General features: G+C 68.0%; 56 protein-coding genes, 1 tRNA gene and 1 pseudogene (1 of these 58 running past the window's edge). 19 read left to right on the top strand and 39 right to left on the bottom strand.

Translation table 11 applies throughout. From position 1 onward, the window contains the following. A protein-coding gene (locus MK181_01335; protein ID MCH2418435.1) for an RsiV family protein crosses the window boundary here: on the bottom strand, window positions 1-625 show its 5' portion. Its footprint begins 314 nt before the window's first position; the window shows 625 of its 939 coding nt (coding positions 1-625); the start codon lies at window positions 623-625; its stop codon lies beyond the left edge, outside the window. A 97-nt stretch (window positions 626-722) separates the two neighbouring features. On the opposite strand from MK181_01335, the gene MK181_01330 reads away from it, so the two are divergent. Beyond that, window positions 723-1157, top strand: coding sequence for a hypothetical protein (locus tag MK181_01330; protein ID MCH2418434.1), 435 nt, complete (start codon window positions 723-725; stop codon window positions 1155-1157). 37 nt (window positions 1158-1194) lie between these two features. Here the strand turns inward: MK181_01330 and MK181_01325 are convergent, their stop codons facing one another. Together MK181_01325 and MK181_01320 are read right to left on the bottom strand one after the other, a co-directional pair. Beyond that, window positions 1195-4209 carry a UPF0182 family protein gene (locus tag MK181_01325; protein MCH2418433.1) on the bottom strand — a complete coding sequence of 1005 codons (3015 nt, stop codon included), beginning with the start codon at window positions 4207-4209 and terminating at the stop codon, window positions 1195-1197. Window positions 4210-4324: 115 nt separating this feature from the next. Next, the gene (locus MK181_01320) at window positions 4325-5377 is read right to left on the bottom strand and encodes a hypothetical protein (GenBank protein ID MCH2418432.1); all 1053 of its coding nucleotides are present in this window, start codon (window positions 5375-5377) and stop codon (window positions 4325-4327) included. A gap of 16 nt (window positions 5378-5393) precedes the next feature. Between MK181_01320 and MK181_01315 the strand changes: the two genes are divergently transcribed. Continuing rightward, complete coding sequence (locus tag MK181_01315) at window positions 5394-5873, top strand: hypothetical protein (GenBank protein ID MCH2418431.1); 480 nt, start codon at window positions 5394-5396, stop codon at window positions 5871-5873. 2 nt (window positions 5874-5875) lie between these two features. Beyond that, window positions 5876-6616 (top strand): HEAT repeat domain-containing protein, encoded by a 741-nt coding sequence (locus MK181_01310; protein MCH2418430.1) that lies wholly within the window; start codon window positions 5876-5878, stop codon window positions 6614-6616. Here MK181_01310 and MK181_01305 read toward each other — a convergent pair. The 4 genes and pseudogenes from MK181_01305 to MK181_01290 all read right to left on the bottom strand — a co-directional run bounded on the left by MK181_01305 (window position 6613) and on the right by MK181_01290 (window position 9553). Then, window positions 6613-7617: a rod shape-determining protein gene (locus MK181_01305; protein MCH2418429.1), complete on the bottom strand. Its 1005-nt coding sequence runs from the start codon at window positions 7615-7617 to the stop codon at window positions 6613-6615. The genes MK181_01310 and MK181_01305 overlap by 4 nt on opposite strands. A gap of 9 nt (window positions 7618-7626) precedes the next feature. Further along, complete coding sequence (locus tag MK181_01300) at window positions 7627-7878, bottom strand: hypothetical protein (protein MCH2418428.1); 252 nt, start codon at window positions 7876-7878, stop codon at window positions 7627-7629. Beyond that, complete coding sequence (locus MK181_01295) at window positions 7875-8387, bottom strand: molybdenum cofactor biosynthesis protein MoaE (GenBank protein MCH2418427.1); 513 nt, start codon at window positions 8385-8387, stop codon at window positions 7875-7877. The genes MK181_01300 and MK181_01295 overlap by 4 nt, the downstream gene beginning before the upstream one ends. A gap of 539 nt (window positions 8388-8926) precedes the next feature. Next, window positions 8927-9553 (bottom strand): annotated as a pseudogene (locus tag MK181_01290) (NAD-dependent epimerase/dehydratase family protein). Window positions 9554-9653: 100 nt separating this feature from the next. Between MK181_01290 and MK181_01285 the strand changes: the two are divergent. Beyond that, window positions 9654-10925: a zinc-dependent metalloprotease gene (locus tag MK181_01285; protein ID MCH2418426.1), complete on the top strand. Its 1272-nt coding sequence runs from the start codon at window positions 9654-9656 to the stop codon at window positions 10923-10925. Between the two features lie 56 nt (window positions 10926-10981). Here the strand turns inward: MK181_01285 and MK181_01280 are convergent, their stop codons facing one another. The 4 genes from MK181_01280 to MK181_01265 form a co-directional block, all read right to left on the bottom strand. Next, on the bottom strand, window positions 10982-12334 hold the full coding sequence (locus tag MK181_01280) for a hypothetical protein (protein MCH2418425.1): 1353 nt from the start codon (window positions 12332-12334) through the stop codon (window positions 10982-10984). 124 nt (window positions 12335-12458) lie between these two features. Then, a complete protein-coding gene (locus MK181_01275) occupies window positions 12459-13286 on the bottom strand; it encodes a hypothetical protein (protein MCH2418424.1) in 828 nt (275 codons plus the stop codon). Between the two features lie 55 nt (window positions 13287-13341). Continuing rightward, a complete protein-coding gene (locus MK181_01270) occupies window positions 13342-14010 on the bottom strand; it encodes a hypothetical protein (protein ID MCH2418423.1) in 669 nt (222 codons plus the stop codon). Between the two features lie 37 nt (window positions 14011-14047). Next, window positions 14048-15202, bottom strand: coding sequence for a Na/Pi symporter (locus tag MK181_01265; GenBank protein ID MCH2418422.1), 1155 nt, complete (start codon window positions 15200-15202; stop codon window positions 14048-14050). 278 nt (window positions 15203-15480) lie between these two features. Here MK181_01265 and MK181_01260 point away from each other — a divergent pair, with 278 nt between their 5' ends. Then, entirely contained in the window at window positions 15481-15753 is a 273-nt protein-coding gene (locus MK181_01260) for a WhiB family transcriptional regulator (protein MCH2418421.1), read from the top strand. Window positions 15754-15844: 91 nt separating this feature from the next. Here the strand turns inward: MK181_01260 and MK181_01255 are convergent, their stop codons facing one another. The 3 genes from MK181_01255 to MK181_01245 form a co-directional block, all read right to left on the bottom strand. After that, a complete protein-coding gene (locus MK181_01255; GenBank protein MCH2418420.1) occupies window positions 15845-16135 on the bottom strand; it encodes a hypothetical protein in 291 nt (96 codons plus the stop codon). 87 nt (window positions 16136-16222) lie between these two features. Beyond that, on the bottom strand, window positions 16223-16411 hold the full coding sequence (locus tag MK181_01250) for a twin-arginine translocase TatA/TatE family subunit (protein MCH2418419.1): 189 nt from the start codon (window positions 16409-16411) through the stop codon (window positions 16223-16225). Window positions 16412-16491: 80 nt separating this feature from the next. Beyond that, a complete protein-coding gene (locus MK181_01245; GenBank protein MCH2418418.1) occupies window positions 16492-16776 on the bottom strand; it encodes a WhiB family transcriptional regulator in 285 nt (94 codons plus the stop codon). A gap of 320 nt (window positions 16777-17096) precedes the next feature. Here MK181_01245 and MK181_01240 point away from each other — a divergent pair, with 320 nt between their 5' ends. The 5 genes from MK181_01240 (at window position 17097) to MK181_01220 (ending at window position 24114) form a co-directional block, all read left to right on the top strand. Continuing rightward, window positions 17097-17951 (top strand): enoyl-CoA hydratase, encoded by an 855-nt coding sequence (locus tag MK181_01240; protein ID MCH2418417.1) that lies wholly within the window; start codon window positions 17097-17099, stop codon window positions 17949-17951. 260 nt (window positions 17952-18211) lie between these two features. After that, window positions 18212-20341 (top strand): hypothetical protein, encoded by a 2130-nt coding sequence (locus tag MK181_01235; GenBank protein MCH2418416.1) that lies wholly within the window; start codon window positions 18212-18214, stop codon window positions 20339-20341. 166 nt (window positions 20342-20507) lie between these two features. Beyond that, on the top strand, window positions 20508-21347 hold the full coding sequence (locus tag MK181_01230; GenBank protein MCH2418415.1) for a succinate dehydrogenase cytochrome b subunit: 840 nt from the start codon (window positions 20508-20510) through the stop codon (window positions 21345-21347). 12 nt (window positions 21348-21359) lie between these two features. Continuing rightward, on the top strand, window positions 21360-23303 hold the full coding sequence (locus tag MK181_01225) for a fumarate reductase/succinate dehydrogenase flavoprotein subunit (protein MCH2418414.1): 1944 nt from the start codon (window positions 21360-21362) through the stop codon (window positions 23301-23303). A 28-nt stretch (window positions 23304-23331) separates the two neighbouring features. Beyond that, on the top strand, window positions 23332-24114 hold the full coding sequence (locus MK181_01220; GenBank protein ID MCH2418413.1) for a succinate dehydrogenase/fumarate reductase iron-sulfur subunit: 783 nt from the start codon (window positions 23332-23334) through the stop codon (window positions 24112-24114). 66 nt (window positions 24115-24180) lie between these two features. On the opposite strand, the gene MK181_01215 is transcribed toward MK181_01220, so the two are convergent. Next, complete coding sequence (locus MK181_01215) at window positions 24181-25035, bottom strand: alpha/beta fold hydrolase (GenBank protein MCH2418412.1); 855 nt, start codon at window positions 25033-25035, stop codon at window positions 24181-24183. Between the two features lie 94 nt (window positions 25036-25129). On the opposite strand from MK181_01215, the gene MK181_01210 reads away from it, so the two are divergent. Further along, window positions 25130-25561, top strand: a complete 432-nt coding sequence (locus tag MK181_01210) for an acyl-CoA thioesterase (protein ID MCH2418411.1) — start codon at window positions 25130-25132, stop codon at window positions 25559-25561. Then, window positions 25561-26502 carry a DUF368 domain-containing protein gene (locus tag MK181_01205; GenBank protein MCH2418410.1) on the top strand — a complete coding sequence of 314 codons (942 nt, stop codon included), beginning with the start codon at window positions 25561-25563 and terminating at the stop codon, window positions 26500-26502. The genes MK181_01210 and MK181_01205 overlap by 1 nt, the downstream gene beginning before the upstream one ends. Here MK181_01205 and MK181_01200 read toward each other — a convergent pair. Genes MK181_01200 through MK181_01190 form a run of 3 tightly spaced genes read right to left on the bottom strand, consistent with a single transcriptional unit; the run spans window position 26487 to window position 28745 of the window. Further along, a complete protein-coding gene (locus tag MK181_01200; protein MCH2418409.1) occupies window positions 26487-27209 on the bottom strand; it encodes a hypothetical protein in 723 nt (240 codons plus the stop codon). The genes MK181_01205 and MK181_01200 overlap by 16 nt on opposite strands. A 22-nt stretch (window positions 27210-27231) precedes the next feature. Further along, on the bottom strand, window positions 27232-28398 hold the full coding sequence (locus MK181_01195; GenBank protein MCH2418408.1) for a hypothetical protein: 1167 nt from the start codon (window positions 28396-28398) through the stop codon (window positions 27232-27234). Next, a complete protein-coding gene (locus MK181_01190; GenBank protein MCH2418407.1) occupies window positions 28395-28745 on the bottom strand; it encodes a PEP-utilizing enzyme in 351 nt (116 codons plus the stop codon). Before MK181_01190 ends, MK181_01195 begins: the two co-directional genes overlap by 4 nt. A 149-nt stretch (window positions 28746-28894) precedes the next feature. On the opposite strand from MK181_01190, the gene MK181_01185 reads away from it, so the two are divergent. Continuing rightward, on the top strand, window positions 28895-29263 hold the full coding sequence (locus tag MK181_01185) for an SCP2 sterol-binding domain-containing protein (GenBank protein ID MCH2418406.1): 369 nt from the start codon (window positions 28895-28897) through the stop codon (window positions 29261-29263). 37 nt (window positions 29264-29300) lie between these two features. After that, on the top strand, window positions 29301-29738 hold the full coding sequence (locus tag MK181_01180; GenBank protein MCH2418405.1) for an MOSC domain-containing protein: 438 nt from the start codon (window positions 29301-29303) through the stop codon (window positions 29736-29738). A 34-nt stretch (window positions 29739-29772) separates the two neighbouring features. On the opposite strand, the gene MK181_01175 is transcribed toward MK181_01180, so the two are convergent. From MK181_01175 to sucC, 10 genes are all read right to left on the bottom strand, one after another. Next, window positions 29773-30762 carry a malate dehydrogenase gene (locus tag MK181_01175; protein ID MCH2418404.1) on the bottom strand — a complete coding sequence of 330 codons (990 nt, stop codon included), beginning with the start codon at window positions 30760-30762 and terminating at the stop codon, window positions 29773-29775. An 88-nt stretch (window positions 30763-30850) separates the two neighbouring features. Further along, window positions 30851-31618, bottom strand: coding sequence for a PIG-L family deacetylase (locus tag MK181_01170; GenBank protein MCH2418403.1), 768 nt, complete (start codon window positions 31616-31618; stop codon window positions 30851-30853). Then, complete coding sequence (locus MK181_01165; GenBank protein ID MCH2418402.1) at window positions 31615-33423, bottom strand: ABC transporter ATP-binding protein/permease; 1809 nt, start codon at window positions 33421-33423, stop codon at window positions 31615-31617. The genes MK181_01170 and MK181_01165 overlap by 4 nt, the downstream gene beginning before the upstream one ends. Then, entirely contained in the window at window positions 33420-35303 is a 1884-nt protein-coding gene (locus tag MK181_01160) for an ABC transporter ATP-binding protein/permease (GenBank protein MCH2418401.1), read from the bottom strand. The genes MK181_01165 and MK181_01160 overlap by 4 nt, the downstream gene beginning before the upstream one ends. Then, on the bottom strand, window positions 35290-36486 hold the full coding sequence (gene icd, locus MK181_01155) for an NADP-dependent isocitrate dehydrogenase (GenBank protein ID MCH2418400.1): 1197 nt from the start codon (window positions 36484-36486) through the stop codon (window positions 35290-35292). The genes MK181_01160 and icd overlap by 14 nt, the downstream gene beginning before the upstream one ends. A gap of 102 nt (window positions 36487-36588) precedes the next feature. Next, entirely contained in the window at window positions 36589-37455 is an 867-nt protein-coding gene (locus MK181_01150) for a bifunctional 5,10-methylenetetrahydrofolate dehydrogenase/5,10-methenyltetrahydrofolate cyclohydrolase (protein MCH2418399.1), read from the bottom strand. A gap of 44 nt (window positions 37456-37499) precedes the next feature. After that, window positions 37500-39026 (bottom strand): bifunctional phosphoribosylaminoimidazolecarboxamide formyltransferase/IMP cyclohydrolase, encoded by a 1527-nt coding sequence (gene purH / locus MK181_01145; protein ID MCH2418398.1) that lies wholly within the window; start codon window positions 39024-39026, stop codon window positions 37500-37502. After that, entirely contained in the window at window positions 39023-39616 is a 594-nt protein-coding gene (gene purN, locus MK181_01140; GenBank protein ID MCH2418397.1) for a phosphoribosylglycinamide formyltransferase, read from the bottom strand. The genes purH and purN overlap by 4 nt, the downstream gene beginning before the upstream one ends. Before the next feature lie 124 nt (window positions 39617-39740). After that, complete coding sequence (sucD, locus tag MK181_01135) at window positions 39741-40625, bottom strand: succinate--CoA ligase subunit alpha (protein MCH2418396.1); 885 nt, start codon at window positions 40623-40625, stop codon at window positions 39741-39743. 3 nt (window positions 40626-40628) lie between these two features. Next, on the bottom strand, window positions 40629-41780 hold the full coding sequence (gene sucC / locus MK181_01130) for an ADP-forming succinate--CoA ligase subunit beta (GenBank protein ID MCH2418395.1): 1152 nt from the start codon (window positions 41778-41780) through the stop codon (window positions 40629-40631). A 157-nt stretch (window positions 41781-41937) separates the two neighbouring features. Here sucC and MK181_01125 point away from each other — a divergent pair, with 157 nt between their 5' ends. Next, the gene (locus MK181_01125) at window positions 41938-42441 is read left to right on the top strand and encodes a hypothetical protein (protein ID MCH2418394.1); all 504 of its coding nucleotides are present in this window, start codon (window positions 41938-41940) and stop codon (window positions 42439-42441) included. Next, window positions 42438-43151, top strand: a complete 714-nt coding sequence (locus tag MK181_01120) for an alanyl-tRNA editing protein (protein MCH2418393.1) — start codon at window positions 42438-42440, stop codon at window positions 43149-43151. The genes MK181_01125 and MK181_01120 overlap by 4 nt, the downstream gene beginning before the upstream one ends. A 38-nt stretch (window positions 43152-43189) precedes the next feature. Here MK181_01120 and MK181_01115 read toward each other — a convergent pair whose 3' ends face one another. Beyond that, window positions 43190-44053, bottom strand: coding sequence for an MBL fold metallo-hydrolase (locus MK181_01115; GenBank protein ID MCH2418392.1), 864 nt, complete (start codon window positions 44051-44053; stop codon window positions 43190-43192). Continuing rightward, window positions 44050-44244, bottom strand: a complete 195-nt coding sequence (locus MK181_01110) for a hypothetical protein (protein ID MCH2418391.1) — start codon at window positions 44242-44244, stop codon at window positions 44050-44052. The genes MK181_01115 and MK181_01110 overlap by 4 nt, the downstream gene beginning before the upstream one ends. Before the next feature lie 46 nt (window positions 44245-44290). On the opposite strand from MK181_01110, the gene MK181_01105 reads away from it, so the two are divergent. Then, window positions 44291-45079 carry a glucose 1-dehydrogenase gene (locus MK181_01105; GenBank protein ID MCH2418390.1) on the top strand — a complete coding sequence of 263 codons (789 nt, stop codon included), beginning with the start codon at window positions 44291-44293 and terminating at the stop codon, window positions 45077-45079. A 19-nt stretch (window positions 45080-45098) separates the two neighbouring features. Here MK181_01105 and MK181_01100 read toward each other — a convergent pair whose 3' ends face one another. The 6 genes from MK181_01100 to MK181_01075 all read right to left on the bottom strand — a co-directional run bounded on the left by MK181_01100 (window position 45099) and on the right by MK181_01075 (window position 52532). Beyond that, on the bottom strand, window positions 45099-46208 hold the full coding sequence (locus MK181_01100) for a hypothetical protein (GenBank protein ID MCH2418389.1): 1110 nt from the start codon (window positions 46206-46208) through the stop codon (window positions 45099-45101). Next, the gene (gene tmk, locus MK181_01095; protein MCH2418388.1) at window positions 46205-46804 is read right to left on the bottom strand and encodes a dTMP kinase; all 600 of its coding nucleotides are present in this window, start codon (window positions 46802-46804) and stop codon (window positions 46205-46207) included. The genes MK181_01100 and tmk overlap by 4 nt, the downstream gene beginning before the upstream one ends. Beyond that, window positions 46801-48261, bottom strand: coding sequence for an MFS transporter (locus tag MK181_01090; GenBank protein MCH2418387.1), 1461 nt, complete (start codon window positions 48259-48261; stop codon window positions 46801-46803). Before MK181_01090 ends, tmk begins: the two co-directional genes overlap by 4 nt. Window positions 48262-48345: 84 nt before the next feature. Beyond that, the gene (gene topA / locus MK181_01085; GenBank protein ID MCH2418386.1) at window positions 48346-51411 is read right to left on the bottom strand and encodes a type I DNA topoisomerase; all 3066 of its coding nucleotides are present in this window, start codon (window positions 51409-51411) and stop codon (window positions 48346-48348) included. Between the two features lie 330 nt (window positions 51412-51741). Then, the gene (locus tag MK181_01080) at window positions 51742-52188 is read right to left on the bottom strand and encodes an ATP-binding protein (protein ID MCH2418385.1); all 447 of its coding nucleotides are present in this window, start codon (window positions 52186-52188) and stop codon (window positions 51742-51744) included. Next, window positions 52185-52532, bottom strand: coding sequence for an STAS domain-containing protein (locus MK181_01075; GenBank protein ID MCH2418384.1), 348 nt, complete (start codon window positions 52530-52532; stop codon window positions 52185-52187). Before MK181_01075 ends, MK181_01080 begins: the two co-directional genes overlap by 4 nt. A 198-nt stretch (window positions 52533-52730) precedes the next feature. Between MK181_01075 and MK181_01070 the strand changes: the two genes are divergently transcribed. Together MK181_01070 and MK181_01065 are read left to right on the top strand one after the other, a co-directional pair. Beyond that, a complete protein-coding gene (locus MK181_01070; GenBank protein ID MCH2418383.1) occupies window positions 52731-53546 on the top strand; it encodes an HAD-IB family hydrolase in 816 nt (271 codons plus the stop codon). 161 nt (window positions 53547-53707) lie between these two features. Next, window positions 53708-53803: transfer RNA gene (locus MK181_01065), tRNA-Sec, on the top strand. Window positions 53804-53856: 53 nt separating this feature from the next. Here the strand turns inward: MK181_01065 and MK181_01060 are convergent. The 3 genes from MK181_01060 to MK181_01050 all read right to left on the bottom strand — a co-directional run. After that, the gene (locus MK181_01060; GenBank protein MCH2418382.1) at window positions 53857-54795 is read right to left on the bottom strand and encodes a sigma-70 family RNA polymerase sigma factor; all 939 of its coding nucleotides are present in this window, start codon (window positions 54793-54795) and stop codon (window positions 53857-53859) included. 249 nt (window positions 54796-55044) lie between these two features. Further along, window positions 55045-56736 (bottom strand): NAD+ synthase, encoded by a 1692-nt coding sequence (locus MK181_01055; protein ID MCH2418381.1) that lies wholly within the window; start codon window positions 56734-56736, stop codon window positions 55045-55047. A gap of 142 nt (window positions 56737-56878) precedes the next feature. Continuing rightward, window positions 56879-57671 (bottom strand): glutamine synthetase (locus MK181_01050; GenBank protein ID MCH2418380.1); only part of this gene is annotated, 793 nt, incomplete at its 5' end.

Genomic DNA, 57671 nt, shown 5'->3' with positions numbered 1-57671 from the left:
CCCCAATCGAAAGGGTCCTGCCAGTCGCCAGGTCCACCAGCGCTGAGCCCACTACCTCAGCCGGCCGGGCCGCTCCGTCCACTACCGAATTCAGGTCGTACACCGCGCTAACCAACCGGTTGTCGAGGTGGTGGACCACCGCCCCTCCGGTGAGGGTGCTCGACCCACCCGTCCTCCCAGCGTCGGGTAGTTCTTCTTCCAGCCTGCCGACCTCGTCACCGAACTGAGCGATCTCGGCCAGGACCGGCTGGCGGAGTGCCACGTTTACCGGGTCGCCGGGCCACAGGCCGTCCAGTTGCGGATAGGTCACGTCGTACCGGGCCCGAACCCCAACCACCCCTGAGGCGACCTCCAGGACCACCGACCCGACCGTCGGGTCAGTAGCCGCCCGAGCCCGCTCCTCGGACACCGTCAGGCCTGACACCAGGTCTCCCTCCAGGCCCGAGGCCCCACCCGGTGGCTTGGTGGGAGCAGGGCTGTGCCCGATTCCGTTGGCCACCATGTCCCGGCCGTCGTGTCCGGCACATCCGACGGCAACGACACCGAGCAGCCAGATGACGACGACTATCGACCACCGTCTCTGGCCGGTGCTGCGACCGGGCCCTGGATTCCGAATCGGTTCCACGGCGGGGAGGGTAGTCACGGCCGGGATCTAGACCCGGGCTGCGACAAACGCCCCGGGATGCCGGATCGCCGCATCGACCCGTGGATACAGTCGACCCATGGCCCTCCGTCGCTCCCGCACCCGTGCCGAACCTCCGGCCACCGACCAGACCCTGCTCGACATGGTGAACGCGATACGCGACCTGACCGAGAGAGTCGACGTCGTCGAGCACGACTCGCGCTCCCTGGGTACGGCAACCGTCGACGACCAGGCCAGCGACGTTATGGACCTCCGGCTTCAGGTGGCCCGCCTGTCTGCCGAACTGTCGCGGGTCACCGTTGAGCTCAATGCCCGCATTGCAGAGGTGGCCCACAGCGCCGGCGTAGCCCTGAGCGACGAAGCTGTCGCGCCGATCCCCACTCCCGACCTAGCCGGCGACGAGTCGTTCATCGACCTCACCGCCGACTCTCCGGCTCGGGCTCGCACCGGCTCCGATCCCACCCCGGGTGCCGATTCGCCACGGCGGGCCAGCGGCTGGCAACCCGTCGACTGATCGTCCGTCCGAGCGGCCTTCGCCTCATCGGCCGGGTCTATTCGTCGGAGACTGATCCCTCCAAGATCTCCAGTAGGTCCTGGATCCGGGCCTGGATCCGTCCGAACTCCAACCAGTCGGCAGGATCCCGGGCCAACGCCCGGGCCGAGGCCCGCTGGAGGTCGGCCAACTCGGTCAGGAGGGCGTCCACGTCCTCTGGAAGGTCGCCTTCCACCGACGAGCCTCCATCGGAGCCCGTAACGACGTCGTCCGACCCGCCATCCGTCGCGAGTTCCGGATCGTCCTCAACTTCCGAAGTGCTCGCCCCGGTGCTGATCCCGGCGAACAGGGCGTCCAGGCGCGCCCCGGTGAGATCCTCCAGTGCCTCCTGCAGCGAGTTGGCCATCACGACCTTCTCACCCACGGCGACAATGACGCGCTCCAGTTCCGGCACCGTGGAATCCCCCTCGGCCTGCACGTACAACGGTCGCACGTAAAGGATCGAGTCCTCGATCGGCACGAGCAGTAACTCGCCGAACAACACCGAAGACCCCCGTTGGCTGAGCAGCGTCTGGAGGCTGGCCACCTCCTCATCGTTGCGTATCCGCTCCTCGGCAAGGGCCGGTCCATCGAAGTTTGAAGATGGGGGCCTGTACACGACCAACTCGCCATATCGGTCACCGTCGCTGCGTCCCACCATGTAGGCCGCCAGTTCCTTGCGGGCGTCGTCCTCGTCAAGGGGTACGTAGGCCCGCATGATCACGAACTCGGTCTGGTCACCCCCCGGAAGGTCGACCATGGCCCGGTAAGGCGCCATCCGCTTGTGCCGGGTCCCGACCTTGAAGCCCTGCTCGTCCACCACGGTTAGGTTGGCCGCTCCCTCACCGGTCCGTCCCGGGTCCTGAGACACCGACCACTCTGACGCCCGCTGGTAGAAGTTCTCGGTGTCGTCAACGTGGTAGCTGCCCCACAGTTCGGTCTGGACCCGGAAGAGGTCCTCGGCGTACCGCAGGTGGCCAACAAGGGAACTAGGCATCTCTGACGCTGGGGTGAACAGGCCCTCGAATGCCGAGCCGTAGGCGGACACCAGAGGATCCTCGGGGTCCACGACGTAGAAGATGACCTCGCCGGTGAAGGCGTCGACTGTGGCCTTCACCGAGTTCCTGACGTAGTTGAGATCGTGTCGGAGGCCGCTGGACCTTGGCAGGTTCACCGTGGAGGCAGTCTGGGCGTACGGGAACCGGTCGGTGGTCGTGTAGCCGTCCACCACGTAGATGATCCGGCCGTCCACCAGTACCGGGTAGGGGTCGGCGTCGAAGTGGAGGAAGGGGGCCAGCTTCTCGACCCGGTCGCGCACGTCGCGCACGTAAAACACCCGGGATTCCCCAGTGATGAAGTTGGAGATCAGCGGCTCCAGCTGGCCGAACCGCAGGGCGAACGCCGCTCGACGGATCGTCGAACCCATGGCCACGCCGCCGTCACCGCCAATGTCGGCGTACCGGACGGTTCGCGTCTCCTGGTTTTCGTCGGTGTAATCCACCTCGTCGCGGCTGGCCCCGACCACTGCATACCCGCTGAGGCCCTCACCTACGTACAACTGGGGCCGGTCCAGAACCACCTCCACCGACGGGTCGATGGACACCGGTAGGTCCCCGACCAGAAAGTCCGGGTCGCCCGAGCCCTTCACCCGGCTGACCGGAGCCATGGCCACCCCGTAGCCGTGAGTGAACGCCACGTGCTGGTTCTCCCACGACCGGGTCTCGTTCAGCTCCAGCTCACGGGTCCCAAGCAGGACCTGGGTGGTCTCCCCGCCGATGGTGTACCGGTCGGTGTCCATCTCATCAGTGAAGGTGTAGTACTCGCGCTCCCCCTGGAGGCGGTCAAAGGTCCCCTGGACAACCAACGGATCCAGGGTGCGGATGTTGCGAACTGTGCCACCGTGGGCCCGCAGGTCGGCTGCCGTCACCTCGTTGTCGAAGTCGGTGAGCTGCACTTGGGTGATGCTGTCCAAGCCGAAGGCCAACCGTGTCGCCTCAATGTTGCGACCGATGTATAGCGCCTCCTTCTCCGACTCGGCTGGCTCCACCCGGAGGCTCTGGATGACCGCCGGGTAGATGTTTCCGATCACCAGGGCAACGAACGCCCAAAGCCCTACGGCCAGGGTGGGCAGCACCCAGCCTCGGCGACGGATGTTCACGATCAGCAGGACCACGGAGAAGAGGGAGATGAGGATCAGTAGTTGGATGGCCGGTAGCTGGGCCTTCACGTCGGTGTAGGTGGCCCCCATCACGGCCCCCCGGTCTGAGGTGGTTAGCTCGAACCGGGCCAGCCAGTAGTCGGCGGCTCGCACCAGGGCGATCAGAGCCAGGAGTACCGACAGGTGGGCCTTGACCTGGGGTTGGACCCGCTCGCCGGCAGTCTGCAAGCGGATCCCGCCGTTGATGTAGTGCAGGATCGTGGTCACCACCAACGTCACCATCAGCGTGGCGAACAGCCAGCCCACCACGAAGCTCAGGAACGGCAGGCGGAACACGTAGAAGCCGATGTCTCGGCCGAACTGGGCATCGGTGACGCCGAAGTCCACGCCGTTGGTGAACAGCAGCCACTCCTCCCACCGGCCCGATACGCCCAGTCCGGCGACGAGGGCAAACAGACCCGACAGGACGAGGCGCACCAGCCCTCGCCGGCGACCCACCAACAGGTGGTAGCCGCGCAGCAGGTCCTCCTCCGGCCCGGGTGGCCTGACGCGGGGAGCCAGGCGGTCGGCCACCGTCAGGTTCCCGTACAGCATCCCGAAGAACAGCAGAGTGAACAGGGCTACCAGCACCACCTGGGCACTCAGGACCGAAACGAACACGTCCTCGTGGCCCAGGGCGTCGAACCACAGGTAGTCGGTCCAGAAGCCGGCGATTCCTCGCAGGGAGAGCAGAAGAACGAAGAACGCCGATACGACTCCGCCAACTATCAGGCGGATCTTGCGCGACCCCCGGGGCGGTCGCCGGCGACGAAGGAGGAAGGGACGCGGCCCGGGCGGTGGGGCGTCTTCAGGCGGTGGGGCGTCTTCAGGGCGCATGTGGGGAGCCTACGGCCGACACGCCGGACCGAGGACAGCGAGCCGAACTCTCACGACGGGGACGGATCTGCCATGCCCCCCGGTATGTGTTGTGGAAGCCCGATGACGCCTTGCCTCACGGAAGCGCCAGGTCGGTGGTGTGACCCCCGTGGCGGGCTAAGGCGGCCAAGGCGTCGGCCAGGTTGTCCACTCCCTCGACGGCCAGGTCCCCGGCGTGGTGTCGGGCGTCGGTCAACTCGCCCGTCGGCACCAGCAAAAGGTCGATCCCCGCCTCCCGGGCCGCCACCACCTTCTGGATGATCCCGCCGATCGGGCCCACGTTGCCGTCGATGTCAATGGTCCCCGTCGACGCCACCCGTAGGCCCCCGGTCAACTCGCCGGGCGTCACCAGGTCCAGGATGGACAGGGCAAGGGCCAGGCCGGCCGAATTGCCGCCCACCCGGCCGGTGTTCACGCGCACGTCGATGGGGAGGCCCTCCACGTCCTCCCACCGGGTCTGGGGGACTACCCCCAGGAAGCCAATCGACGGATCGTCCTCACGGGCCCCCAGGACAACCTTGACAGTCCGGGACGGTCCACCCCGGACCGGTTCCACTTCCAGAGCCACCACGTCCCCGGGGTGGTGCGTCCCGATGCCCGCCACAAGGTCCTTGACGACCCGGATCGGCTCGCCGTCCACGGCCACGATCACGTCGTCGGTGGTCAGCAGCCCGATGGAGGGTCCTGTTACCTGGGCCAGGCCCACTCCGGTGGCCTCGTATGGGTCGACCCCCAGGTGGCGAAGGGCGGCGGCCACTGCCGTCGACTTGGATACCCGCATCAGGTCCAGGTTGAAGGCCCGATTCTCGTTTCGGGTCCGATCGCCGAGGACCAGATCCTCCTCGAGCAAGGTCAACGAACCCCTGATCCGGGCCTCCAGGTACTCCCAGCCGTTGACCGTGGAGTCCTGTCGGACCGTGGTGAAGTACACCTCGCCGACCGGCTCGAAACGCTGGCCCACGGTGACGACCACCCGGTCGCTCAGCGACTGAACGGACCCGGGGCTGAACACGAAATAGGGCAGCCGCACGAACGTCAGGAGCAGGGCGGCGGCCACCCCGAGGAGTACCAGGAACCCGACCAGCATCCGTGGGCGCCGTGCACCGCCCCCGTCCGCGGGGCTCTTCACGGGTAGGTTGCTCGTCGTGGAGTTGCCGTTCCCGCCGCTGGACGGGTCGATCCCGACCCCGGTGTTCGTGTCCTGGTCGTTGATGGTGCTGGTCCTGGGCGCCGTCGGCTACGGGGCGATCCGCCGGTTCTCGCCGGTGGCGGCCCAGCCTGCCACGGACACGACCCGATCGAGCATCGGACTTCGGTACGGCTCCGGTCTCCCCGACCGGCCAACGGTTCGCCTCCTGCTGGCCCGCCGGTCGCAGATTCCCCCCTCGGGGGACCTGGAGTTCGCTGTGGACCGACCGTGGAGTCCCGGGGCCCGCCTGGGCGTCTGGTTCCAGCCGCCCCGACGGGTGGTCACCGGCCGTCGGGCCCATATCCGCTGGTGGCACCGGCTTCGTTCGTTGGTCTTGCTGACCGTCTTCGTGGTGGTTGCTGGGGTGGCCACCGCCACGATCATCGGCCTCGTGGTGTTCCTTTCCGGGTTCCTCCTCGAGCAGGCCATCGGCTGACCGTGGCCTCAGCCGGTCCGGACGACCGGATCCCGAGTGGCCGTCACGTTCACCACGGTGCCGCCCCCGACGCGGAGGTGGCGATCCGGCGGCGCCGGGCCGTCCTGGCCGGGCACCACGGAGACCCTGCTGGAGCTCGTGCCCTGCTGTCCGATCCGGAGCCCGTGGTGCGGGCGGCCGCCCTGGGTGCTCTCCACCGCATGGCGGGGGACCGGACGACCGACGGCCTCCGCGATCCCGAGTTGGCCAACGGCCTCACGGACCCCGATCCCGCGGTTCGGCGACGGGCTCTCGAGGTCCTTGCCGGGCGGGCTCCCGGCAGCGACGTTCACCGGGAGGCCCTCGTGGCTCTGCTAGCTGACGGCGACCGGTCGGTGGTCGAGGTGGCCTGCTGGGCGGCCGGCGAACACCCGGAGTGGTCTGACCACACGGTCGGTCCTCTCTCCGTCGTTGCCGGGACGTCCAAACCGGCCGACGGCCACGACGATTCTCTGTGCCGCGAGGCCGCAGTGGCCGCCCTCGGCGCCGTCGGGCATGCGGGCGGACGGGCGTCCGTCCTAGCCGGGCTCTCGGACCGTCCGACCGTCCGGCGACGCGCCGTCCTGGCCCTGGCTTCCTTCGAAGGGGATGACGTGGAGGCCGCCCTTCGGTCTGCCCTCAACGATCGGGATTGGCAGGTCCGGCAGGCCGCCGAGGACCTCCTGGGCGTCGAGCCGGAAGGGCCACCGACCGGGGATTCCTAGCGACGGCCCTCCATGAACATGGCCCGCATCGCCTCGAATGACTCGATGCACTGGCCGGCTCCCATCACTACGCACTCCATCGGCGTGGCCACCGGAACCACCGGGACGCCGGTCTCTTCCGACAGACGGGTGTCGAGCCCCTGCAGGAGGCTCCCGCCTCCTACTAGGCAGATGCCCTGGGCCAGTAGGTCCTGAGCCAGTTCGGCCGGCGCCTGGGCCAGGCAGGCCACCACGGACTCCACTATGGCCGACACCGGCTCGTCGATGGCTATGCGGATTTCCGCTGGCGTCAAGATCACCGTCTTGGGAAGGCCGCTCATGAGCTCGCGACCCTTCACTTCGGCCCGCCCCTCGTCCGGAGTAGGAGCCGCTGAGCCAATGTGCCACTTGATCTCCTCGGCGGTGCGCTCACCTATGGCCAGCCCGTACTCGCGGCGCACGTAGGCCTGGATGGCGGCGTCGATGTCGAAGGAGCCGACCCGGACCGCCTCGAGAGCCACTACGCCCCCTAGCGAGAGCAAGGCCGACTCCGAGGTTCCCCCACCGATGTCGACCACCATGTTCCCCACCGGCTCACTGATCGGGAGGTTGGCGCCGATGGCCGCCGCCATCGGCTGTTCGATTAGCTGCGCATCGGCGGCCCCGGCCTTTCGGGCCGCCTCGGTCACCGCCCGACGCTCCACGGCGGTGATGGCCGACGGCACGCAGACCAACACCTTGGGACGGTTAAAACGGCTCACACCGACCCGTTCCAGCAGTAGACGGACCATCCGCTGGGTGACCTCGAACTCGGTGATGGCCCCCTTGCGTAGTGGCCGCTTGGCCACAACGTGCTCCGGGGTCCTCCCGATCATGTGCCAGGCCTCGTCACCCATGGCCAGGACGTCACCCGTCCGCTCGTTGATGGCGATCACCGACGGCTCGGCCAGCACCACCCCCTCTCCGCGGGCGTAGACCAGCGTGTTGGCCGTCCCCAGGTCGATCGCCAAGTCCCGTGCCACGAAGGGTTCCTAGCCGTCCCGCTGGTCTTCAGGCCGACCCGGTTGGGCATCCCAGTCCTCCCGGCCCAGGACGCGGAGGCCACCGTCGCCGTGTACCGGCGTCGCGGAGCCCGGCGACGACGACCGCAGGGACCGCAGCGTGCGCCGCAACTCGTTGGGGTCTTCGACCGTGGTCCGTGGCCGGCTGAACAGCCACACCACGATCGAGAGCACGACCGCCAGGCCAGCCCCCCCGATCAGGAATAGGACGGCCGGGTTCACTGTGCCACCCCGCCGACCGGGCCGTTTGACCCCTCGACGTCGACAATGTGCTGGGCGTCCGTCCCCCAGCTCTCGCCACCGTCCCACGTTTCGCTCTTCCAGATCGGAACGGTGGCCTTGAGCGTGTCGATGCACCAGCGCCCAGCCTCAAACGCCGTGTCCCGGTGGGGTGATGACACGGCCACCACTACGGCGGCCTCACCAACCTCCAACGGACCGGTCCGGTGAACTAGGGCTACACGGCCCAGGTCCGGCCACCGCCGGCGAGCCTCGTCGGCGATCCGTCCCAGGCGAGGGACTACCTGGGCGTCGTAGGCCTCGTATTCCAGGGCCGTCACCCCGGGGCGACCCTCGGCGTGGTCGCGTGCGTTTCCGCAGAACACGAGCACCGCACCGCAGTCGGGTCGGGCGACCCAGCGGATCAACCCTTCAACCGGTAGTGGGTCCGCTGTGAGTTCCAACCGGGTCTCGGGATCCGTCTCGTCGGACCTGCCCGGGTTTGCTGTCATGGGGCGCAATCGTACGGTGCCCAACGGACCGGCAGGTCGCAGCGTCCAGTCCTGTCCGGAAGCCTCCGGTACCGTCGGCCCACCCGGTGACGACGTCACCTTCGCCGATCGACCGACCGGCCGCGTGCCAACCGCAACAGCAGCCAGACCAGTCCCACGGCCAGGATCCCCGCCCCAACCAGCGACGCCTGCTGGCGGGCCCGGGCGTCCATCCGGTCCAGGATCCCCGGCTCATGCCCGGCCACGTAGGCCTCCTCGTTGGAGTGCGACGGCTCCCACCCCAGGTCGCGTAGGCGGTCGTTGGACACCACCCACGGGTGCACCGAGTATGGGAAGACCCCAGGGGGTGCCGGCGAGAGGCCGACAGCAAACAGCACCCGGCCCACCAGCACAGCCAGGCGGCCCGGAAGGCGCAGGCGCGGACCCGGCCCTCCCAACTCGGCCATCACGTCGACACCGATCCAGCCGTCTGGTGCCACGTTCAGCGGGCCGTTGTGACGGGCCTCTACTGCGCACACCGCAGCATCGGCCAAGTCGTCGCTGTGCAAAAACTGGCCGAGGGGTTCTCCCTCGTCGCTGCGGATCGACGCTGCGGCTCCCACCACGCTGGCTAGGCCCCCGGGGCGTTCCTCGGCGACCGTCACCGCCGGTCGTAGCACGGTCAGGATTCGCGAGCCCGACGAACCGGCACCGGAACCTTGTCCGCCCCCGTCGGCCCACGCTGTGGCCATCTCCTCTAGACGGGCCCGGTGCACAGCAAACAGGAAGTCGGGGCACGGCCGCACCGGCGCGTCCTCGGTCAGCGGCACCGGGTTGTCCGGCCAGGCGCCGTAGACCATGGCCGAGGACCTCACCACCAGGTGCTCAACCCCCACGTCGGCCGCCGCAGCCAAGAGGCGCTCCATAACGGCCAACCGGTCGTGGCCGGTGTTGACTCCCAGATCAGCCGCCGTCACCCCGGACGCCAGGTGGACGACGGTGTCAGCCTCGACCAGGAGATTACGTAAGTCGGCCACCGCCAGGTCCACCAGCCGGATCTCCACTCCGGGAGCGGGCGGAACGCTGGAGCGACGGTCCAACCCCAAGACGTCGTGCCCGGTAGCGGCCAGGCGGGCACAGACCCGGCGCCCGACGGCGCCGGTGGAGCCCGTGACGACGACCCTCATCGGAGGCCTCCGAGGGCCCGACTACCGGGCCCCTCCAGACCCGCCGGCTGGGCTCCTACCCGCAGGAAATGCGCTGACTCCATCGCCATAGAGTGCCCGTGTGAGCCCCGAGGATCCACCACAACCTCCCGACGACCGGGACCGCCCCGGCGGCGACGCCGATCCTTTCGCCGCGCTCTTCCAGGCCTTCGGTGTAACACCCGGCAGCGGTATACCAGGCCTCCCCAGTATGGGCGGCTCCGGTGGACAGGATCCGGCCCGCCAAATAGCCATGGCCGTCGCCTCCGAAGGGACCAGCGAGCCGAACGTGGAACCTGTGGTCCGTATGGAGTACGAGTCGCTGGTCCGGGTGGCCGAACTCAACGTCGCCGACCGAACCGGCCTAACGGTGTCCCGTTCGGGAACCTTGGGCGTCCGACCAGTTACCCGGGCCGGTTGGGCCTCGGCCTCCGTCGACGCCTACCGCCCCTACCTGGCCCGCATGACAGAGGTGCCTGACGATCCGGCGGCCGGCCTGTCAGCATTCGGCCCAGGAGGTATCGAGGTGGTGTCCGACGACCCCACGACCCACCCGTCGGCAGACTGGCTGTCCGGCCTGGTGGCCGCTATGGCCCCTCTGATGGCCTCCGTCACCACCGGGACCATGGTCGGACGGCTAGCCACCCGGAACCTCGGCTCCTACGACCTCCCCATCCCCCGGGAAGGGGACGAGATCCTGGTTGTGGCCCCTAACGTGGCCGCGTTTGCTGACGACTGGAGCCTCCCCGCCGAGGACCTCCGGCTCTGGATCTGCCTCCACGAGGTCGCCCACCACGCGGTACTCGGTGTCCCCCACTTACGGGCCGTCCTCGTTGACCTGCTGTCCCGGCACGCCGGGGCGTTCCGCAACGACCCGTCGGAGCTCCAGGAGCGGTTAGGCGACGTGGACCTCTCCGGTGGTCCCGAAGCCCTGGCCCGCCTCCACGAGGTGCTGGACCCAGAGATGGTGCTGGGTGCAGTCCGCTCCCCCGAACAGGAGGAGTTATTGCCCAGGCTGGAGGCCTTGGTTGCCCTGGTCATCGGCTATGTGGACCACGTGATGGACGACGTCGGAGGCAGCCTCATCGGGTCGTACCGCCAGGTCACTGAGGCTGTCCGGCGACGGCGGGTCGGCACCGGGGAGGCCGACCGGTTCGTGGAACGGATCCTGGGCCTCGACCTCACCCAGGAACAGGTCGACCGGGGGACAGCCTTTGTGGATGGTGTGGTGGACCGCAACGGGGCCGACGGCCTGGCCCGGTTGTGGTCAGACAAGAGGCACCTGCCCACTCCGGCTGAGGTCGACGCTCCTGGCCTCTGGCTGGCCCGCATCGACCTACCCGACAACGGCTAGCCCGCTTACCGGACTCTGGTCGGTTGCGGTGCGGCGCGCCGACGAAAGCCAGACGGTCAGGAGGTGTCGCGCCGCCAGAAGCCCAACTGCCCGTCTGGCCGGTCGGGGTCCTCCGGGGTGACGACCGGCGGTGCCGGACGGGTCCCCTGACGGAACCACCAGAGGGCGACCAGAATGGCCACGGCCACCATGCTGTATCCGTGCTCCACCTGGAGGGGGAGGAAGACGGCCAGAAAGGCCCCCACGGCCCACACCAGCTGGAATCGGCCCTCAAAGCGGGCGAACGACCGGCCGTGGTTGGCACCCGGGGCGTCGCGTTGAACCAACGAGTCGAACGCCAACTTGGCTGTTCCGCTGCAGAAAGCCACCAACCCGCCGATGACCACCGCCCCACGCAGGCCGCCCAACCAGGCCGAGAGTACCGAGCCGGCACACCCAAGGAACAGGACACTCAGGATGATCCGCTCCTCGGACAGCCGCCGTCGCACCACCGGTGCCAACCGGGCGCTCAGGAACGCCCCGACACCCACCGAAAGGAGCACCAGGCCGAAGTGCCAGGCTGGCGCGGCAGGGCTGCCTAGGACATCCTGACCCCGCACCAGACCGGTGGACGCCCCGGCCGCCCGTCCCGCGCCGTCAATCGGCACCCCTTCCGCGCCGCCCCGGAACTCGAAGGCCAAGAGAAATGTGGTGAAGCCGACTACGGCCCTGAATGTCCCGATGGCTACCGAAGCGGCCCGGATGCCCCGCTTCCTAAGCTCGGCCCGCTCGCCGGCCGTGGCCGGAGCGGGCGCCACCACCACCTTGGGGAGCCGGAGGGCGAACAGCAGAGTCAGGGCGTAGGCCCCTACGGCCACCATGGCGGGAGCCGTCGGCCCGACCAGCAGGGCGAGACCACCGATCCCAGCGCCCACCATGCTGCCCACGGCGCTCAGGAGGGCCAGCTTGGCGTTGGCCTCCACCAGCTGTAGGTCGTTACGGACCAGCGACGGTACTACCGCGCTCTTGGCCACCGAGTAGCCCTTCTGGAGAACCAGTAACCCGAAGGCCAGCGGGAACAGCAGCAGGCCGTCCAGGTGAAGAACCATCTGCCAGGCAACGACGCCGCGTCCCAGGACGGTGAGGAGGATCATCCCCCGCCGCCCTCCACGCACGCTGTCGACCAGCGGGCCAATCAGGGGGGTGACCACGGCGAAGGGGGCAATGGTTAGTACGAGGTAGAGGGACACCCGCCACCGGGCAGCATCCGGGTCGATTGAGAAGAAGATCGAGCCCGCTAGGGCGACAGCGACCATGGCATCGGACACCGCCCCGAACACGTGCGTCCGGGCAAAGCGGGTGAAAGGACTAACGGTGATTCGGGGCCTGTCAGCCGGAGAGGATCCTGCCCCCAATGCGTCACCGTCCACGGCTCGGAGGCTACGGGGCCCCGACCCTAGGTGTGGGGGCTGGACTACCTCTCGTAGCGGTAGCCGATGCAGCACCCATCGGCGACTCGAATCCGGTACCGCGGCTGATCCTCCACCCGGGCCCTCAGTCGGAGACTCCGCCCGAATCCGGCCGGCCCCGCCACCCTGTCGCCCACTCGTCGAGCGGAAGGTCCGCTGATGCGGCATGGGTTGGCGCCAGTGAAGTAACCGTGGCCCAACCTTTTCGCAGCAGGTCGCTGTCCGAACCCTCGGGCACCGGCAGGTCGTTGGCCACCAGGTCGAGGCGAAGGCCGACCTCATCCTGTCCGGTGATAACGGTCCGCACACCTCCCACTGGTGCTAAGTCGGCCCACCGCAGGCCCCTGGTTTCCGACGTCGGCCTGTCCGGCACGTTGAGGTTGAGCACGGTCCGGGGTGGCGCCTCGACTATCCAGGACACCATGGTCTGGGCCAGATCGGCGGCCGACTGCCAGTGGGGTTCGCGATACGGCCCGAGGTCGCCGTTTCCGGACGGGGCTACGTCCAGGCTGACCGCCAAACCTGACCAGCCGAAGCGCTCACCAGCCAGGACGGCCCCAATGGTTCCCGAGAACAGGGTTGAGCGTCCGGTATTGGGTCCCCGGTTGATGCCGGCTACTACCGCTTTGGGTGGATCGCCGAATCCGCCCAAACTGGCCAGCATGGTGATCAGCGCTGGGGGCGCAGCCACCGAGAACCCGATCAACGACTCACCGTCTGGCAAACCGACTCTCACCTCGTCGACCGCGACCCGGCCAGGGTCATCGATGGGACCGAGACAGGCCGACGCGCCACTCCAGTCGGTGGACGGCGCGACCACTACCGGCTGATGCCCGGCGGCGGCCACCGCGCCGGCTAGGGCACCAAGGCCCGGAGAGGAAATCCCGTCGTCGTTGGTAACGAGGATGCGCATGGTCACCGACCCTAGGGCTGGTCGCCCGACACCGGACCAGTTGATCTCGGAACAGTCAGTCCCGGTCCTCGACGTCCTCGTCGAAGTAGTCCAGCCGGTCCACTGGCATGACCACGGCACTGACCACGTTCAGGGAGTGAGCGGTCACGCGCTTCAGGAACCGGTAGAGCAGCGCCCGGGGCACCGCGTACAGGGCCGGGCCGGTGGAGTGGACTAGCTCACTCACCAGGGCGTCAAACTCACGGCGTAGCTCGTCCCCCCGGGCTATGTAGGCCCGGGCCCGCTCCTCGTCACGCTCGGTCAGAATCTCGCCCATCAGGGCGATGCGGGACGAGACCTCGTCGCGGAAGCCCAGGATGCGCTCCAAATCATCGGCTTCAGCAAACGACACCCCTTCCTCGGCCAGGTCGAAGATGTTCTTGTTGTAGTCGCCGATCCGTTCGAGGTCCTTGATCATGTTCATGAACACGAGCATCTCGGTGGCATCGCCGCCGGCATGGACCGAGAAGTGCACGACCAACTCGCGGCGGATCTCCATCTCGGTGACGTTGATCTGGCGATCGGTCCGACGAACCTCGTCGGCCACCGAGGCAACCGAGCCACCGGCGATGGCGTTCATGGCCAAGTCAAACGTGTGTCGGGCGTCGGTCACCATGCGCTGGACCTGCGCCTCAATGCGGCCGAGGCCGCTGTCGTCGCTGCGGCGGAAGAAACTCATCACCATGGGCGTCGCCCCCTTGTCAGAAGTTCGGTTTTAGGTCTCATCGGAGGATCACCACGCCGAGAAGCGGCACCACCACGAACATACCCACCGTGTAGGCAACGGCCATAATGCGCCGTTCCATGGCGATGTCCGCCAGGCCCCTTGCCAGACGTATCGGCACGCGTCGAAGGGCCTGAATCGGGTAAAAGACCATGATCCCGCTCAGGTTGAACAGCGTGTGCACGATCGCCACCGTGACGGCAGCCGGACTCCCAGTGGCCAGCGAGGCCAACAGTGCGGTGACCGTGGTACCAACGTTGGCCCCAAGGGTCACCGGGTAGATGTTCTCGAGGGTCAGAACCCCTGAAGCGGCGAGTGGTACGAGCACGGACGTCGTGATCGACGACGACTGCACCGAGATCGTGATGATCGCTCCGATAAGGATGGCCACCATGCCGGAACCGGCACCGAGGGCCCGGTTGATGGCGGCCTCGACCCGGTCGGCTACCAGCAGTCGCATGTTCTTCGTAATGAAAGCCAACGCCACAAAGATGAACGCCACCCCGATGACGATGAGGAAACCACCAAGGACGTCGCCGTGTGCGCCGAGGTCGGCCAACAGGTCCTTGACCCAACCGGCAGGCATCTTGACTGCCTGCTTGAGGGGGCTCCTGAAGCTCGCACCCGAACTGCCAATGACCTGGTCGGTGATCCATCCGGCGGTTCGGGACAGGTAGTTGGTGGCTATCTCGAACGGCAAAAACACGAGCACGGCCAGGACGTTGAAGAAGTCGTGGACCGTGGCGGCTGCGAAGGCCCGTCGGAACTCTTGGGCACGCCTCATGTGGGCGAGGGACACCAACACGGCCGTGACAGTCGTACCCACATTGGCGCCCATGACCATCGGTACCGCTTCGTCGACCCCGACCACACCACTGGCCACCAAGCTCACGATCACCGAGGTCGAGACCGACGAGGACTGGACGAGGATGGTCGCCAGGAGACCAACGAAGAAGCCACCGAGCGGATTAGACACACCCTCAAACAGGCCATCGACCAGGTCCTTGCCGAGGTACTTGAAGCCACCTCCTAACAACTCGACCCCGGTCAGGAATAGGTAGAGAAGGGCCAGGACGAGCAGGGCACGGACCGATGTGGACATCCCCGAGCGGTTGTCTGCGTGTCCGGAGAGGGCGGTGGGAGAGTCGGTCATCAGCGAACGGACGGTGCGGCGACAAGCCAACCGGTCCTTCGAAGCCTACGAGGTCCACCCGCCCGGTATTCGGCTATCGGGTGACATTTCTAGGTAACCCCCATCCGGGGGGTAACGGGGCGTTGGACGCCCGCTGACCCCCGATCTCCCGGTCCGACGGACGGCTTCTGGCCTTTACGGAGGCTTTCGGCCCCGTGTGAGAGAAATAGGGCATCAGGGGCGGAGCGGCCCACCGGACCGACCGTACGACGGTCCAAAAAGCAGGAGAGATACCGACCATGGAAACCACCTGGATGACCCGGGGTAGTTGTGCCAATAGCAACCCCGAAGTTTTCTTCCCCCACGACGGCATCGGCGTCGAGATTGCTAAGCAGGTCTGTGCCGGGTGCACCGTCACAGCGCCGTGCCTCGAGTACGCCCTCACCAACCGCGTCGAACACGGCGTGTGGGGAGGCTGCTCAGAACGCCAGCGGCGCCGAATCCTGAAGGAACGCCGAGCGGCGATCCACGCGGGCCGCCAGAAGGACGATCTGGTGGCCGTAGCCGCCTGATCCCCCAGGGGCGACCCCTCCACGCCCCGTTCCGGCAGCGGCCCCGACGATTCAGGCGTCGGGGTCGTTGTCGCGTTTCGGCGAGCCGGAGTTAGGCCCCGGCAGCCACCGCGTCCTCCTCGTCATAGCCGAGGTCCCAGGAGATGAGGACGTTCTCGCGCTCGGCGTCGCGGTTGATGCGCTCCCGGTTGCGCCGAAACTGAGGGTCATGGGGCGGGAGGAGCATCAGGCGCGCGTGCACCCGGTCCCGGAAGGACTCGATCAGGTGCGGATCGCCGAAACTCGACCGGACCTCCCAGTGCGGAGCAGCCGGTCCGAGGTAGACAACCTTGACATCACCGATCGGCGGCTGCGGCGCGAGTTCCTCGGAGAAGTTGCTCATAGGCCCGGAGTGTACCGTCGGGTCTGTTGTGCCCGGCCGGCCTGATCGTCCGCCTGGGCCGGGTCCCCGACGCGAACGGTTCCCGGGTCAGGAGGCCTCGTCGTCGTCCCCGGAACTGGCGTCCGCCTGGCCCTCAGCAAGCCCCTTCTGGAGTTCCTTCTGAGCCCGTCCCAGGTTGCGAGCCAACTTCGGGAGCTGGCTACCACCGAACAGGACCAGGCCGATGATGGCCACGATGAGGAGTTCCTGGGTTCCGATGACAGCGAGGGTGTTCATGGCAACACCCTATCCAACGGCGAGATCGGGAAACAGGCTGGCAAGGAGTCCTACGGGCGAGGGCCCCATTCCCGGATCCGTCAGCCAGCCTCGACAGCGCGGACTGCCGCCTGGCGATCCAGGGCCCGCTGGCGACGGATGCGTCGCCGCTCGCGCTCGCTCATTCCGCCCCAGATTCCGAACTTCTCGCCGTTTTGGAGGGCGTACTCAAGGCAGTCGATGCGCACCTCGCAACCCCGGCAGACCTCCTTGGCCTCGCGGGTACTCGCCCCGCGCTCGGGGAAGAAGAGGTCCGGGTCCACACCCAGGCAGTTGGAGAGGTCCTTCCAGCCGGTGTCCAGATCAGGCTTCGCGATGATCCCCATCGAACCGTCCACCTTTCCGCCGGTCCGCCCCTCCTCCGGTCGGGGAAAGGCCACGTTTTAATACCAGCAGTGGAATTACATCACTGTGATTCCCTGAATTGCAAGGGAAATCGGAGGTTTTCCGGCGGTCCCTCGATCAATGGGTCTGGCTCACCGTTCGCCGGTGTTCCACGAAGTCGACCACCTAGTCACCAAGGTCCTCGTTGGTAATGGAGAACGCCCGGCCACTGGTACGACGCGGTTGGGCCGATCGGTGGACCCTCCCGTAGCGTCGAGCGAGCCGTCACCCCGACGACCCGACACCAGAACGGGAGCGCCCGATGCCCATCAACCCCGACGCCGCCGGTTCGGTTGGCGAGCCCACTGAGATCTCGTGGACCTCCAAACAGAGCCTGCTGTATGCCCTGGGCGTCGGAGCGGGGACCACCAATCCCACCGGCTTCGAGCTGGAGTTCACGACCGAGAACTCGGATGGCATTGTCCAGCGGGCCTTCCCCACCCAGTGTGTGGTCATCGGTGGAGGACGGACCCCGGACTTTGGCGACTTCAACCCGATGTTCCTGCTCCATGCCGAGCAGGCGATCACCTGCTACCGGGAAATGCCCGCCTCGGGTTCGGGAATCGCCACCGGTCGGGTCGGTGACATCTGGGACAAGGGCAAAGCGGCCCTCGTGTACCTGGAGACCGACGTTACCGATCCCGAGGGAAACCCACTGTGGTCCACCCGGGCCGGCCTCTTCCTGGGCGGCGAGGGCGGCTGGGGTGGGGATCGGGGTCCGGCCAGCACCTGGGAGGCTCCGGACCGTGAGCCTGACCACGTCGTCACGTACGCCACCCGAACCGATCAGGCCCTGCTCTACCGGCTCAGCGGAGACCGCAACCCACTGCACTCCGACCCCACATTCGCTGCCGGCGCAGGCTTCGACCGGCCGATCCTCCACGGCCTGTGCACCTACGGGTTCACCGGACGGGCCCTACTCCACGCCGTATGCGACTCCGATCCGGACCGCTTCGCTGGTCTAGGCGGCCGGTTCAAGTCGCCGGTCGTACCCGGGGAGATACTGGACATCCACGCCTGGGAAGTCGACGGGCCCGACGGCGACACAGTGCTGTTCCAGACCCGGGTCGGTGACCGGGTGGTCTTTGACACCGGCGTCCTGACTCGCCGACCGTAACCGGGCTCTGACCCGATCGGGATTACCAGTCAGTTCCGTTAGCGGTACCGGGCCCCGAGGTCTGCCTGTTCAGAACCTGGCGAGGTGGAGACCCTCGAGGACCATCTCTGCCTCGTTGGCCATCACTCCGGCCGTGGATCACCTACCCCGGTCTCTTCGCCCGGTAGTTCGGTGATGGCCGGAACCCTAGCCACAACCCAGTCGCGGCCTCCCTGCTGGCCTAGCTCGGCGGCCGGACCACCGACGGTAGCGTCGGCGCTATGGACCTCTCCGGGCCGTGGAGGGCACAGGTTGCCGATGACCTCCTGCGCCGTACCTTCCCCGACGACAACCTGGACGACAGCGACTGGCCTGAGGTGGAGGTCCCTGGACATTGGGCTGACCACCCGAACTTTTCCGGCTCGGACGGCCCGCTCCTGTTCCGGACCAGGTTTACGGCCGACTCCCCCCACCCTGATCGCCGCCTCTTTCTGGAACTGGACGGCGTGGCCTACCAGGGCGACGTCTGGTTGGACGGCTCCTACCTGGGTCCGACCGAGGGCTACTTCGTCCCCCACGCCCTAGAGGTCACCGAGGAGGCCCGCCGACGCTCCGACCACCTGCTAGCCGTCGAGGTGACCTGCCCACCGGTTGGCAACCCCGAAGAGAAACGGACCCTGACCGGAGCCACCCAGGGCGAGCCCGGCGGGTGGAATCCGGGAGGCATCTGGCGGTCCGTCCGCCTCCGGGAGACTGGACCCGTCCCCCTACGCCACCTCCGGGTGGTCTGCACCCGGGCCACCGAGAACGTGGCCACCCTGGCGATCCGGGCCGTGGTCCACACCGACCGGCCCCGCCCGGTCGTGTTCCGGACCCGTGTCCTGGGCATCGACCATCGCCACGGGCAGCCCCTGGCCGGGGGCGAGAACCGCGTGGAGTGGTCGGTCCGGGTGCCCCGTCCCCCGCTTTGGTGGCCCGCCGAGCTAGGTGACCAGCCCCTGTGCGAGCTAACCCTCGACGTGGCCACCGTCGACGGACTCGTGAGTGACACTGCGATCCGCACGGTGGGCTTCCGCTCTGTCCGGATGCGTGACCACGTCTGGCGGGTAAACGACGAACGGCTGTTCCTCCGGGGTGCCATCGTGCCCCCGCTGGCTCGCGGTCTGGTCGCGGTAACCACCAAGGGGGCTGAAGCCGACCTCCAGCGGGCCGCCGCCGCCGGCCTGAACCTGGTGCGAGTGGCCGGCCACGTCTCGGCACCCGCCCTCTATGAGGCGGCCGATCGGGCCGGGATGCTGCTCTGGCAGGACATGCCCCTCCGGGGCGGCTACCACCGTGACGTCCGCGGCCAGGCGGCCCGCCAGGCCCGGGAGATGGTCGACCTCCTGGGACACCATCCCTCGGTCGTCGTGTGGTGCGGGCACGACGGTCCCGACCCGGTCGACAGGACCCGGGCCGCCCCCCGGCTGCTGGACCAGCAGAAGCCGACCTGGAACCGCACGGTGCTCGACCGGACGGTCCGCCGGGCCCTCGACCAGGCTGACCCGTCACGGCCGGTAGTCAGCCACTCCGGGGTGCTTCCCAACCTCCCCCGGCTGGACGACGCCAACAGCCATCTGTGGTTCGGCTGGTACAGCGGACGACGTGCTGACCTGGCCGCCTACCTGGACCGGATTCCCCGTGCGGGCCGGTTCGTGTCGGCGTTCGGATCCCAGTCGGTTCCCGAGGAATCGCCGGCCCTGTCTGACGGAACACTGGACCCGGCCACCTGGCCTGACGTTGACCAGGAGCGCCTATCCGCCGTGTACGGGGCCGAAGTCGACGTGCTGGTGCGTCGCTTCCCACCAGCTGACTACGAGGATCCTGGGTCGTGGGCGGCAGCCACCAGGCGCCACCAGGCCGAGCTGCTGCGGATCCAGGTGGAGGCCTTGCGCATCCGCAAGTACCGGCCTACCGGCGGTTTCGCCCTAGACCGCCTGCTGGACGTCGCTCCGGCCGTCTCCGGCTCGCTTCTCGACCACCAGCGGTCGCCCAAGCCCGCTTACGACCAAGTAGCCGCCGCCTGCGCGACCACCATTGTGGTGGCCGACCCGCCGCTGTCAGACATTGCCCCACGGTCCACGCTTCGCTTCCGGGTCGTGGTAGTCCATGACGGCCGGGTCCCGCTGAACCACGTCCGGGTCGACGCTGTCTTGACCGTGGCCGGGAAGGAGGAGTCCTGGTCGTGGGGTGGCCCGGTCGAGGCCGACTCGGTCACCCTGGTCGGCACCGTCGAATACCCGCTCGGTGACGCCACCGGCCCTGTCGACCTGGCCCTGCATCTTGTCCACCCGGTAGACGGTGTCGGCGCGGAATCCGCCGGCCCCGGAGCGATGGCCAACCACTACTCCGGACGCATCGGCGCCGGCTGACCGACAGCCGCGGGATAAGGACGGGCCACGGCCCTCGATACCCGGAATCGGCCATCTAGACGGGAGATAACCCCGGAAACGTCCCATCTGCCTTGCGCTACCCTGCAGCCTGCGCCCGTCCCGACTACCGCCCACCGGTCGGGGCGAGACGGCCGAGGAGGGCCCCATGGCACAGACCACCGGACAGCGTTACCGCGTGGCTCCGGTGCGTTCCCGTGGGCGCGAGTGGCCGTTCCCACTGAACCTTTACCAGTCGGCCGTGGGCCGCAAGTGGGTCATGGCAGTCACCGGCCTAGGGCTTATCGCCTTCGTCCTCGCCCACATGGTCGGCAACCTCCACGTGTACGAGGGCCCGGCCCGCATGCACGAATACGCTGAGTCGCTACGCACCCTGGGCGGAGGCCTGGTTCCGCAGGGCGCCATTCTCTGGCTCCTCCGGTTAGGGCTCCTGGGCATGTTCGTGCTCCACCTCCACTCGGCCATCACCCTCAGCCGGATAAGCGGCAAGGCCAGCGAAAAGGCCGGCCGGATCAGCGGCGCCAAAATGTACGAGGGTGGTCGGGACCACGTGGCCGCCACGTACGCCAGCCGGACCATGCGCTGGACCGGACCGATCATCGCCCTGTTCGTTCTCTACCACCTAGCTGACCTGACCTGGGGCTGGTGGCTAGGGGACGACTTCGTCCCCGGCGACCCGTACCACAACGTCTCCGAGTCTCTGGGCAACCTTCCGGTGGCCGTGATCTACGTAGTGGCCAACATCGCCCTGGCGTGGCATATCTTCCACGGCGCCTGGTCAATGTTCCAGAGCCTGGGGGTCAACAACCCGCGCTACAACCACCTGCGACGTGCTCTGGCCTCTGGGGTGGCCGGCCTGATCCTGGTCGGGAACCTGAGCTTCCCTCTCCTGGCCCAAGCCGGGCTCATTGACGAGGACGGGCGGACCTGTCCTGTTGGCGAGGTCGAGGGCAACGCTTGCCTGGCAGACCAGGCCGCGGGCCACTAGGAGGACGCCGCCGTGAACTCACCCTCCCCAGCCTCCAGCCCGGCCTTGGACGCCAAGGTCCCCGCCGGCGCCATCGCCGACAAGTGGCAGAACCACAAGTTCTCCATGAAGCTGGTCAACCCCAACAACAAGCGTCGGTTCGACGTCATCGTGGTCGGCACCGGCCTGGCTGGCGCCTCGGCCGCCGCCTCGCTGGGCGAGCTGGGCTACCGGGTCAAGGCTTTCACCTTCCACGACAGTCCCCGGCGGGCCCACAGCATCGCCGCCCAGGGTGGAATCAACGCAGCCAAGAACTACCCCAACGACGGTGACTCGGTCCACCGCCTCTTCTACGACACCGTCAAGGGCGGCGACTACCGGTCCCGCGAGGCCAACGTCCACCGCCTGGCCGAAGTCTCGGTCGACATTATCGACCAGGCCACTGCCCAGGGCGTCCCGTTCGCCCGTGACTACGGGGGCCTACTGGACAACCGGTCGTTCGGCGGAGCCCAGGTGTCGCGTACCTTCTACGCTCGTGGCCAGACCGGCCAACAACTCCTGATCGGTGCCTACTCGGCCCTGATGCGCCAGGTGGCGGCGGGGACCGTGGAACTACACAGCCGCTCCGAATTGCTTGAGGTGGTCAGGAAAGACGGCCGGGCCTGCGGGATCGTTACCCGCGACCTGCTGTCCGGCGAGGTCACCCCGCATTCGGCCCACGCCGTGGTGCTGGCGACCGGCGGCTACGGCAACGTCTACTTCCTGTCCACCAACGCCATGATGTGCAACGTCACTGCGGCCTGGAGAGCCCACAAGCAGGGAGCCTTCTTCGCCAACCCCTGCTACACGCAGATCCACCCGACGTGCATCCCGGTCAGCGACGACTTCCAGTCGAAGCTAACCCTGATGTCCGAGTCGCTCCGCAATGACGGCCGGATCTGGGTCCCCACGGCGTTCGACGACGCCCGGTCGGCAGGTGACATCCCGGAAGTTGAGCGCGACTACTACCTGGAGCGTAAGTACCCGGCCTTCGGCAACCTGGTGCCCCGAGACGTAGCGTCCCGCAACGCTAAGACAGTGTGTGACGAAGGGCGCGGCGTCGGCCCGCTGAAGAATGGCGTGTACCTGGACTTCGCCGCGGCCATCGCCCGTGACGGCCTGGAAGCCATCTCGGCCAAGTACGGGAACCTGTTCGACATGTACCACCGGATCACCGGTGAGAATCCGTACGAGCAACCCATGCGTATCTACCCGGCCATCCACTACACGATGGGCGGCCTCTGGGTGGACTACCACCTGATGACTACGGTGCCCGGGCTGTACTGCATCGGCGAGGCCAACTTCTCCGACCATGGTGCCAACCGGCTGGGGGCCAGCGCCCTCATGCAGGGCCTAGCCGACGGTTACTTCGTGCTCCCGTACACCATCGGCGACGACTTAGCAGGCCTGCTGGGCGAAGCAGCGGTGCCCACCGATGACCCGGTGTTCGCCGAGGCAGTCCGGGGGGTGGAGGACGAGCAGAAGCGCTGGTTGTCCATCAACGGAACCCAATCCGTCGACCACTTCCACCGAGAACTGGGTCGGATCGTCTGGGAGTACATCGGCATGGAGCGCAACCGATCCGGCTTGGAGAAGGCCCTGACCGAGATCCCGGCGCTCCGCGACGAGTTCCACCGCGACGTGCGGGTCTTGGGCAGTGCCGAGACACTCAACCAGTCACTGGAGAAGGCCGGGCGGGTAGCCGACTTCTTCGACCTGGCCGAGCTGATGGCCCGGGATGCCCTGGAACGTAGGGAGTCGTGCGGCGGCCATTTCCGGGAGGAGCACCAGACGGCGGAGGGCGAGGCCCAGCGCGACGACGAGAACTTTGCCCATGTGGCGGCGTGGGAGTGGAACGGTGACGGCACCGCCCAGACCCGCCACCGCGAGGAGCTGGTCTTTGAGAACGTGGCGCTGGCACAGCGCTCCTACAAGTAGGGCTGCGGAGCCGGAAGGGGAGCCCGACATGTCCGGAGGACGCGGCGAGACCATCAACGTCACCCTGAAGGTGTGGCGCCAGGAGGGCCCCAACGTCGCGGGCCGATTCGAGACCCACCACCAGGCCATCAGCACCGACGCTTCGTTCCTGGAGATGCTCGACCTGTTGAACGAACAACTCAACGACTCCGGCCGGGAGCCAGTGGCCTTCGAGAGCGACTGCCGGGAGGGCATCTGCGGAACCTGCGGCGTGATGATCAACGGTCGGGCCCACGGCCCGCAGAAGGCCACCGCCACCTGCCAGCTCCACATGAGGGAATTCCGGGACGGCGACGAGATCGTTATCGAGCCGTTCCGGGCCGCCGGCTTCCCCGTGGTACGCGATCTGGCCGTTGACCGCTCACCGCTGGACCGGATCATTGAAGCCGGGGGGTTCATCTCGGTGAACACGGGAGCGGCGTCGGACGCCAACTTGACCCCGGTTCCCAAGGCGGCCGCCGACCAGGCCTTCGACGCCGCAGCCTGTATTGGCTGCGGGGCCTGCGTGGCCGCCTGCCCCAACTCGGCCGCCCAGCTTTTTACCTCGGCCAAGGTCGGCCATCTCGGCCTGCTGCCCCAGGGTCAGGCGGAGCGGTGGAGCCGGACCGAGTCCATGGTGGAGGCCATGGAAGAGTTCTTCGGCTCATGTACCAACCACGGCGAGTGCTCCGAGGCCTGCCCCAAGGAGATCTCCCTGGACTTCATAGCCTTCATGAACCGCGACTACATGAAGGCCAAGGTCAAGAACCGGGCCCTGACCGGCCAGCACTAGCCGAACCTCCCGGCAGCTTGGAACGCCACCGGTTGGCAACACGGGTTCGGGGCCTCCCCGGCCCGGTCAGGCCCGACGTAGGTGGGCTAGTAGGCGGGGCAAGAGGTCGGGAACCAGCCCGTCCGGAAACTCGTGGCCTAGGCCCTCGACCAGCCACAGCTCAGACCCCGGAATTCCATCGGCCAGAGCCAGGGCATGTTCCACTGGGAAGACTGGATCGGTGGTCCCGTGCACAACGAGGGTGGGCACCGCCACCTCCCCTAGCCGGTCCAGGCGCGAAGACGAGGAGTTGACCGCTGGACCGTGCCCCGATTCCGGGTACCAGTACCGCTCCACCTCGTCTATAGCCACCCGGAGCCGGTCTCCGGTGGCCACCGGGTAGCGAGTCCCGGCAAACATCTCGTCCATCTCTACCACCCAGGCCGCCCGCTGCTGCGGGGTGGTGGGCGGCGGGGCGAACAGCCGCTCGGCCATCCGGTCGACTAGCCAGTTAGCGGCCGACGGAAGGCGGTCATCGCCCAGGCCGGGCGTCGAGGACACCAGCGTGAGGGTGTTCACCCGGCCGGGATGGTCGAGAGCCAGGACCTGCGCCACCATGCCGCCCATCGATCGACCAACCACGTGGGCCTGGTCGATCCCGTGCTCGTCGAGGACGGCCAGGGCGTCATCGGCCAGGTCGTCGAGGGTGTAGCCCACGTCGGACGAAACCTTGGTAGACAGGCCCCAGTCCCGGTGGTCATAGCGAACCACCCGGAAGCCGTGGTCCACCAGAGGACCGATGAGTTCCGGCGTCCATCGGGTGCAGTGGGAGTCGGCACCGGATACCAGCAGGACGGCGGGGTCCCTAGGGGACCAGCCCGGAGCAGGATCGAAGGCCTCGGAGAACAGCTCGATGCCCTGTGGTGTCGCGGTGTCGGCCATCGGCCGAGGGTAACGCCGGCCACCTGAACGACCCGGCAGGGGAGGCCCCGGCACCGGCCGGTTGCCCAATGCCGCCCCGGCTAGCGTCGCCGCCGTGCCCCACCGCCACCCCGTGAAGGTCCGCTTCTACGAGCTCGACCCGTACGGACACCTCAACCACAGCGTCTACGTGCAGTTGTTCGAGACGGGGCGGGTGGAGCTGCTGGACGAGGTGGGCCTCGGCCTCCATGACTTGGAGGACGAGGGCTTCCGTTTCGTGGTCACCCAGATCGCCACAAGGTTCCTGGCCTCCGCTGTGGGCGGGGACGCCCTGGTCGTCGAGACGGAAGTCATCGAGATCCGCCGTGCCTCGTCGCGGTGGGGACAGCGCATCATGCGGGGTGACGAGGTCCTGGCCACCCAGGAGGTGGTGGCCGCGGTTACCGGCATCAGTGGACGGCCCGTGAGATTGCCCGAGACCATGGTGGAGCGTCTGGCCTCGTACCTGGTCGTCGCTCCGACGAGCTCCCCGGAGCGGGAGGGCTGATGCCGGCGCCCGGGGCGCAGGGCCGCCTCCTCCGGGCCGCCCTCCAGGTGGTTCGGGGGGCCTTCATGGGAGCCGCCGACGTGGTTCCCGGGGTCTCGGGTGGCACCGTCGCCCTACTACTCGGCATCTACGACCGGCTGATCGGGGCCGTGCACACCGGGGCCCGTGCCCTGGGATGCCTGGTCCGCGGCGACATGCGGGGCGCGGCCCGCCGGTCGGCAGAGGTTCCGTGGGGATTCGTGTTGCCCCTTTTGACTGGTCTGCTGACCGCCGTCGCCGTGTTGGCCGGTGTGATAGAGCAGGCGCTGGTCGACCATCCGGAGTCGATGGCCGGCCTGTTCACCGGCCTCGTGTTGGCCTCGATCCTCATCGCCCGCCGGGACGTGGCGTGGACCAGACTCCGTGCGACCACCGTGGTTTTCATCGGAATAGTCCTTTTCGCAGTTCTCGGGCTGAAGGGTGCCCCGGTTATCGATCCCTCCCCCGTGGTCCTGTTCGCCTCGGGAGCCGTGGCCATATGCGCCATGGTGCTCCCAGGTATCTCCGGCTCATTCCTCCTTCTCATGGTGGGCATGTACGGCACCATGATCCAGGTAGTCGACGACCGAATGGTGGCCGATGCAGCAGTCTTCGGCGCTGGGGCCATCGTCGGGCTGGCCTGCTTCTCGACGCTGCTGGCCCGCCTACTGGCCCGATGGCATGACGACGTGCTAGCCGTGATGGTCGGCCTGCTGGTGGGTTCGCTCCGGGTCCTCTGGCCATGGCCCCACGGGGTCGGCGTAATCAGCCGCCATGCTGAGGAGGCAGTGGCCGGTACCGCCCTGGGTTGGCCGGAAGCCGCCGACGGCCTAGTGGGGCCGACACTGCTCGCCACCCTGTCCCTGGTCGTCGTCCTCGCCGTCGACCGCCTCGCTCGGGATCGGTTTCAGGCCGGAGATTGAGGTAGCCCGTCCGGGACGGGAACCATCGTCTCGACCCACCCGAACCCCGGACGGCCGTCGATGGCCACCGGGCCCAGCGTCCGGTCGACATGAATAGCAGGGCGACCACTGTCAGCGACCAGTACCGGTGCCCGACCCACCGGTTCTCCCGTGGAGATCGCTCCGCCGGCCCACCACGTGCCGTCGTCGAGGCGCGCCCGCACGCTGGTCCACGGTCCGGACCACGGGTCTCCGCCTGCATTCTGGTAGTCCCACCACCCCCAGCCGTCCACAGGGATTGCCCGCTCAGCAATCAGGACCTCGCCGACCACCCGACAGGGCACGGAGTCTCCGGCCGGTAGTTCGCCGACTGCTTCACCGCCCAGGTCAAGGCCGACGGCGAGGCGGTCGCCCCGAAACTGGTGGTCGGTTCCGCCCCGCCAGGCGTCCTCCGGATCGGCGACGGCCACACCGAAGGCCTCAAGGCCAACACTTACGTGGAGACCGGGCTCCTCCACCACCACCTCGGCCCACAGGCCAGACGACCGCACCTCCAGGCCGGACGACCGGGGTGGCGGTACAGCGTGGTCGGTGACCAGCACCGTGGGCTCCCCGATGGCCACCAGGCCACACCAGAACCAGGCCGGGCCCTCGTCGTGGACGGCTAGGCGGACGTGGCCACCCGACGTACGGTCGGGGGACCACCACGCCAGCCGATGGCACCGCATGCTCGCCGTCGCCTGTTCTTCCTCAGCCGAAAGGTGGGTAGAGATCGGTATCCGGATCGGGTTGAGAAGCCTCCACGTCAGCTGTGATCAGGGGGTATAGGTCAGCCGGGGTGTCCCGGGGGCAGGTCCAATCGATCTCGTCGGCCACCCCAGCCAACTCAGCGAAGGGGCGCAGGAAGGTCAGGTAGACGTAGGCCCCGCAGGCGATCCGCTGGTCCCGGTCCATAGCCACGATGTCCCGGTAGTGGCGGCGTTGCGCAGCCCTGGCGGCCGAGGCCACGACGTCCATTTCGTCGTCAGAGACCGGTACCAGTGGCTGGCCGGGTCCTACGCCGTCCGAAGTGAACAGGGCGAACTCCGACAGGTGGTCGAGATAGTCCTCGGGCGTCGAGACCGTGGTCCCGAAGTCGGTGATTCGGACCTCCACCCCGGGGTCGAGGACAAGAACGGCCGTGAGGTTTCCGTGGGGGACCGCGGCGGCCACCGGTGACCAGGCCAGGTCACTCTCGGCCAGCCGGAAGTAGTCGCGAATGATCACCGTACGACCGTCGTCTAGGTGGTACGGGCCGGTATCCCCGTGCCCAACCCGGGTGTCGAAATAGAGCAGGAAGAGATGGTTGATAATGGTGGCGTTGGCCCGCCTGATCCGGTCCCGACGCCCGTCATCCACTGTTGTGGCCGCCGCCACCAGCGCCGACACCGTGTCCTCGTCGAACACGTCCAGGCGGTCGCCCACCTCGGCGGCGTGAAGGTGGTCGCCGCCCCTGTAGGCCCGTGACGTCCGGGCCCAGAAGTCCAGCACCGTGTGAGCACGGTCTAGCGCGTTCGGGGCGTCGTCCACCGAGGGATCTACCGCCCGTAGGACGTTGCGTCCGATGAGGAAGAAGTTGGCCACACCCCAAAGAAACACCGAGTTGGCCTGACAGCCGGGACGCCGGGCCTCCACCCCGATCTCCTCCGGTTCCATAGCCGCCGTGATGATGGCCACGGCGTCCGGGTAGCGGAGGAAGGCCTCGACGCAGGACACCATCACGTAGGGCGTGACCGGGATGAGCTGCGAGGAGTAACCGGTCCGCTCAGCGACCAACTGGCGGGTGATCGGGTTGATGGTGGCCAGCCACCCGTTCACCTGGTCGCGCCGGGCCGGGACACCCTCCTCGGCGCGACCGGGGACGACGTCGGTAGTCATCCCCCGACCAGGCGGACCACGCCGTCGGTCCCGGTTGCGTCCAACTCCACCTCGGCACCCTCGTCCGGCTCCTCGGACAGGACGGCGGCCACCACCCCTGGGACCCGGTATTCCCGGCTGACGATCCCGATGTGGCTTCGGATCGTCCCCCCGGTGCACACCACGCCGGCCAACTCGTCGAAGACTGGTCCCAGGAACGTGGCACCGGCGTCTCTGACAACAGCCACCAGGCCGTCGGCTCCTGTGTCCATCAGACCCAGCACGTCGTCGGGTCCCTCCAAGCGGACCCACCGCCCGCGGGCCGTGCCGAAGTCGTAGGTCTTCTGCCCTCGACCGACCTCCGACACCGTTCCCCTCCCGCGGTTTCACCGCGGGCCAGACCCGTGGAGGCCCGCCCCAGCGGTGGCCGGCACCGTAGCGTCTACCACCCGGTACACGACCAGTGGGCTCGTAGGGCCATCACGGCCGACCAGGTCGGGACCTAGGCTCCCGGACTGTGGCCGAACCGTTGTCCGACGCCTGGATCGCCGCCCTGGACACCGCGGTCGCCGAACACCCCGGGCTCCAGGAGGCCGCCGCCGCCATGACCCTCGTATTGGAGTATTCGACCTCCGGTGGACCCACCTGGCATGTGGTGTTCGACCACGGTTCGGTCCGAGTAATCGCTGGACCAGCCGACCATCCCGACCTGCGTTTCGCCACTGACCCGGTTACAGCCCGGGCCCTAGCCGCCGGCACGCTGGATCCCCTACGGGCCGTGATCGACGGGGACCTGACTCTCGGAGGCGACCCCCGCCTCCTGGTTGAGCACCGTGCCGTGTTCGACGGCTTAGGCGACGTGTTCGCCGTCGCCCGGGAGCCCTGAGCCGAACCGTTGTCCGGTTGCCGGGTACCTTTCATACATGGCCCAGCTCATGCGGATCTGGTTGAAGCCCGTAAAGGGCGAACCCCTGCAAGAGGTGGAGCACGCCTCCGTACGGTCGAACCACGGCCTGGTCGGAAACGCCGAACGGGGTGGCCCCCGTCAGGTCACCGTGCTGTCCGCTGAGGACTGGGAGGCCGCCAACGCTGAGGCCGACGCCGAACTGGACCCGTCGGCCCGCCGGGCCAACATTCTGGTCACCGGCCTGGGCGACCTGGTCGAGTCCACCGGGCGAGTGCTGCGAGTCGGCGGGGCCCGCATCCAGGTAACCGGCGAAACCCGGCCGTGCGGCCTCATGGACGCCGCCCATCAGGGGCTGCGGGCTGCCATGGAAGTCGGTTGGCGGGGGGGCGTGCACGGTATCGCCTTGAACGACGCTGATCTGGCCGTCGGTGACGAGGTGTCCTGGGAGAGTTGAGGCCGACCAGAACAGGGTCCGACGGCCTAACCACTCAAATCAAGCCGAGGCCGCGCACCATGTCCCGTTCGGCGGCCAGCTCGGCTACCGAGGCGTCGATCCGCTGCCGGGAGAACTCGTCGACGTCCAGACCCTGCACGATGGAGTAAGCGCCGTCGGTGCAGGTGACCGGAAACCCGCAGAGCAGGCCATCGGGTACACCGTAACTTCCGTCCGACGGCACGCCCATGGTGACCCAGTCGTCGTCTGGTGTCCCGAACACCCAGTCGTTGACATGGTCGATGGCCGCGTTGGCCGCCGAGGCAGCGCTGGAGGCACCGCGTGCCTCGATAATGGCCGCTCCTCGCTGCTGGACGGTGGGGATGAACTGGTCCTCTAACCAGGCCTGGTCGTCTACCGCCTCGGCAGCGCTGGTCCCGCCTACCCGACAGTGGAAGAGGTCCGGGTATTGGGTGGCCGAGTGGTTACCCCAAATGGTCATCCGGGTGACGTCGTTGACCGACACACCGAGGCGTTGGGCGACCTGGGTCAGAGCCCGATTGTGGTCTAGGCGCATCATGGCCGTGAACCGCTCGTTCGGAACGTCCGGTGCACTGTTCATGGCGATCAGGCAGTTGGTGTTAGCCGGGTTGCCGACCACCAGCACGCGAAGGTCGTCAGCCGCCCGGTCGTTCAACACCCGACCCTGTCCGGTGAAGATGGCGCCGTTGGCCTCCAGGAGGTCCTGGCGCTCCATGCCCGCAGACCGGGGCCTGGAACCGACCAGCAGGGCGATGTTGACGCCGTCGAAGGCCAGGCCCGGGTCGTCGGTAGGTACCAATCCGTCGAGGAGAGGGAAGGCGCAGTCGTCCAATTCCATGGCCACTCCCTCGAGGGCCCCCATGGCCGGGGGGATCTCCAGCAGATGGAGGGCCACCGGCTGGTCGGGCCCTAGGAGGTGGCCACTGGCGATACGGAAGACGAGGCTGTAGCCGATCTGACCGGCGGCTCCGGTGACGGCAACTCGGACGGGACGGGGGCTCACGGAAGACTCCTCGGGGGGCTCGGGCCTGTGGTCCGAGGCTACCGACGCCACCCGGAGCGGTCGTCACCGCGATGGGGTGACGGGTGGCTCAGGATCGCAGAAACACTTCATCGGACCGCATGAAGTGGGCCACAAAGCCGGCCGGGAGGACCGGTCGGTGTCCGTCCTCGACGAGGATCTGGCTGGTATAGGCGGCCAGTCCAGCCCGCTTCCGGGCCATCCACGCTGCACCGTCCGGTCGGTCGGACAGTGGGAACCGGACCGCCCGATCGAGGGGAATCGCCGGATTGCCGGGGTCGTCCCAGTTCCAAGACCACACCGGGAATGAGAACACGGGTACCCCAAGTACGGCACAGGCCTTGAGGGCCGCCCGGCCGCAGGTGTCGTGGTCGGGGTGGCCATCGGCCTCCCAGGGGGCCAGACAGACCGCCGCCCCCTCCAGGAAGGAGAGGAGGCCCTCCACGAGGCGGTCGGCGTGGTCCGTGGTGTCCCCGTCGGGGAGCGACAGCCGGTGGCGGTCGGCCACGATCCCGGCTGCCGTGTAGGCGGCAGTCGTCTCGGCCAGACGCCGGTCCACTAGTTGGCGTCGTCCGGCATCGTCCAGATGAGGGTGGGACATCTCGCCGTCGGTCACCGCCACCACCCGAACCTCCGTCCCGGCATCCGAGGCGGCGGCCAGAGTGGCACCGGCGGCCAGGAGCTCGTCGTCGGGATGGGGCGCTACCAGCACCAGGGGACCTGACGGAGGCCACGGGTCGGCCACGGTCGGCAACCCGGCGATCACGGCATCCCACTCAGAGGCCGTTCGTCCGACCACCGGGTCGATGGGATTTCGGTGAGGTTCGACGCCGGTCACCGGGTCATCCCTTCCCGGCTGGTCCCGGGGGAGCGGGTGCCGCCCAACCAGGAGCGGTAGAGGCCGGAATAAATCTCGCCCCGGGCCACCAACTCGTCATGACTCCCCTGTTCGGCGATCCGGCCGGCGTCAAAGACCAGCACTAGGTCGGACCGTTCGGCGGTCGAAAGTCGGTGGGCCACGCTGACCGTCGTTCGTCCGGCGGCCAATCGCTCTAGGGCCCGCTCCAGAGTGGTCTCGGTCTCCGGGTCGACGGCCGAAGTGGCCTCGTCCAGGACCAGCAGGCCTGGGTCGGCTAGGTGAGCCCGGGCCAGGGCCACCAACTGCCGCTCACCGACCGACAACGACTCGCCACGTTCCCCTACCCGGGTATCCAGGCCAGATCCCAGGCCGTTCACCCAGTCCGTCAGGTCCAGGGCGTCGAGGGCGGCCTCCACGTCACCGGTCGTGGCGTCGGGACGACCAAACCGGACGTTCTCGGCGATCGACGTGTCGAACAAGAACCCGTCCTGGGGAACCATCCGTATGGCCCGACGCCGGTCCTCGGCTGACACGTCGCGTAGGTCCACGCCGCCGACCAGCACCCGACCTGAGGTGGGGTCGGCCAACCGGGCCATCAGCTTGGCCAGCGTGGTCTTGCCCGATCCGGTCTCGCCGACTACAGCCACCGAGGCCCCAGCGGGTAGGGATACATCGATGCCGTGGAGTACCCGGCCGCCCTGGCGGTAAGCGAAGTCAACGGCCTCCACTCGAACGCCCAGGGCCCCCGTTGGCAGTGGCACCGTGGTGGACGGCTCGACCACTTCCACTTCAGTGTCCAGGACATCCAGGATCTTCCACCAGCCGGCCAAGGCGGTCTGGGTCTGGTCCAGCACCTCACCCATCTCGGTGATGGGCACCACCAGCAGGTTGCAGAGGAAGACAAAGGCCACAAGCTCACCCGAGGTCACCCCCCAGGCGCCACCCCACCACACCCCGGCTCCGACGACCGACGCGATGGCTGTCACCCCGAACACGTCGGTGAGGGGAAGAACCAGGGAGAAGTAACGGGCGGCCACCATCTGCTGGTCGTACTGGGCATCAACGACCCCGTGGACTCGACGGCGCATCCGCTCCCGATAGCCGTAGGCCCGAACCACCTCGACACCGTGGACCGACTCGGACACCACGCCCAGGGTGTCCGACACCCGGGTTCGGAGATTGTCGTAGGCCACAAGCTGTCTGGACTGCATCCACCGCAGCACGGGGAGCAACGGGAGGTGAAACAGCAGCACCACGAGGGTGAGCTGCCACGAGTACACGGCCATGATGACCAGCACAGCTACCACCTGGACTGAGTCGATAATCCAGGCGATGGCCCCCCACTGGGCGAACTGGGTGAGTGTCTCGACGTCGCTAGTGACCCGTGCGGTGAGCACCCCTTTCTTGGAGGCCGTGTGCTCGGCCAGGCTGAGCCGGTGCAGGTGCTCGAAGGTGCGCACCCTCAGGCCCAGTAGGACATTCTCGGCGGTCCGGACAAGCCGGAAGTAGGTGATCTTCCCGACGAAGATGCTGCCCACCACCAGCGCAGCGGCCACCGCGCACAAAACCACCGCCCGGCCCAACCGGACCCCGTCAGCAGTGATCGACACGTCCATCACGACCTGGATGAGTAGAGGGATCAGCAACTTCCCTCCGGCCACCGCCAACGCCATGGCCGCGGTGTACAGGGCCCCGTCGCGCAGTTCCGGGGAAGCCGCCATACCCCTCCGGAGCACGGCGATCGCGCCGACCCCGTCAATCCTCCGAGAGTCCACGTCAGTCATCGTGGGCCTCCGGCCATCTCGTAGGCCCGGGCCAGGGCCGCGTACGACTCGACGTCAAGCAGCTCGTCGTGGGTCCCAGAAGCGGCAATCCGCCCACCCTCGAGGAAAAGCACCCGATCGGCCAGCCGGATGGTGGCCATTCGGTGGGCAATGACCAACAGCGTCGGTGGCCTGTCGAACCCGACCGACCTCCCACCAACCAGGTCCTCTCCGACCGGTCGACGCAGCGATTCGAGGATCCCCGCCTCGACGACTGGGTCGACGGCTGAGGTGGCGTCGTCGAGCACGAGGACGGCGGGTCGCCGGAGCAAGGCCCGGGCGATGGCCAGGCGCTGCCGCTGGCCGCCGGACAGCGTCATGCCCCGTTCGCCGACAACCGTCTCCAGGCCGGCCGGAAGCTCGGCCACGAAACTGTCGGCCGAGGCGGCGGCCAGGGCCCGAGCCAGCTCGTCGTCGTCGACTTCGAGCCCAAGGACGAGGTTGGCCCGTACCGAGTCGGCGAACAAGAAGGTCTCCTGGAGGACCGTGGCCACCGACTGGGTCACCCCCTCGGGACCCAGAGCCGATGTCGCCACCCCACCGACCCGCACCTCTCCGACCGTCGGCGGCACGAGGCCAGCCAGTAGAGCGACGGCCGTGCTCTTTCCAGAACCGGTAGCCCCCACCAGGGCCACGGTCTCGCCGGGGTCCAGCCGGAGGTCGAGGTCGGAGAGGATCGGTGGTCCGCCCGGGTAGGAGAAGCCCACGGCATCGAACTCGACAACCACCGGCCCAACCGCCCCGGAGCCCCCTGGCGTCGAACCGATCGACTCGTCAGCTACCGGACCTGGGTGGAGTTCCGTCGGTTCAGCCAGCACCCGGTCGATGCGATCCATGGCCACCACCGACCGGGGCATTTCCTGGAACATGTAACCCAGGATCTCCATGGGCAGGGTGAGGATGCTGAACAGAGACATGGCCTGGACCACGTCGCCAATCGACACCGAACCTCCGTCCACCAGCCACGCCCCGACCAGCAGCAGGACGACGATCCCTAGCTGGGGCAGCGAGTAGTACAACGGCGCATAGTCCGACCGGATCCGACCCGCCGCCAACCGGTGCTCCCGGAGCCTCGATGCTGCTTCGGCGAACCGGTCCACCTCAAGGCGTTCCCGACCCAGTGTCTTGACGACCAGAACCCCATCGAGACTCTCGTGGGCAATCCCTGAGATCTCCCCTACTGCCGCCTGACCACGGGCCGCCGGTACTTCCACAGCACGGATAAACCGGCGGTTCAGGACGGTCAGGGTGGGAAACATCACCACAGCGACCAGGGCAAAGAGCGGGTGGACAACCAGCAAGCTGACTAGGGCGGCCACTGCCAGCATGACTACCGACATCGAGAAGGCCAGCGGCTTGAGCATCGACGTGGCCACCTCCACGTCAGCGTCGGCGTGGGCCAGCAGTTGTCCGGCCGGGCGGGAGCGGTGAAAGGACAGCGGGACGTCCAGGAACTGGTCGGTGACGGCAAGGCGCCATGTCCGCTGGGTACGGACGGTGGCCAGCATGTTGAACCACCGCCGGGTCATGATCGAGACGCCCCGGATCACCCCCACCGCGGTGACGGCGGCCACGGCAACCAGTAGCGACTGACGAGACACCCCGTCGCCGTCCAGCCCGGGGACGATCACCTCGTCGGTCACCCGACCCACGACCACCGTGAATCCCACTACGGCAAGGGCGAAGACGTTGGCCCCCATGATGCCAAGGGCGTGAGCCCCCGGATGGGCTCGAAACGACCGGCGGACCAGACGCCAGCCGCGCCGCATCACGCTTTCCGGGACGGTCCCGCCCCGCCGGTCCGGCTTCTCGTTCAGTGGCCGGTGCTCAGAGCCGGTCAACCACGGCCGAGGCGAATTCCGAGCATGAGACCTCGGTAGCCCCGTCCATGAGCCGGGCAAAATCGTAGGTCACGACCTTGTCGGTGACCGCTGTCTCTACGGCCCGCACGATGTCGTCGGCGGCCTCCTGCCAGCCGATGTGCTCGAACATGAGAACGCCGGACAGCAGCACGGACGACGGGTTGACCTTGTCCTGACCGGCGTACTTGGGTGCCGTGCCGTGGGTGGCCTCGAAGATGCCGTGTCCGGTGACGTAGTTGGCATTCCCGCCCGGGGCGATACCGATGCCTCCTACCTGGGCGGCCAGGGCGTCGGACAGGTAGTCGCCGTTGAGGTTCATGGTGGCGATCACGTCGAACTCCGATGGGCGGGTCAGTACCTGCTGGAGGGCGATGTCGGCGATGGTGTCCTGGACGAGGATCCGGTCGCCGGGATCGCCGTCGCAGTCGTCCCACCCGACGGCCACATCTGAGAACTCCTCCTTTACCAGCTCGTAGCCCCACTTCTGGAAGGCGCCCTCGGTGAACTTCATGATGTTGCCTTTGTGGACCCAATGGACCCGGGGGCGGCCTCGGTCCACCGCGTATTGCAGGGCCGCTCGTTGTAGGCGCTGGGACCCGGTTTTGGAGATGGGCTTGATGCCGATTCCGGAGTCCTCGCGTATCTGCCAGCCGAAGGCGTCCTCTAGCAGCTCCCGCAAGCGGAGGGCCTCAGGCGTCATGGCCTCGACCTCGAGGCCGGCGTATATGTCTTCGGTGTTCTCCCGGAAGATCACCATGTCGACTAGCTCGGGGTGCTTGACCGGCGACGGCACGCCCTGGAACCACCGCACCGGGCGGAGGCACACGTAGAGGTCCAGGATCTGGCGGAGGGCAACGTTGAGGCTGCGGAAGCCCCCGCCGATCGGGGTGGTGAGCGGCCCCTTGATGCCGATCAGGTACTCGGTGAACGCCTCGACGGTCTCCCGGGGCAGCCATTCACCGGTCTCGTTGTAGGCCTTCTCCCCGGCCAGCACCTCCATCCACTCGACGGTGTGGCCGTACCTGGCTGCCGCTGCGTCGAGTACCAGCCGGGCTGCTGGCCAGATGTCGACACCGGTGCCGTCTCCTTCGATGAACGGGATGATCGGATCAGTGGGCACGACAAGGACGCCGTCGGCACCCATGGTGATCTTTCCTGTCATTCCTCCGACCCTACCGATTCGGGGTCGCGCTGCATCCAACGGACGGGGATCTGACCGGTGGGCATCGGCGGGGGTTGGACATGGTCGGCGGACCGCCGACCATCAGCCCGCTTTGGCGTCAGCGCGCTCGGCAGCTTCGACCGTGTTGCGCAGCAGCATGGCCACGGTGGTGGGCCCCACCCCACCCAGCCGGGGAGTGATCCAGGACGCCACCTCACCCACCGACTCGTCCACGTCAGCCAGCAGCTTCCGGCCCTCCCAGGAGATGCCGCCACTGACCACCACGGCCCCTGGCTTCACCATGTCCGGCTGCACAAACGATGGCACGCCGAGGGCGGCCACCACGATGTCAGCCTCCCGGGTCAGGTCGGCTAGGTCGGGTACCGCCGAGTGCACCACGGTGACCGCCGCGTTGGCTCCCGGGGCCTTGGTCGTCAGGAGCAGGGACAACGGCCGGCCTAGGGTCGGGCCGCGTCCGATGACTACCACGTGCTTCCCGCTGACATCGATGTCGTAGTGAACAAAGAGGGCCTGGATGCCGGCCGGCGTGCACGGCACAGGGCCTTCCTCCTGGAGGACCAGCTTGCCGAGGTTGGTGGGATGTAGGCCGTCCGCGTCCTTGGCTGGATCCATGGCCGAGAGCGCGGAGTTGAAGTCGAAGCCGTCGGCTACCGGATGCTGGATGATGTAGGCGTGGATGGCCGGATCCCCGTTGAAGGCGGCCACCGCCTCGTCGAGGGCCTCCACGGGGTCATCGGCCTCCACCTGGATGTGATACGAGACCATGCCAACCGACTCGCATGTCTCGTGCTTCTTGCGGACGTAGCCGGCACTGGCCCCGTCGTCACCGACGAGGATGGTGCCCAGACCGGGTGTGGTACCAGCAGCTCTTAGCGCGTCGACCCGGGTCCGGACGTCGTCCAGGACGGCTTCGGCCACCGGTCCACCTGCGAGGAGTTGTGCGCTCATGGCTGGTGACGCTAGCCGCCGCCGATCCCGACCCCGACGGCTGGTCAGTGGCGAAAATGTCGCTCGTCGGTGAAGACCATGGCCATGCCATGGGCGTCGGCCGCCGCCACCACCTCGCCGTCACGCAACGAGCCCCCGGGCTGCACCACGGCGGTAACCCCGGCGTCGGCCACGGCGTCCAGGCCGTCCCGGAACGGGAAGAAGGCGTCGCTGGCGCACGCCCCGTCGATTGCCCGACCGGCCGCCTTCTCGGCGGCGATCCGGCCGGCGTCCCGACGGTTCTGCTGGCCGGCCCCGATGCCTACCGCACACCGGTTCTTCACGAGCACGATGGCGTTGGAGTTCACCCGTGCGACTACCCGCCAGGCGAACTCCAGGTCGGCCCACTCGGATCCGGTGGGTTCCCGTTCGGTCACCACCCGCCAGACGGACGGTTCGGCCACCAGGTCGTCGGCCGTCTGGACCAGGAGCCCACCGTCGATGCCTCGGACGTCCAACTCCGGCCAGCCGGGGGGCCCAGCCTCGAGGACCCGCAGGTTCTTCCGCTCGCCGAGGAGGGCTAGGGCGTCTGGCTCGTAGGCGGGCGCCACCACGACCTCGGTGAATACCTCGGACAGGGCCTCGGCCATGGCCAGCGTGACCGGACGGTTCACGGCCACCACCCCACCGAAGGCCGACACCGGATCGCACCGGTGGGCCGAGAGGTAGGCATCGGCGATGTCGGAGCCGACCGCCGCACCGCACGGGTTGGCGTGCTTGACAACCACTGCACACGGTTCGTCACCCAGGCGGTGCACGAGCCGCCACGCCGCCTCGGTGTCAAACAGGTTCAGATATGACATGGCCTTCCCACCGTGCACCACGGCGGTGTCCCACCATCCGGAGGAGCCGGCTGCCCGGTAGCGGGCGCCCGCCTGGTGCGGGTTCTCGCCGTACCGGAGGTCATGGACCCGGTCCAGGGCCAGATGGAGGGACGGCTTGAGCAGGTCGTTGGCATGGTCCGACGATGGGTCCTCATCGAACCAGGCCACGATGGCCGCGTCGTAGGCCGCTGTGTGGGCGAAGGCCGATCGGGCCAGCCGCCGTCGGGTGGCGTCGGACAGGGAACCGACGGCCCGGAGCTCGTCGAGGACCGTCCGGTAGTCGGCCGGATCTACGACCACGCCCACGTGAGCGTGGTTCTTGGCCGCTGCCCGGACCATGGTCGGACCGCCGATGTCAATCAGCTCGATCCCGGGGTCCGACGTGAACGGGTAGAGATTCCCAACCACCAGGTCGATGGGCACGATGCCCCGGGCTTCCAGGCTGGCCAGATGCCCGGGATCGGATCGGTCGGCCAGGATCCCACCGTGAATCGCCGGGTGCAGCGTCTTAACCCTGCCCCCAAGAATCTCCGGGGCCCCGGTGACCTCGCCGACCTCCACCACGGGCACGCCCTCGTCGGCCAGAACCGAGGCCGTACCCCCGCTGGAAACCAGCTCCCATCCCGCTTCGACAAGACCGCGTGCAAGGTCTGCGATACCAGTCTTGTCATGGACGGATAGCAGGGCCCGCTTCGGGACGGGGCTCACGCCGGGGCTCCCTCGGGGGCGACGGGATCCATGGGCGGTTCCCCGGCCAGGATCGACCGGATGGTGTCGACGTAGAGGCGTCGCTCCACCACCTTGATCCGCTCGTGGAGGGAGGCCTCGTCGTCGTCGGGCAGCACGGGCACGGTCTCGTGGGCCAGGATCGGCCCGCTGTCCACCTCCAGGGTGGCCCGGTGCACCGTGCAGCCGCTCACCGTGGCACCGTCGGCCAGCGTGTCGGCCACGGCATGCCAGCCCGGGTAGGCGGGGAGCAGCGCTGGGTGGGTGTTCAGGATGCGACCTGCGTACCGGTCGTACACGGGTTGGCCCAAGACGGTCCCAAATCCAGCCATCGCCACCAGGGTGACGCCTCGCTCCTCCAAGAGGTCGGTCAGGCGCAACGTGTAGCCGTCGCGGTCGAAGTCGTCGTCGAAGCTGTCCCGGCAGACCACCACGGCCTCCACATCGTGTCCGGCCGCCTTCTCCATGGCAGGGCAGGGACGGTCTGAGACGACCAGGGTGATCGGCAGGCCAGCCTCAACCATGGCGTCCAGGATGGACCCGGTCCCTGATACCAGCACCGCCAACGACATGCCGGCGACCGTACCAGCGGGCCAGTGTGGCCCGACCGTGGGTTCGCCGGTCCGGAGGTGGCCAGGTCAGCCAGACGCGTAGCCGACAGGCCCCGAGCCAACCTGATGCGTAGCCGGTTGGCTCCTAGAGCTCGGCAACGATGCCGGCCATCAGTTCCCCGGCCTCGGTGGGGTTCAAGCCCACCCGGACCCCTGCCTCGCGGAGGGCGTCCATCTTGGCCGCCGCCGTGCCCTTGCCGCCCGAGACGATGGCTCCGGCGTGTCCCATCTTCTTGCCGGGTGGGGCCGTCACGCCGGCCACATAGGCCGAGATGGGCTTGGTCATCCGGGTGGCGATGAACTCGGCGGCCTCTTCCTCGGCCGAGCCTCCGATCTCGCCGATCATCATCACAGCCTTTGTGTCGGGATCGTCCTCGAAGGCCGCCAGGCAGTCGATGAACGACGTGCCGGGCACGGGATCCCCCCCGATACCAACGCACGTCGTACACCCGATGCCCTTCTCCCTGAGCTCGTACAGCGCCTGGTAGGTCAGGGTGCCGGAGCGGCTCACGATGCCCACCGGGCCGCCCGGCAGGGCGATATGCCCGGCCGTGATGCCGATGTTGCATTGGCCCGGCGAGATGATCCCCGGACAATTGGGGCCTAGTAGGCGGACCTGGGGATGGTCACGGCGAAGTCGGTTGTAGAAGTCGGCCTCGTCGTGGGCGGGAACGCCCTCGGTGATGGCCACGATGAACTCGACGCCCCCCTCGGCTGCCTCGATCACGGCCCCATGGACCCCGGCGGCCGGGATGAAGACGCACGACGCGGTGGCGCCCGTCTCGGCCACCGCCTCAGCCACCGTGGCAAAGACGGGAATACCGTCGACGTCGGTACCGGCCTTCCTCGGGTTGGTCCCGGCCACCACCCGGGTTCCGTAGTCCCGGTTCAGGAGGCCGTAGTAGCGACCCTGGCTGCCGGTCAACCCCTGGTAGACAACCCGGGTTTCGGCGTCGACGAAGATGCTCATCGCTCAGACCTCCCGACCCTCGGCCAGCTCCACGGCCCGACGGGCGGCGTCCAGCATGGTGGGTGCCATCTGGAGGACGTCGGACAGGTGCGGTTCGAGGATGGTCCGGCCCTCGTCGGCGTTGGTGCCGTCCAGGCGGATCACGATCGGGGAGTCGATGGCGACCCGCTCCAGCGCCTCGACGATGCCGTTGGCCACCTCCTCGCCCCGGGTGATCCCTCCGAAGATGTTGATGAAGATGGACCGTACGGCCGGATCGTTGTTGATGACCTCCAACGCCCCGGCCATCACCTCGGCGTTGGCCCCGCCTCCGATGTCTAGAAAGTTGGCCGGGCTGCCTCCGACCTGGTTGACCACATCGACCGTAGACATGGCCAGGCCAGCGCCGTTGGCAATCACTCCCACCGAGCCGTCCAACCCCACGTACTGGAGGCCCCGGGCGTGGGCCGCTGTCTCCCGTTCGTCCCGGGTCTGGGTCTCGTCGTACGCCGCGTAGTCCTCGTGGCGAAACACCGAATTGGCGTCCAGCGTGACCTTGGCGTCCAGAACGTGGATCCGACCCTCCGGTGTGAGGATCAGCGGGTTGATCTCCACCAGGTCGGCGTCACCGTCTACGTATGCCGCGTAGAGCTTTAGCAGGACGTCCACGGTGCCTTCCACGGCCGCCTCCGGCAGGTTGGCCGCTTCGACCCAGTCACGGGCCGTGGCCTCGTCCAACCCGTCGACCGGGTCAACCCAGACTTTGGCGATGGCGTCAGGGTTCTCGACCGCCACCGTCTCGATTTCGACGCCCCCCTCGGCTGACAGCATGCCCAGGTGCTTCTTGGCCGAGCGGTCCAGGGTGAACGAGGCGTAGTACTCGTCGGCGATGTCGGAGGCCTTCTCGATCCACACCCGGCCCACCACGTGGCCCCGGATGTCCAGCCCGAGGATGTCGTTGGCGTGGGTCCGGACGTCGTCGAGTGTGGCGGCGAACTTGATGCCCCCCGCCTTGCCCCTGCCGCCCGTGTGGACCTGGGCCTTGACCATCACCGGGGTGCCCAGGCGTTCGGCGGCGTCCACCGCCTCGTCGACGGTCAGCGCCACTTCGCCGGCCGACACCGGCATGCCGTACTGGGCAAAGAACCGCTTGCCCTGATACTCGAACAGGTCCACTCCGGCTTCCTCCCATAGGCCCCTAGATCAGTTCCGCCACCCCGGGCGCCGACATCCACCGGCGCCCGAACCGGGGCGATACTAGGCAGCACCGGGTCGGCGGTCCCCAACGGATCGGTGTCCGGACGGCGAATTCGGAGAGAAAGGCGTCACACCCATGACCGTGGCCCACGGAATCCGGTTCGACGTGCGCCGAGCCCTGGCCGTCACCGCCGTGGCGCTGGCTGGGGCCGTCGGGGCGCTGGTGGCGGTCCTCTGGCTAGCCGGGTCCACTAACGCCTTCGAGGTTCAGTTGGGCGACCCCGACTTCCGGGGGATAAATGCCGCTGACCTGGCCAAGGAGATTGCCGAGAACGGTCCGGTGCCCTTCCCTGACCTGGTCGGCCGGGATCTTCCCCTCTGGATCACCCACACCGGGTCCGACCCGGCCACCGGATGGTCTGCCTTCTCGGCCCGGACCCCCGGCGGAGCCAACCACTGTCTGGTGCAGTGGGACGCCGGAACCTCGACCTTCGTGGACTCGTGCGACCCGTTGTCGACCTGGCCTGCCGACGGACGGGGCCTCGGGGCCTTGGCCTGGCAGGTAGTGGACGGTGAGCTGAGGGTGGCGGTCGGTGGCAAACGCCCCGACGACTGGGCGACGGACGGGAGCGACGGGTGACCGACCGCTTGTATCTGCGGGACGCCGACCTACGGTCGTTCGAGGCCACCGTGGTCGCCGTCGACGGCGACCGGGTGGAACTGGACCGCACGGCCTTCTACGCCACCAGCGGGGGTCAACCCCATGACACGGGCCACCTGGTGTGGACGACTGGAGCCACCGCCGTCCTGGACGTCCGGACCGTTGACGAGAGGGTCCTCCACACGCTGTCCGGACCGGTCCCCGAAGTCGGTACCACGGTCACCGGTGAGGTTGACAACGAGCGACGGCGCCACATGATGCGCACCCACACCGCCATGCACGTGCTGTGCGGCGTGATGTGGAAGCACTGGAAGCGGGTGGTGACTGGCGGGAACATGGACGCCCTCTCAGGGCGCATGGACTTCGAGGTTGACCAGTTACCCGACGGCTTCGGAGCCGAGGTGGAAGCTCTCTGCAACACCGAGATCGCCGCCGACCGCCCCATCGAGGTCTCGTTCCTCCCCCGTGGAGAGGCGGTACTGGACCGGGAGCTCATCCGCACCAAGGTCAATCTGGTGCCTGAGTCAGTGGACGAGATCCGGGTGGTGGACATCGTCGGCCTCGACAAGCAGGCCGACGGTGGGACCCACGTATCGTCCACCGGCCAGGTCGGGCGTCTAGAGGTCGTAAAGACGGAATCCAAGGGAAAAGGATTCAAGCGGATCCGCTTCGTCCTGCACGACTCCTAACCGTTGGCCTCACCGCTGACCGGGCGGCAGGAGGCCACTCAGGGCAGGGTGAGCGTGGTGAGGTCCCGGGCCACGACCACGTCACCCGTGTAACCACCGGACCGGACGTCGTCCTCAAAGGCCTGCTCGTCGGCCTCCGACCCTGGAGGCGGGATGAGGTGGGTGAGCACCAGCCGGGAAACGCCCAGATCCTCAGCCTGACGACCAATAGCGACCGTGTCTGCGTGGTAGTCAAGGATGAACCTCCGCTGCTCGGACAGGGCCCGGACCTCGGAGAACCGCATGGCCTCGTAGACCAGCACGTCAGTCCCTGCTGCCAAGTCGGCCACCTCGTCACACACCACCGTGTCGCCGGAAACCACTACCACGCCATCCGGAGTCTCGACCCGGTAGCCGACCGCCGGACGCACCGGCTCATGGCGGACCCGGCCGGCCAGCACCCGGACATCGGCGGCCCGCCAGACCTCCGTCGGTGCGGCCGGTAACCCGAAAGGCCTTACATCCACCTCGGGACCCCGGTCCCGGCCGGCGTGGGCCGCCCGCACTGCCAGGTCCTCGGCCCACCGGTCGGCCAGGCCGTCCACGAACCGGATACAGGGGCCAGCGGGCGCCACCACTGGGATGGGCGGCAGGTCCCTCTGCCGGTCCAGCACCCACCGGGTGAGGAGTAGGTCGTCCAGGCCCACCAGGTGGTCGGAGTGATGGTGGGTGAGGAACACAGCGTCTAGTCCGCCGGGAGACGTACCGGCCCCCAGCAGCCGCATGACGGTGGACCGGCCGACGTCGAACTGGAGCCGCACCGTGCCCCCAGACCCCTCGTAGACGACCAGCACCCCGGGACCCGCCCGGTCGGCGGTGGCGATCGGCGTCCCGGTGCCGGTGACGATAACGGTGGTGGTCACTCCCCCTCCCGGACAACCAGGCGTTCCACCTCTACCAGTGTGTCGTGGAAGGCAGCCGAGCCCAGCCGACGCCCCAGACCCAGGTTGGTCAGGGTGTTGGCCCCCCGACCGTCCCGGACCGTCACCTCCCAGGCACAAGTATCCGGACAGTCGTGGTGGTAGGTGCCCTTCACCGTCTTTCCAGTGGTCACCGGGCAAGCCTGCCAGACCGGCCCCCGCGTGTGCGATGCTCGCCCCATGACCGGAATGGGAAAACGGCTGGAGGGCAAGGCTGCCTTCATCACCGGAGCGGCGTCCGGAATCGGTCGGCAGAGCGCCTTGCGGTTCGCCGCCGAGGGGGCGCTGGTCGCCGTGGTGGACGTGGACGCCGGCGGGGCATCTACCGTGGCCAACGAGGTGGTCGAGGCTGGTGGAAAGGCCATAGCCCTGAGGGCTGACGTCTCCTCAGAGGACGAAGTGGCGGCGGCTGTCGCCGACGCCGAGGAGGCCTTCGGTCGCCTGGACGTGGTGTTCAACAACGCCGGGATCATGCACGGAGATGACGGAGACGCCGAGGCCACCGAGGAGACGGTCTGGGACCTGACCATGGACATCAACCTGAAGGGCGTCTGGTTCGGCTGCCGGCACGGGATCCCGGCATTACGCCGGTCGGGTGGCGGCTCCATCATCAACACAGCCAGCTTCGTGGCCCTTGTGGGGGCAGCCACCCCACAGTTGGCCTACACGGCCTCCAAGGGCGCAGTACTGGCCATGACCCGCGAGCTGTCGGTCATCCATGCCCGCGAGAACATCCGGGTCAACGCCCTGTGCCCCGGCCCGCTGCGCACCGAGTTGCTGATGTCGTTCCTGGACACCGAGGAGAAACGGCAGCGTCGGCTGGTCCACGTTCCGATGGGACGATTCGGCGAGGCATCAGAGATCGCTGAGGCCGCCCTGTGGCTGGCCTCTGACGAGTCCTCGTACGTCACGGGCACCGACTTTTCTGTGGACGGCGGCCTAACCGCCGCCTACGTCACCCCCGAATAACCGACCGGCGGGCAGCCGATCAGACCCCGTTTCGCCCCCCAACCGGGAGGTCCAAGAAGAGGGCCTGGAGCAGCAGCGTCTCGTTGGGGTTGCGGATCAGTTCGCCGGTGGCCTCGGTAATCCGGGCCGTCGCGTCCATGTCGGCCTCACCGCCCGATCCGGCGGCCCGGTCCCGGTAGGACCGGCTAATCGTGGCCAGCCCGAACCGCAGCTCGTCGTCCCGGAGTCGACGCACCTCTCGCCGTTGGCGTTCGACCAGCGTCCTGCGACCTGACCCGCGGGTCCCGAAGGCTTCTTCGCGTTCAGTCAACTCTTCCAGCTCCACGGCGTGGCGGGTCACTAGCGGCGCCTGAGCCTCGTCTATCAAGGCCCGCATCTCCTCGACCACCACGGCGACCGCCGCCCCGGTTCCGTCCAGGCGGGACGGAACGGCGTGCCAGGCGTTTCGCCGCCCGTGGAACGCCGGGTCCTGGGCCAGCAGCCGGGCCCGGGAGAGACTCCCGGCGGCCGCCTCGGCCAACTCGGTGGCCCGGTCGGAGGGCACCCCGTCGGCTTTCAACACGTCGGACACCACTTCGTCGGTCAGCGGAGGGAGGTCGACTCGTACGCAACGAGAGGCGACGGTGACGTGGGAGTCAGGGACCTCCTCGGACAGCAGCACGAACACGGTCGTGGCCGGCGGCTCCTCAATGGTCTTGAGCAGGCTGGCCACCGCCTCCGGTTCGGCGGTGTCGAACCGGTCAACCACCACCACCTTGTGAGTTGCTTCGACCGGCGACCTCCAACCCTCCACGGTGATCTCCCTGGCGTCAGCCACCAGCAGAGACCGGCCCTCGGGCTCCACCTCGAGGAGGTCCGGATGGTGTCCGACGGCGGACAGACGCCGGTGGCGGGAGGCCGACGGCGAATCTGGCCCGTCCGGCGCACCGGAGGCGAACAGGGACCCAGCGAAGGCCCGGGCAGCTTCGCCTCGCCCCGCACCGGGTGGCCCGACCAGCAGATAGGCGTGGACCGGGGACCAGGCCGCCGTCCGAAGGAGGGCCACGGCAGCCTCCTGGCCCACCACGGTGTCCCATAGCGCGTCCTCGTCCAAGGGCGCCAGGCCGTCGGCTGACGCTCCGGAGGTCACGACAACCGCTGGTCGACGGCGGTGGCTACCCGGTCGGCCACCTCTTCGATGGGCCCGGTGCCGTCCACCACCACCCACCGGTCCGGGTCGGCGGTGGCCATCTGCCGGTAGGCAGCCACCACGGCGGCCTGGAGGTCGTTTCCGGCCTGTTCGATCCGGTCTAGGTCGCCGCCCAGACGGTCGCCGGCCAGCGGGGTGTCGACCTCAATGAGTACCACCAGGTCGGGTGCCAGGTCCCGGGTGGCGAAGCGGTTGACCTCCGCCACCGCTTCAGCTCCCAGACCCCGGCCGTGACCCTGGTAAGCCACCGACGAAGCCACGTAGCGGTCCGAAACCACGTCCTGTCCAGCAGCCAGGGCCGGGGCTACCACCTGGGCCACGTGCTGGGCCCGGGCGGCGGCCATCAGGAGGGCCTCGGCCCGGTCCACCGGGGCGTCGCCCTCCGGGTCCAGGACTAGGTCGCGGATCCGTTCGCCGAGTGGGGTACCGCCGGGCTCCCGGGTGAACACCGCACCCAGGCGCTCAGCGAGCAGGCGGGCTTGGGTGCTCTTACCGGTGCCGTCGGCCCCCTCCACGACGATGAACCGCCCCGTCATGCCGGGCCGTCCCCGTCGTCCGAGGATCGACGGCCCAGTTGGCCGGCCCGCAGCGAGGCGACGGCCACCGCTCCGGAGGCCAGGATGATCAGGGCGGCCAACCACAGGGTGAGGCGCACCCCGGGCACGTCCACCCCAATGCCCAGGACCTCCACGTGGCGGTCCCACAGCACGCTGGACAACCGGTCCAGTAGGTCCTCCATAAGGGGCCCGACCACCAGGGCCAGGAGCACGCAGGCTCGGACCAGCAGGTAGAAGGTGGCGAAGATCCGTCCTCTTAGCTGGTCCTCGACGTTCTCGTGGAGCAGGGTGAAGCCGAGTACGTAGACCGACCCGGCACACACGCCGATGCAACCCACCATGGCCGTCGAGACGTGGACTTGGCCGATCGACGCTGCTAGGGCCAGGAAGGTCCCGGCGCCGACCAGCGACAGGGTGAAGGTCCGGGCCTTGTCGAGCCGACGTTGTAGGGCCGACACCACAGCTACCCCGGCGGCCACGCCCAGGCCCAGGGCGGTGATCAGTACGCCGAGGCCCGACTTCCCGGCCCCCAGTACCTCGTCGGCGTAGATGGCTCCAAGGGGCACCAACATCCCCCCGCCGATCAGCCCGGTGGCTAGGCCCATGATCACCGTGCGGACTACCGGGTTCACGAAGGCGAACCGCCATCCCTCCCGTAACTCGGCCACTGGGTGGGCTAGGGCGGTCCGACGCCCACCGGTTGAGCGGCGTTCGGCCCGTGACCGGGTTGGTAGGTCCAGGGTGAAGATCAGGTAGGCGGTCACCAGGAACGACAGGGCATTGGCATAGAAGGCCAGGCCCATGTCGTCAAGGCGCACGTTTTCAGCCCACGCCGAGTCGAACAGTGCCGTGGAGAGGCGACCGAACAAGGCCATCAGGCCGGCGCCCAGAGGAAAGGTGCCGTAGGCGGCGACCAGCGAGAGCGAGTTGGCGGTAGCCAGTGAGTCTTCGGGTACCACATGGGGGACCGAGGCCTCTTTGGCTGGCCCCCACAGCATGGTGAAGGCCTCTAGGAGCAACGAGGCCAGGAACAGGCCGATCAGGGTGTCCACGAACGGTAGGGAAACCATGACGAGGGCCCGACCCACGTCGCACGTCACCATGGTCCGCTTGCGGTCCCACCGGTCGACCAGCACCCCGGCGACCGGTCCGAAGAAGAACCCGGGAACGATCCGGGCGGCCAGCACCAGGCTCAGCGCGGCGCCTTCGTTCCCGGAACCCAACCGGATGGCCAGGATGGCGATGGCCAGCAAGCCCAACCAGTCGCCCGTGGCCGACACCACCTGGGCGAGCCACAACCGGAAGAAGGCCGGTGTTCCAAACAGGCGGGCCCGCAGCGCCCGACGGCCCCCGACGGGCAGGAACGGTGCCAGGTCGTCGCCAGACGCCGGATCGTCCCGGCGGTTGGCCGCATCCCGTCCGGTCGATCCGCTCACCCCTCCACTTTAGAAGAGGGGCGGCCGGTCCCCGGAGGCGTGCCGGGTGGGGAACCGGGACGGTGGACGTTTGCTGGAGTCCGGTCAGCGCTTCTTCTTAGCTGGGCCCTTCATCCGTCGCTCGGCCAAAAGCTCGGAAGCCCGCTCGTCAGTGAGCTCCTCGACGGCGTCACCTCGCTTAAGCGAGGCGTTGTACTCGCCGTCGGTGACGTAGGGGCCCCAGTTACCGTCCTTCAGGACCATCGTCTTGCCGGACGCCGCGTCGACGCCTAACTCCCGCAGGGGTGGTCGGGCCACCGTCCGGCCCCGGCGCTTCGGCTGGGCCAGCACCTCCAGGCACTCTTCCAGGGTGATGGTCAGGAGCTGCTCCTCCTTGTCGAGGCTGCGGCTGTCCGCTCCCTTCTTGAGGTAGGGGCCGAAGCGCCCGTTCTGCACGGTGATCTCCACACCGTCGGCGGGGTCCGTGCCGACCATCCGGGGCAGGCTCAGCAACTGCATGGCGTCCTCGAAGGTGATCCTCTCCAGGGTCATGGTTTGGAACAGCGACGCCGTCCGGGGTCGGGGCTGGTCGTCGACCTCGGCCTGGCGGTCCACTTCATCGATTAGGGCGGTGATGTCGGGGAAGTCGGCGGCCACCTCAGCCACGGCGTCCAGGTTGGCTAGGCGGGACTCCGCCTTGTCGTCGGTCCGGACCTCGTCCAGGTACCCGGAGGCCTCCAGGATGTCCTGAAGCACCACGTCTGGTGGCTGGTCGGGGTCGAGGCCATCGACCAGCCCGAGGACGTCACCGATGCCAGCCAACGGTCGGCCAGTGATCCCGAGTTCGGCCGACCGAGCAAGAGCCTCTGTCGGCGTCGACCCGGACCTCACATCGGCCTCCAGGCGGTCTAGCGCCTTCTTGCCGACCCCCCGCTTGGGGACGGTAAGCACAAGGCGGGTTGCCGCCCCGGTGAGGCGACCGGCGGCCAGGCGGAGGTAGGCCATCGCCACCTTCACCTCCCGGCGGCTTGTGGGCAACGCCATCAGCCGAGCTTCCGGAGATCCAGGGCTCGGCCGCTCGGGGAGGCGCCCCAGCGATACGTAGGGGCCAAACCGGCCGGAGCGGGCTACCACGGGAAGGCCGGTCTCCGGGTCGGTCCCTAGGTCCCGGTCGCCGGGGGTGTTCAGGTACTCCAGCGCCCGGTCCACGGTCAACTCGTCGAGCGGCACGTCGTCAGGGATGGATGCCGTCTCCTCGCCTACCTGCACGTAAGGGCCGAACTTTCCGTACCGAGCCACCACCGGCTCGCCGTCATCCGTGGCGCCCAGCGGCACAGTCGAGACGCCCCGGGGGTCGATCTCCCCTAGGCGGGCCGTCACCTTGGCGTGCAGGCCAATGTCGTCGTCCGAGCCGAAGTAGAAGGACTGCAGCCACGGCACCCGCTCGGCCTCTCCGTTGGCGATCTGGTCCAGGTCCTCCTCCATGGCGGCCGTGAAGTCGTAGTCGACTAGCCGGGGGAAGTGCCGCTCCAGGAGGGTGGTGACTGCGAAAGCGCTCAGCGTGGGCACCAGGGCCGAGCCCTTCTTCCACACGTAGTTGCGCTGGATGGTCTCCATGATTGAGGCATAGGTCGAGGGGCGACCCACCCCGAACTCCTCCATCCCCTTGACTAGCGAGGCCTCGGTGTAGCGGGCTGGCGGCTGGGTGGTGTGCCCCTCGGGAACCACCTCGTTCACGTTCACCGTCGCGCCGACGGCCACCGCCGGGAGGACCCGTTCGGCCTCCTCGCCATCGGCGTCGTCGGACTCCACCTCGTACGCCCGACGGAAGCCCTGGTGGGAGATCACTGTTCCGCTGGCTGCCAGGGTTGCCTCCCGGCCCACTTCGGACCCCTCGGGCCCCACCTCGGCGATGGCTCGGACCGTGACCGTCTCGCCTACCGCGTCGGTCATCTGGGATGCCACGGTTCGACGCCAGATCATCTCGTAGACCCGGGCCTCTGACGACGGGACTTCTCCGGCCACCTCGTCCGGATGACGGAATCGGTCCCCGGCCGGACGGATTGCCTCATGGGCCTCCTGGGCGTTGCGGACTTTGTTGGCGTAGGTCCGGGGAGCATCGGGCAGGTGGTCGGCGCCGAACCGCTCTCGAACCTCGGCCCGGGCGGCCCGCACTGCGGTGTCCGACAACGTGGTGCTATCGGTACGCATGTACGTGATGTAGCCCTTCTGGTATAGCCCCTGAGCGGCGTGCATGGCCAGTGAAGAGGAGAGCCGTAGCCGTCGACCTGCCTCCTGCTGGAAGGTCGACGTGGTGAACGGCGCGGCGGGACGCCGCCGGTACGGCTTGGCCTCCACCGAGTCCACGGTCGCCGTCCGCCCCTGCAGGCCGACGGTCAGGGCGTCTGCCGAGGCCTGGTCCAGGACTAACACGTCGTCCCGGTCGGGACAGCCATCGTCGCCGAAGTCGCGCCCGGACGCCACCCGGCGGCCGCTGACCTCAACCAGGCGGGTAGTGAAGACCTGACCATCGGTGGTGGCCACGGTGGCCGTCAGGTCCCAGTACCCAGCCGCCAAGAAAGCCATCCGCTCGCGTTCGCGTTCGACCACCATCCGTGTGGCCACGCTCTGCACCCGGCCGGCCGACAACCCAGCGCCGATCATCCGCCACAGCACCGGCGAGAGTTCGTACCCGTAGAGGCGGTCCAGGATTCGCCGAGTCTCCTGGGCATCAACGAGGCGGCGGTCTAGTTCACGGGTGTTCGCCAACGCCTCGGCGATGGCCCCCTTGGTGATCTCGTGGAACACCATCCGGTGGACCGGCACCTTGGGGTTCAGAACCTCCAATAGGTGCCAGGCAATGGCTTCGCCCTCACGGTCCTCATCGGTAGCGAGGTAGAGATGGTCAGCGTCCTTCAGCAGGCGCTTGAGGTGTGCCATCTGCTGCTTCTTGTCGGCGTTTACGACGTACAGGGGCTTGAAATCGTTGTGGATGTCGACGCCTGTCTTGGCCCACGACTCACCCTTGTAGGCGTCCGGCACGTCGGAGGCCCGTTGCGGCAGATCACGCACGTGGCCGATCGAGGACTCCACGACAAAGCCATCGCCCAGATAACCAGCGATCGTCTTGGCCTTCGCCGGTGACTCAACGATGACGAGGGAAGTGCTCACGCCATCCACTGTTGGCCGCGGGAGCGGTGCGTTGTCAAGCACCCTCCACCAACAGGCCGGGTGCCGGACAGCACCGAGACCCCTACCACTGCGGCAACAATCGGGAGGATCCAGCTGGCTAAATCGATCCCCGAGAATGGCATCATCGGGCGTTCCACGGCGCGTGCCAGGGGCGTTTGCCCCCCAACCACGTGAGGTTCGGTACGGGTCGATTGCCTGCCATGGGTCCTATCCGGTGGGTTCGCGACCGGAGGCACCGTAGTGGTCGCCCCCGGGCATCCCACCGGACACGGTTACGACAACGTCCGCCGCGCTGAGCCGGAATCCGGCTCAGCGGCCCCGCGATCCGAGGGTGAGGCGCACCACGGTGCCGTTCGGCCCGCTCTCCACGACCGCCTCGTCGGCCAGACGCCGCATGAGCGAAACACCTAGCCCCGACTCGTGATCCAACCGCTCCGCCGTCTCCACAGGTGGCAGATCCGGAACAGACCCGGCGTCAAAGCCGGGCCCGTGGTCGGCTACCTCCACCACGATCCGGTCCCCTGACGGCTCGCACCGGACGAGGATTGGATCGACGACTCCGACCGACGCCTGGGCCTTGATGGCGTTGGACACCGCCTCGGACACGACGAGCCGTAGGTCTGCCACCCGGCCCGGGTCCATGGACGACTCGAGCCCCGCCGTGGCCCCAACGATGGCCCGTACCAGCTGCAGGTACTCGGCCCGGGCGGGCACCACCAACTCCACAGCACCCCCACGGGCCCGACGGAGCGTCACGCCGTCTCCCGTTCGGGGGCCACGTCGTCCACCGACCCGTAGAGGGTAAACACCCGGTCCAGGTCGCACATCTCGAAGACCCGCCGGAGACGCGGCTCCGGGCAGACCACCGATAGCTCACCGTCGTGGGTCCGGAGCCTCCGCAGGGCCCCCACCACAACCCCCAACCCTGTGGAGTCAATAAAGTCGACCGCCGTCAGGTCCAACACCACGTGGCGCTCCCCGGCGGCCGCCTCGGCGACCACGGCCTGGCGGAGCCGGGGCGCCCCGGCCAGGTCCAACTCGCCGACCAGAACGAGTACGACGCAGTCGTCGCGAGGGGAACGATGGACGTCGAGCCGCATTGGTCTCCCGTACCCCTCTTCGACCGCCGAACGTACTCAACGCTAGACGACACCCAGTCCGTCGAGCCGTCGTTGTCCGGCCCGGCAGCAGTCCAAGGGGCGCATGATCGCCGTGGCCGTCAGAATCATGTCGGAGAGAATCGCCACAAGCGGCTGCACCACACCGCCCTGTCGCCAAGCCGACCTAGGATCGAGGGCGTGGAGGCGGCCTTCTTCGACCTCGACAAGACGGTCATCGCACGGGCCTCCATGGCCGCCTACGGCCCCGCGCTACACCGGGCGGGCTATCTGAGCGCTCCGATGGCCCTCCGAGCGGCCTGGGGCCAGCTCCTCTTCCGGTTCTTCGGAGCCGACGAGTCGGCTATGGACCGGGCCCGCAGGACCGCCCTGCGACTGGCTGCCGGCTGGGAGCAGGAGGGGCTCAGGCGCCTGGCCCATGACCACCTGGCCCAGGTGATCGAGCCCATCGTCTACGACGAGGCCCTCGACCTGTTCGCCCACCACCGGGCCGAAGGACGGCTGCTGGTCCTGGTGTCAGCCTCACCCATTGAGATCGTGGCCCCGCTGGCCGACCACCTCGGGGTGGACGAGTTCGTAGCCACCACCCCCATGGTCGACGCCGAAGGCCGCTACACAGGGGAGGTTGAGTTCTACGCCCAGGGTCCGGGAAAGGCCGACGCCATGCGACGCCTGGCCCATGACCGAGAGATCGACCTGGTGGATTCGTGGGCCTACTCGGACTCGGCCACCGACCTCCCGATGCTCGAGGCGGTCGGGCACCCGGTGGTCGTCAACCCCGATCGGGAACTTCGCCGAGAAGCCGAGAAGCGGGGCTGGCCGATCCGCGAGTTTGAGAACCCGGTACCGCTGGGCGACCGGGTCCCGATTGACCGAAACTGGATCGCGGCCAGCGCTCTCACCGCGGTAGTGCTGCTGGGCGCAATAGCCGGTGTCCGAAGGCTCCGGCGGCCATCCCGTCGGACCCAACCGACGGCACCGAACGGCCGAGACTAGATCGAGCGGACCTTCCGTACGGCCGCAGCCACCAGGGCGACCAGGGCCCCCAGCATCAGAAACTTCTTCATACCCCGCATGCTACGACGACCCGGCTCGCGATCGCACGGCTGGTCGTCCCCACGTGGCGATCGGGGCCGATGCCCCGTACCGTCACCGGTGGAGGTGTCTGAGTACCTGGTGGGCTCCCCCGCCTTCAAAGCGGGTGGGACGGGCGATCCCCGTCCGGCGGGTTCGATTCCCGTCCACCTCCGCCAGTCTCATCATCCGGACCGGTCGCCGGCGGGGCGCCCGGAACCCAACCGGCGGATCAGACAGCCAACAGGTCGCGGGCGCCCGTGTCGCTGCTTGGGTGCCGCAACTTGGACATGGCCCGGGCCTCGATCTGGCGAATTCGCTCACGGGTCAAGTTGAAATGCTCCCCGACCTCTTCGAGGGTCCGGGGCTCGCCGCGGTCCAAGCCGAAGCGCAGCTTCAAGATCTCGCGTTCCCGAGAGTCCAGTGGAGCCAGCAGGCGGCTGATCTCCTCGGGAAGCAGGGATGTGGCCGCCACCTCAAACGGCGACTCGGCCGCCCGGTCCTCGACCACGTCGCCCAACTCGGCGTCGCCGTCCTCACGGAGCGGCTCGCTGAGCGACAGGGGTTCTGCGGCGAAGCGCAGCGCCTCGGTCACCTTGTCCTCGGGCATCTCCACCTCGAGGGCCAGTTCGGCCAACGTGGCCTGGCGGCCCAACTTGAGCTCTAGCCGCGACCGGGCCTTCTGGAGGCGGGCCAGGGTGTCACCGGCATGCACGGGCAGGCGGATTGTCCGACCGGTGTTGGCGATGCCTCGGGTGATGGCCTGACGGATCCACCAGGTGGCATACGTGGAGAACTTAAAGCCCTTTCGCCAGTCGAACTTCTCGACGGCGTGCATCAGGCCCAGGTTGCCCTCCTGGATGAGATCCAGCAGCGGCAGCCCGGAGGCTTGATACTTCTTGGCGATAGAGACGACCAGCCGCAGGTTCGACTGGACGAAGGTGCGCTCGGCGTCCTCGCCACGCTTCAGGTTGCGCTTGAGCTCACGGCGGCGGGCCGGTGCAAGATCGTCTCCCCCGTCGGCCAACCCGGCCCGAGCCTCGACCCCGGCCTCAATCTGCTGGGCGAGGCGGACCTCACCCTCTTTAGTCAGCAGCGGATACTGGCCGATGTCGGTGAGGTACAGGCGGACAAGGTCTTCCTCGTCCCGTTCGATCCGCTCCTTGGCCACCCTCGAACCTCCTCCAGCCGGGGAAGCACCACCACCGGCGGTGCCCTCCGAGTCCTTCGCCCTGTCCGATCAGCCACCGGCCGGACCGGACCCACCCGGTCGTATCGGCCCGCTCCCCCGATCGTCGGCCACCCTATCTACGGCCCTCCAGACCACAACGTGAAAACGTGACCATTGTCACGAATCATGGCGAAACATCCCGTGGCTGTCACCTATTCCTGTCAGTCGTTCCTCATCCACACCGGACCCTCAGCCCCGGTAGTGGTTGACGATGGGCATTCGGCGGTCCCTCCCGAAGCCCTTCACGGTGACCTTCGGACCCAGCGGGGTCTGTCGGCGCTTGTACTCGGCGGCGTCGACCAGTGCGACGATCCGATCGACGAGGTCAGGGGCGTGACCGTCGGCCACCAACTCGGACCGGGTCCGGTTCCCCTCGATATAGGCCTCCAGAACGGGATCCAGCACGTCGTAGGGGGGCAGGCTCTGGTCGTCGCGTTGGTCGGGCCGCAGTTCGGCCGAAGGTGGCTTGTTAAGAATGGCCTCTGGAACCACAGCCCGGCCATCAGCCCCTGGGGACTGGGCATTGCGCCACCGGCAGAGCTCGTAGACGCGGGTCTTGGTGACGTCCTTAATCACCGCGAAAGCTCCCGCCGTGTCGCCGTACAGGGTGGTGTAGCCGACGGCCGACTCGCTCTTGTTGCCGGTGGACAGGACCAGCCAACCATTGGCGTTGGCCCGGGCCATCAACAGCACGCCTCGGATCCGAGACTGCAGGTTTTCGTCGGTCAAACCAACCGGCTCACCCTCCGGTGTGGTAGCCAGCACCCCGCCAACCGCCTGGTGGACCTCCTCAATGGGCAACGTGAGGTCGTCAAGCCCCTGGCGAGACACCAGGTCCTCGGCATCAGACACCGAGTGCTCGCTGGAGTGACGGGACGGCATCAGCACGGCATGCACCCGGTCCGGACCCAGGGCGTCGGCGGCAACAGTGGCCACAAGGGCCGAGTCCACCCCGCCGGACAAACCGAGGCAGACGTCGGTGAAGCCGCTCTTGCGAACGTAGTCGCGGGTAGCCAGCACCAGGGCTCCGTAGAGCTCGCCGACCTCGTCAAGGGGGGCCAACGGGGGGACCACCAGGTGGTCAGATCGGTTGACTGGATCCGACACGTCGATCACCGGAAGGACATCGGACGGAGCGGACACCTCGTCGACGTCGACGTCGAGGCAGACGACTGCTTCTTCGAACCGGGGGGCGCGCCCGATGATCTGACCCGTCGGGTCGGCCACCATCGACCCGCCGTCGAACACCAGTTGGTCCTGGCCCCCCACCAGGTTCACGTAGGCCACCGGCCGTCCCGACCAGGTCGCGGTAGCCGTCACCACCGACTCCCGGGCCGCTTGCTTACCCCGGTGGTAGGGCGACCCGTTGATGGTGGCCACCATCTCGGCTCCACCTGCTACCAGTCGCTCGACCGGCCCACCGGGCACCCACAGGTCTTCGCAGATGGCGAGGCCTACCCGCACCCCGGCCACCCGGAACAGTTGGAGGGGACCGGTTCCAGCCTGGAAGTCCCGGGCCTCGTCGAACACGTCGTAGGTGGGCAAGCACTCCTTGTGGACCGTCCCGAGGATCCGTCCGTTCCGGCATACGGCTAGGGCGTTGTAGACCGTTCCGTCGGGTCCAGGGTCAGCGAAGCCGACGGCCAGGGCGCACCGGTCGCTGAGGGCCGCCACCTCGTCAAGTGCAGCCCGGCTGTCGGCCACGAAGCCCGGCTTGTGGACCAGGTCCTCCAGCGGGTAGCCGGTGATCGCCATCTCGGGGAAGAGGGCCAGGTCGCAGTCGGCAACCTGGTCCAGTCGTCGACGAATCCGGTCCACGTTGCCGGGCAGGTCCCCGACCACCGTGTCGATCTGCATCAGCGCTAGCCGGACCCGGTTCATGGGTGCAGCGTACCGACGGGCTCCCTCAGCCATCTGGGCCGGGAGCCTCCTGACTGTCGTGTCAGGAGCCGATCAGGAAGGGCCGTCGAAAACGACGGAACCCCCGGCCGGAGCCGGGGGTTCCGCAGCGAAGTCCGGGCGGTCAGCCGGCCAGGGCCTCACAACAGGTGTTGGTGATCAGCCGGGTGACCACATACGGGTCCATGTTGGCATTCGGGCGACGATCCTCGATGTAGCCCTTCTGGTCCAGGTGGACCTGCCACGGAATGCGAACTGAGGCGCCCCGGTCGGACACGCCGTAGTTGAACTGGTCGTAGCGCTGGGTCTCGTGGGCGCCGGTCAGACGCTCCTCGGACCCAAGCCCGTAGCCGGCAATGTGCTCGGCTGGCTTGCCCTCAGCACCCAGTGCCTCGCATGCCGTGATGACAGCGTCGTAGCCCTCGCGCATGGCGTTGGTCGAGAAGTTGGTATGGGCACCGGCACCGTTCCAGTCGCCCTTGATGGGCTTGGCGGCCACTGAGGCGTCGACCCCGAAGTTCTCGGCCACCCGGTAAAGCAGGTACCGGGCCATCCAGACCTGGTCGGCGGCAGCCACCGTATTGACCGGGCCAATCTGGAACTCCCACTGACCGAGCATCACCTCGGCGTTGGTCCCCGAGATAGCCAGGCCGGCATCCATACAGGCCTTGGTGTGGGCCTCGACGATGTCGCGACCGGCGATCTCAATGGCCCCTACGCCGCAGTAGTACGGGCCCTGTGGCGCCGGGTATCCCTCAACCGGCCAGCCAAGCGGGCGACCCTCCAGGAAGAAGGTGTACTCCTGCTCGATGCCGAAGACGGGCTCCTGGTCGGCGTACTTCTCGTAAACCTCCACGCAGGCCGCTCGCGAATTGCTCGGGTGGGGAGTCATCTCCCCGTCGGGCAGGCAAACGTCG

This window comes from Acidimicrobiales bacterium, assembly GCA_022452035.1.
Taxonomy (GTDB): Bacteria; Actinomycetota; Acidimicrobiia; order Acidimicrobiales; family MedAcidi-G1; genus UBA9410.
This window is presented reverse-complemented; position numbering and strand designations above follow the sequence as displayed.

Bases quoted from the DNA above. Each gene is read 5' to 3' on its own strand.
- MK181_01105 (MCH2418390.1), top strand. From the start codon at position 44,291: ATGACCGGAATGGGAAAACGGCTGGAGGGCAAGGCTGCCTTCATCACC.
- MK181_01240 (MCH2418417.1), top strand. From the start codon at position 17,097: ATGCCCATCAACCCCGACGCCGCCGGTTCGGTTGGCGAGCCCACTGAG.
- MK181_01330 (MCH2418434.1), top strand. From the start codon at position 723: ATGGCCCTCCGTCGCTCCCGCACCCGTGCCGAACCTCCGGCCACCGAC.
- MK181_01180 (MCH2418405.1), top strand. From the start codon at position 29,301: ATGGCCCAGCTCATGCGGATCTGGTTGAAGCCCGTAAAGGGCGAACCC.
- MK181_01250 (MCH2418419.1), bottom strand. From the start codon at position 16,411: ATGAACACCCTCGCTGTCATCGGAACCCAGGAACTCCTCATCGTGGCC.
- tmk (MCH2418388.1), bottom strand. From the start codon at position 46,804: ATGACGGGGCGGTTCATCGTCGTGGAGGGGGCCGACGGCACCGGTAAG.
- MK181_01195 (MCH2418408.1), bottom strand. From the start codon at position 28,398: ATGACTACCGACGTCGTCCCCGGTCGCGCCGAGGAGGGTGTCCCGGCC.
- MK181_01265 (MCH2418422.1), bottom strand. From the start codon at position 15,202: ATGACCGACTCTCCCACCGCCCTCTCCGGACACGCAGACAACCGCTCG.
- MK181_01255 (MCH2418420.1), bottom strand. From the start codon at position 16,135: ATGAGCAACTTCTCCGAGGAACTCGCGCCGCAGCCGCCGATCGGTGAT.
- MK181_01230 (MCH2418415.1), top strand. From the start codon at position 20,508: ATGGCACAGACCACCGGACAGCGTTACCGCGTGGCTCCGGTGCGTTCC.
- purN (MCH2418397.1), bottom strand. From the start codon at position 39,616: ATGTCGTTGGCGGTGCTGGTATCAGGGACCGGGTCCATCCTGGACGCC.
- MK181_01055 (MCH2418381.1), bottom strand. From the start codon at position 56,736: ATGAACCGGGTCCGGCTAGCGCTGATGCAGATCGACACGGTGGTCGGG.
- MK181_01295 (MCH2418427.1), bottom strand. From the start codon at position 8,387: ATGACAGCAAACCCGGGCAGGTCCGACGAGACGGATCCCGAGACCCGG.
- MK181_01325 (MCH2418433.1), bottom strand. From the start codon at position 4,209: ATGCGCCCTGAAGACGCCCCACCGCCTGAAGACGCCCCACCGCCCGGG.
- MK181_01215 (MCH2418412.1), bottom strand. From the start codon at position 25,035: ATGGCCGACACCGCGACACCACAGGGCATCGAGCTGTTCTCCGAGGCC.
- MK181_01220 (MCH2418413.1), top strand. From the start codon at position 23,332: ATGTCCGGAGGACGCGGCGAGACCATCAACGTCACCCTGAAGGTGTGG.
- MK181_01200 (MCH2418409.1), bottom strand. From the start codon at position 27,209: ATGCGGTGCCATCGGCTGGCGTGGTGGTCCCCCGACCGTACGTCGGGT.
- MK181_01075 (MCH2418384.1), bottom strand. From the start codon at position 52,532: ATGCGGCTCGACGTCCATCGTTCCCCTCGCGACGACTGCGTCGTACTC.
- MK181_01245 (MCH2418418.1), bottom strand. From the start codon at position 16,776: ATGGGGATCATCGCGAAGCCTGATCTGGACACCGGCTGGAAGGACCTC.
- MK181_01270 (MCH2418423.1), bottom strand. From the start codon at position 14,010: ATGGTGATGAGTTTCTTCCGCCGCAGCGACGACAGCGGCCTCGGCCGC.
- MK181_01150 (MCH2418399.1), bottom strand. From the start codon at position 37,455: ATGAGCGCACAACTCCTCGCAGGTGGACCGGTGGCCGAAGCCGTCCTG.
- MK181_01260 (MCH2418421.1), top strand. From the start codon at position 15,481: ATGGAAACCACCTGGATGACCCGGGGTAGTTGTGCCAATAGCAACCCC.
- MK181_01235 (MCH2418416.1), top strand. From the start codon at position 18,212: ATGGACCTCTCCGGGCCGTGGAGGGCACAGGTTGCCGATGACCTCCTG.
- MK181_01275 (MCH2418424.1), bottom strand. From the start codon at position 13,286: ATGCGCATCCTCGTTACCAACGACGACGGGATTTCCTCTCCGGGCCTT.
- MK181_01125 (MCH2418394.1), top strand. From the start codon at position 41,938: ATGACCGTGGCCCACGGAATCCGGTTCGACGTGCGCCGAGCCCTGGCC.
- MK181_01165 (MCH2418402.1), bottom strand. From the start codon at position 33,423: ATGACTGACGTGGACTCTCGGAGGATTGACGGGGTCGGCGCGATCGCC.
- icd (MCH2418400.1), bottom strand. From the start codon at position 36,486: ATGACAGGAAAGATCACCATGGGTGCCGACGGCGTCCTTGTCGTGCCC.
- MK181_01205 (MCH2418410.1), top strand. From the start codon at position 25,561: ATGCCGGCGCCCGGGGCGCAGGGCCGCCTCCTCCGGGCCGCCCTCCAG.
- sucD (MCH2418396.1), bottom strand. From the start codon at position 40,625: ATGAGCATCTTCGTCGACGCCGAAACCCGGGTTGTCTACCAGGGGTTG.